Origin of the sequence: Photobacterium sp. BZF1, from assembly GCF_014349205.1 — a bacterium.
Taxonomy (GTDB): domain Bacteria; phylum Pseudomonadota; class Gammaproteobacteria; order Enterobacterales; family Vibrionaceae; genus Photobacterium.
In genome coordinates this window covers 1-54022 of record NZ_JACSOF010000025.1, presented here as the reverse complement: position 1 = coordinate 54022, position 54022 = coordinate 1, and the positions used below count along the sequence as shown (strand labels likewise).

The following is a 54022-nucleotide window of genomic DNA, read 5'->3' as shown; positions in this document are numbered from 1 at the left end:
TGATAGCACTATTGCTCACTATAGTAGTACCAAAGCACAGCTGGCTTAGATTTATTCCCTGTACGTGAAACAACTTTTAAAAATGACAAGTTAATGACTCAAGGAGAGGTCGATGAAAGACTTAATCTCAATATTGAAGGACACAAGGCAGCACCTTATGACGGGTGTATCGCACATGATCCCATTTGTGGTTGCAGGTGGTATTTTGCTGGCGATGTCGGTCATGCTCTACGGTAAGGGGGCGGTGCCGGAAGAGGGGACCTGGTTGAATGACCTGTTCTTCATTGGTGTCGCCGGCTTCCAGTTGATGGTGCCTATCCTAGCGGCTTACATCGGTTACTCGATTGCTGACCGCTCGGCACTTGCACCTTCTGCCATCGCGGCATTCATTGGTGCCAACATGTACAACACCGGGTTTTTCGGCGCCATCTTTGCCGGCTTGCTGGGCGGTATTGTGGTGTTCTACCTCAAGAAAATTAAGGTACCTGCATTTGCCCGTTCTGTGATGCCCATTTTCGTTATTCCAATCATTGGTACATTCATCACAGCCGGTGCCATCGTGTGGGGGATCGGTGAGCCGATCGGTGCTGCTACTGAGGCGTTGACTGAGTTCCTTAAAGGAATGCAGAACGAAAGTATCGTCTTGCTGGCCGTTATCATGGGCTTGATGATCTCCTTCGATATGGGCGGTCCGGTCAACAAGGTTGCCTATGCCTTCGTCATCTTGTGTGTCGGCGAGGGGATCTACAACGTGGCGGGTATCTCTTCTGTTGCTGTTGCGGTGCCATCTATCGGTATGGGCCTGGCGACCTTCATCAACAAAAAACTCTACGACGACAGTGAAAAAGAAGCAGGCCGTGCCTCTATCTTGATGGGCACCATGGGGATTACAGAGGGTGCAATCCCGTTTGCCGCTGCCGACCCACTTCGTGTCCTGCCATCAATCATGATTGGTACCGCCGCAGGTGCCTCGACTGCTGCAGTGTTGGGTGTCGAGAGTTACGCCGCTTGGGGTGGTTTGATTGTCCTACCTGTTGTTGATGGCCGGTTTAGCTTCATCATTGCCCTGCTGGTTGGCTCGCTGGTAACCGCATTCCTCGTCAATTTCCTCAAGGCACGTCGCCCAGTGGTGGAAGAAAACACCCAGGAAGAAGACGACCTCGACCTTGATATTGAAATTGGCTAAGACCCCAAACGCATAAACAGGTGGGTGCCTCGCCCGCCTGTCACCAAACAACTGAATTGATTGTTCACAAATTTAAGGAAACAAGATTATGACTTCTATCGTAGCAGTAACCGCATGTCCATCAGGTGTTGCCCATACATACATGGCAGCAGAAGCCATCGAGTCGGCAGCAAAGGCGAAAGGCTGGGCGTGTACGGTTGAAACCCAAGGCTCGATTGGTATTGAAAACGAGCTGAGCCAGGGCGCGATTGCCGATGCCGATATCGTGATTTTGACCAAGGACATCGATATCAAAAATTCTGAACGCTTCGAAGGCAAAACCATTGTACGTATCGGTGTCAGCGACGCTGTTAAGCGAGCTGCAGCGGTGATGGACAAGATTGAAAAACACCTTGCGGCAACCGTAGCTTAACCCCTGGTCTGGAGGGGAAAATTCCCCTCCGCCCAATTGGATAGCTAAGCCTCCTGCAGGAAGAAAAGGCGGCTTAGCTATACAAAAGACAACACGATAAACAGCAACATTGCTCAACACCTCAACTGGTATTCTCAGGAGCCAATACATGAGTACCCCACGAATAGAACGCTTGAAAACCGCCTTGTTTGCCGCCCAACGTGAAATTTCCCTGGAGCGTGCGCTGCTCTATACCGAAAGCCACAAGCAAACGGAAGGTGAATCCACCCTGATCCGCCGTGCAAAAGCAACCGCCTATGTTTTGGATAACGTGGCGATTTCGATCCGGGAAAATGAGTTGATTGCCGGTAACAGGACCATCGCGCCTCGTGCGGGTATTGCTTCCCCTGAGATGGATCCGTACTGGATCGATAAAGAACTCGATATTTTTGAATCCCGCCCGCAGGACAAGTTTTTTATCTCCGAACAGGACAAGGCGATTTACCGCGAGCAGTTACTGCCGTATTGGTCTGAACGCTCGATGAAGGATTTTATCAACGCGCAGATCCCAAGCGATGTAAAAGCAGCGGTAGGGCAGAAGATTTTCAGCGTTAACCAAACCGACAAAGGCCAGGGCCATATCATTATTGATTTTGACCGTTTGCTGGGCAAGGGCTTGGGTGCTTTGGTGGACGAACTCAATGGGATGAGTCTGGACCAACCTGACAATGACTTCTTTAAGTCTGTGGTGATATTGCTTGAGGCGTCCATCCGCCACATCCACCGTTATGCAGACTTGGCGGAGCAGATGGCACAGGGGGCGGTGGATGCAACTCGCAAGGCGGAACTACAGACCATTGCCCGTATTTCACGCAAGGTGGCGACCGAGAAGCCGACGGGTTTTTACGAGGCCAGCCAGCTATTTTGGTATATGAATATCATCTTGCAGTATGAGTCCAATGCCAGCTCACTGTCGCTTGGTCGCTTTGACCAATACATGCTGCCGTTCTACCAGCAATCTATTGCGCAAGGTGAATCGCCGGCTTTCCTACGCGAACTGCTTGAGAGTCTGTGGATCAAAACCAACGACATCGTTTTGCTGCGCTCTTCCAGCAGCGCCAAGTTCTTTGCCGGCTTCCCGACCGGATACACCATCTTGCTGGGTGGCCTCAATGAAGTGGGCCGCAGTGCGGTGAATGTCTTATCAACGCTGTGCTTGGATGCTTACCAAAGCGTGCAGCTGCCCCAGCCGAACCTAGGTGTACGGGTGAATGAATTTATGGATCGCGGATTTTTGATGAAAACGGCCGAGACCATTCGCCTAGGTACCGGGATCCCGCAAATCTTCAATGACGAAGTCGTTGTCCCAGCCTTCTTGAACCGTGGCGTATCACTCGAGGACGCCCGTGATTATTCCGTGGTTGGCTGTGTTGAGCTATCTATCCCGGGTAAGACCTACGGTCTGCATGACATTGCCATGTTCAACCTGCTCAAAGTGATGGAGCTGGCGATGCAGCGCAATGCGGATAACCCGAATGTGAGCTTCGATACCCTGCTACAAGAGATACGCAGCGATATCCGCCATTACGTCAAGCTGATGGTCGAGGGTTCGAATATCTGTGATGTTGGCCACCGCGACTGGGCACCCGTGCCACTGCTGTCTTCATTCATCAGTGATTGTATTGAAAATGGCAAGGACATTACTTATGGCGGCGGCCGCTATAACTTCTCCGGCGTACAGGGGATTGGTATTGCCAACCTGTCGGATTCACTGCACGCCCTAAAGCGCTATGTTTTTGAAGAACAACGCTGCACCTTCAAAGAATTCATTACCACGCTGGATAGCAACTTTGCGGTCGAAGGTGGCGAGAAAATCCGCGCACGCCTGATGAACAAGTACGAAAAGTACGGCAATGACATCGATGAGGTGGATGCATTAGGGGCAGACTTGCTGCGCCTGTTTTGTAAAGAAGTCGAGCAATATCAAAACCCTCGGGGCGGGCAGTTTACCCCTGGCTCCTATACCGTATCTGCCCACGTGCCGCTTGGTGCTGTGGTCGGGGCTACGGCTGACGGACGCTTGTCGGGGGAGCAGCTGGCAGATGGCGGTTTATCCCCAATGCTCGGGAAAGATCAACTTGGCCCGACAGCGGTACTCAAGTCGGTGAGCAAGTTGGATAACTACCTCTTGTCCAACGGTAGCCTGCTCAACGTGAAATTTACCCCGGCGACCCTCGAAGGGCAGCAGGGATTGAGCAAGCTGTCTGACTTCATCCGTGCCTTTATGAAGCTGAAACTGCAGCACATCCAGTTCAATGTCCTCAATGCTGACACCCTTAAAAAAGCCCAAGAAAAGCCAGAAGATTATTCCGGGCTGGTGGTACGGGTGGCCGGTTACAGCGCCTTCTTTGTCGAGCTATCGAAAGAGATCCAGGACGATATTATCCGAAGAACTGCCCATGAGCTGTGATGTGAAACAACAGGAAGGTCAGAGCCAAAATACTGCCCGGATCTTCAATATCCAGCGCTACTCGCTGCATGACGGTTCGGGGATCCGGACCGTGGTGTTCTTCAAGGGCTGCCCCTTAAGTTGCCCTTGGTGTGCCAACCCGGAATCACGCTCGCACCAAACGACCTATATGCGGCGGATGGCGAAATGCCTGGAATGCGAAGAGTGCGAAATGGATGTGGACGAGTGCCCAAGCGGGGCGTGGGAACAGGTCGGGACAGACATGACACTGGATGAAGTGCTGGCCCAGGTTGCCAAAGATGATGTGTTCTTCGATACCTCGCAAGGCGGGATCACATTGTCGGGAGGAGAGGTCCTTAACCAGCCCCATTTTGCTATTGAGCTTCTGACTCGGCTCAAGCAGCTGGGATACCGGACCGCGGTGGAAACATCCGGCCATGGCAGCACGACCCAGTTGTTACGGATAGGTCAGCTATGCGATGAGGTATTGTTTGATTTCAAAATCATGGACAAGGAGAGGGCCAAACAAGTGGTTGGCCTGAATCTGGACAAGGTGCTTGAGAACTTTACCCGCTTGGTTGAGCAAGGCGTGCATGTTGTCCCAAGGCTGCCGCTCATTCCGGGTTATACCTTGGATCTGCTGAATATCGACAGAGTCATTCAGTTCTTGAAACCGTTCGACGTCGCAGAGATACACCTTTTGCCATTTCACCAATATGGCGCGAACAAATACCAAACACTGGGGATGGAGTACCTGATGAAGGACGTTGCCGTTCCCACTAAATCTGAAGTGGAAGCCATCCGCAGCCATGTAGAGGCGCACGGCTACCGAGTGGTTATTGGAGGCTAATCATGAAAAAGAAATTATTAATTACCGGCGCCAAGGGGTTCTTCGGTACCCGATTTATCCAGCGCTACCAGCACGAGTTCGATATCTTGGGGCTGGATGTCGAGCAGCTTGATATTACCGACAAACCTGCGGTGGATAGCACTTTCGCCCAGTTCAAACCCGATTACGTTATCCATGCCGCAGCCATTGCCGTGACTGACTTCTGCAACAAGCATCCTGATGTCGCCCACAAAGTGAATGTTGGTGGGGCCATCAATGTCGCCAATGCCTGCAAAGCGCAAGGTGCCAAGCTGGTCTTTATTTCTACCGAGCAGATCTTCAACGGTAACCCAGAAGCTGGCCCTTATACCGAGCAAGATACGCCGGTGCCAGATACTGTCTACGGCCAGAACAAGCTAGAAGCCGAGCACGAGCTGAAATCGATTCTGGATGAGATGTGGGTGTTACGCTTTACCTGGCTGTTTGGCCTGCCTGAGCGCCATACCAGTATTAACCCCAACGTGCTTTGGAATGCGATGCAGGCGCTGACCAATGGCGAGGTGATGCAGGAGCGACGCAATGAATTTCGCGGTTTAACCTATGTTCATGAGCTGATTGAGCAGTTCCCCAAAATCTTCACCATCCCTTATGGCACCTACCATACTGGGGCGCACAACCCGGTAAGCCGTTACGACATTGCCGCGCATATCCTTGGCGAACTTGGCCAGGAAGCCCGCTTGGGTGAGCTACTCGAGGTCAATGATGCCCCTAAGACCCGGGATGTCAGGCTCGATACCAGCAAGCTTGCCGCCCAGGGCGTCACGTTTACCGAGAGTAAATTAGCGATTACCAAGTGCCTCAGAGAGTTTCACTTTATCAAATAATGATATGGCACCTGATCCATGGCGAATAGGTCAGGTGCAGATTAGGAGTTTTACCATGATTTATATGCTTGATACTGCAGACATTAACGCAATTAAAAAAGCCGTCGACCTGTACCCGCTGGCAGGGGTAACAACCAACCCTTCAATCATCGCCAAGGAGAACCGTCCGTTAAAAGCGATTTTGCTGGATATCCGCGAGGTGATTGGCAAGGAGCGTATGCTGCATGCCCAGGTGATGGGCAAAGATGCCGAGACCATGCTTAAAGAAGCACAAGCATTGCGGGCGATAGATCCGGACATTATCGTCAAGGTACCGGTGACGCCGCAGGGGATCAAAGCGATGAAGCTGATCCATGCCGAAGGGATCCGAATCACGGCTACTGCTATCTTGACGCCGCAGCAAGCGCTTATGGCGGCGATGGCGGGGGCAGAGTTTTTGGCACCCTACGTCAACCGGTTAGACAATATTTGCGGCGATGGCACCGCAGTGGCAGCTGAAATGGCGCAGCTTATTGAAAACTATAACCTTGATGCAAAAGTGCTGGGAGCCTCCTTCAAAAATGTCCAGCAGGTACACCAGTTGGCCCTAGCGGGTATCCAGTCGGTGACTATTGCCCCAGAGGTATTTGATTTGCTTCTTGTCCATCCGCTGACAGACTCAGGTGTTGCCGGTTTTGTTTCTGATTGGGAAGGCGTTTATGGCGAAGGGACCAACGTATTGGATATTCTGTAATGTGAGCTAGAGCACGCCCGCAACATATTCAGTCAGGATAAAACTGACCGAGATTAATAATGGCTGAGCTTATTGAGATTACACTCATCAGGCTTGGTCATTTTTTTGATGTTGGGAATATGGAAATTGTTGGGGTTACCGCTTGCATCAGCGGGGTAGCGCACACCTATATGGCGGCTGAGGCGCTTGAAAAAATTTGCAAGAAAGCCGGATATAAAGTCACGGTTGAAACCCAGGGTGCCCTGGGCAGTGAAAACCAGCTGGACGAGGCACAGATAGCGTCGGCAGATGTTGCCGTTATCATCTCGGATATCAATATCGAAGGGGCTGAACGGTTCGAGCATTGCCGGGTTGTCCGTTGTTCTATTTCCCAATTTTTGCGCAGTACTGACGAGGTGATGCAGGCGATCACCAAAGTTCGCCAGGCTCCCCGTGGCGCAGAGGTGAAAATCTAGCCATCAACATGCGCACTGAGGTATTGCGTGCGGTATTCAGAAGGTGAGCGTTCGGTCTGGGCCCTGAATACCCGGCAAAAATAATTGCTGTCCTTGAACCCGCAACGGTGCGCCACTTCTTTGACCTTCATATCGTACTTTACCAATAAGAATTTCGCCCGTTCCAGCCGAATATGGTTCAGGTATTCGTTGAACTTGATATGTCCTTCTTTCTGGAATAATTGCGAGAGGTAGTTGGGAGAGACATAAAAATGCTCGGCGACGGACTCCCGGGTAAGTGGTTCGTGATAATGCTGCTCGAGGTAATCCCGGACTGATTCAAATAGCGCATGGCTTTTTGATGGTGTTTCGAGGGGCTGTTCAATTAAATCGACAATATGGCTGAACAATGAGCTTATCAATAGTTTCGTTGTCGCTTGCGATTCAATTTGCTTGGTCAGTTCATCTAAGGCATTGAGGATAAAGGTACCGACCCTCGGCCCGCGACGAAGTACCGTCTCTTTGATGGCTGAATCATATTTTTCCCCGTCCCAGCTCAATAAACTGAGGCCAAAACTTTGCTTACCAACCATCACCGTCAGGGTGACAACCGGTTTGTTCCAGATCGGCTGGTTCCAGCTCTCGGCAGGCAGGTAAATCACATCCCCCTGGCTGAATACATGCTTTTGCTCAACACCGGTCTGGCTACCCAGTTCCATCTCTATCTCGCCGACTAGCACCATTTCGATGCGCGGAAAATGGACTTGGTATGCCAGCGGGGGCGGCTCGGGCAGGGTGCCGGCATAATAGACATTTCCCAGTGACATACTTTCATCTTTGTAGTGATTAAGCGCCTGAAGTAAATAAGGTTTGTCTAGCATAATGGCCACTGGGGTAAGTGCGAATACGGGCTATTTTACGCGATTCAGCCGCACCAAATCTATATATACCCATATCTAATCTTGAGTTTGTGAGTCAGGCATGAAGGGTCTTTGCTGCTTACGGTGTTCACATATTTTTTTACTGCATACACACGTCCAGTTTAAATAACATTTGTGCTATTTCAGCATGAATTATCGGTTGCTATGTTGTTTTCCAGAGACCCGATTTTTATTCCAGAATTAGGAGGCAACATGCTGACAACCACTATTTTCCCTGGGCGCTATGTACAAGGTAAAGATGCCCGTCAACAGTTGGGTGCAGAGCTCGCTCGTTTTGGCCAAAAAGGCTTGGTGATTTGCGATCCATTTGTACATGACACGCTAATGGGGGAGTTTGAACCTTACCTAGATGGTGTTGAGGTTGAGATCGTGAAGTTCACCGGTGAATGCAGTGACGAGGAAATTGCCCGTTTGGTCAGCTTGCTCCAGGGCTTCGGCGGGGAATTTGTGGTAGGGCTGGGCGGAGGGAAAACCATCGATACCGCCAAGGCGACGGCCTTTGAGGCCAAAGTGCCTGTTGCGGTGGTACCAACCCTAGCGGCCAGTGATGCCCCATGTAGTGCCCTTTCTGTTATTTATACTCAGGAAGGTGAGTTCAAACGCTATCTGCTGCTGCCGCAAAACCCAAACTTGGTACTTGTCGATACCCAGATTATTGCAAAAGCGCCGGTTCGCCTATTGGTGGCTGGTATGGGGGATGCGCTGGCGACGTGGTTTGAGGCCGAGTCGTGCCAACAGAGTTTTGCGGCGAACATGACAGGTAACTTAGGTTCGGTGTCGGCTTACGCTCTGGCACGCTTGTGCTACGACACCTTGTTGCAGTACGGCGCGATGGCCAAAGTTGCCAACGAGCAAAACGTTGTGACACCAGCGCTTGAGCGTGTAGTGGAAGCCAATACCCTGCTCAGTGGCTTAGGCTTTGAAAGTGGCGGCCTTGCGGCGTCACATGCTATCCATAATGGCTTGACGGTGCTGGAGCCGACACACGGTTTCTTGCATGGCGAGAAAGTCGCGTTTGGCGTGTTGGCGTCTCTATTCTTGACGGACAAGCCTGCTGAGACGATTGCAACGGTTTATACCTTCTGTGAAAGCGTCGGGTTGCCGACAACGTTAGGCCAGATCGGTTTGGCAGGTGTTACCGATGCGGAGTTGATGGCCGTTGCTGAGGCCGCTTGTGCTGAGGGTGAGACCATCCATAACGAACCGCGCCCGGTCAATGCTGAAAGTGTCTTTGCGGCGATGAAGGCTGCAGATGCGGAAGGTTGCCGCCGCCAAGCTTAACAGCCGTGGCTATGGCTATGGATTTGGCTGTGGATATCGCTGCGTGGTGTAGCAAGCAGCCTCATAGCCCTGCTTGCTATCAATGGATATAAGGAGAAGAGCCTTGGCTAACATTCCTTTCAAAGGCCTGTTGTTCGATTTAGATGGCACCTTGGTGGACTCTATTCCTGCCGTGACCCGGGCATGGTCACAGTGGGCGAAAACCAAAGGGCTAGACCCTGAGCATGTCATGTCAGTGATTCATGGGCGCCCAGCGATGGAGTCGATCGCCGAGCTATTGGGGAATGCTTCGAAGGCTGAAGTTGTGCGGGAGTTTCAATGGCTGGAGGACTACGAGTCAACCGATACAAAAGGCACGAAGGCTCTCCCGGGTTCAGTGGCCCTGCTCAATGCGCTGAATGAAAAGCAGGTTCCCTGGGCGATTGTCACTTCCGGCACCTTACCGGTGGCAAATGCCCGGATCAAAGCGGCAGGACTGCCCTTGCCCAAGGTGTTGATCACGCCGGAGAAACTCACAAACGGCAAGCCCCACCCCGAGCCTTATTTGACGGGAGCAAGGGAGCTCGGTCTGACTGCTGGGCAATGCATCTGCTTTGAAGATACCCAGGCCGGCCTACTGGCTGCAAAATCTGCCAAAGCGGTCGCTATTGGTATTCTGAGCCATGCAAGCAAAGAAGAGTTGCCTGCTGCTGACTATCATATCCGCTCTATGGCAGAGTTGGCGGTGGATATCGGCCCAATCCAAAGGGTGCTTAAAATCTGATCTATAACTTAAAGTTAACGAAATAACCCCACAGGCAATCAAGCCTGTGGGGTTATTATTCTTTAACGCTTATGCCAATGCTGGCGCTTTTTCTTTTAGGTTACGCGATAACAACCTGTTATCGACACCCAAGCGCCCAGCCCCTGAAACCAGCAGCGAGGCAGACATTGCCAGTAATGCGAGGCCAAACTCGTAGCCACCGTTTGAGATGAACAAGCCCTTGTCCAAGTGCACGGTAACAATGGCAACCACCATGGTAACGGCCAGTACCAACGCGGTTGGTCGGGTGAGCAGACCAAGTAAGATGAACAAACCGCCGAAGAACTCCGCACCGCCTGCCATCATTGCCATCAGAAAACCCGGCTCCAGTCCGATGGATGCCATCCATTTGCCAGTACCTTCAAGGCCGTAACCGCCAAACCAGCCAAATAGTTTCTGCGCGCCGTGAGCCATGAAAATGATCCCTGCCGGTACTCGTAGGGCAAGAGGGGCGAAAGTGGCTGATGACGAAAGTGTTTTGTTGATCAATGTGTTCATAGTGCTGTCCTCGAATCTGTCGGCAATTCCTGATGCCGGGTAACTGTCCTGTGTTGTTGGATACAGAATAGGCAGCTTCGCCTGAGATCAACATCAGGTGAACTTGAGCTAATCGTTCAAAATTTTCGAATGAACTAAATGCAAAAGACACTGACGTTGGGTGTTGAGGCAATGGCTGTTAACCGAGGTCTCACTATGGAGTTGAGTAATTTACGCGCAAGTAACTGCAATTAATCACCTTTTTACTTGCAAGTTGGAAAGTAAAGATAAGGGGTAATGTATAATGAATGTTCGAAAAAGAGATGGCTACGCAAGGTATGTGGCTGCTTGGCAGGGAAGCAGTTAGTAGGATTATAAGTTGTATAACATGCCAATCGTAAAGATAGGTGAGAGTGAAACGTCAGTGACAAAATGATGAGTGATAGTATTGAAATGGTTACGAAAGACAGTGTGGTGATGCTCTTTGATCCAAAGGCGGTTGAAATATTGAGAGACAAGGCAAAAGCCGAAGCTTTCTTCGGTATGGATAAAGAAGCTGCACGGTACAAGACAATTGCCGATGCGTGGGAGAGCGGGGAAAATATTGCAATTGCTGAACTTTGGTATCTTTGGGATGGCCTAAAGCGAGTTTATGTTCAACGGATCGGTGATTTCAACAATCCAGAGTATGCATCTATTCGGGATGGGTTTGAACTTGGCTTAGAAAGCCATATGTATTTGCTTGGTGTTTTGGCCGCTAATGCTGTTGGGGAACCTGTCTCTTTGGGAGAAGGCTAAACGCCTTGCTCCTTTATTCTCCGAGGCTGCCGCCGTGGTTAAAACTTGAAATTAACCCCTAACAAGTAATGGTCGCTGCTGAAATGCTGCGGTAGTTCAATGCGTTGGTACTCCACACTAATGCCAAAATGCTGGCCGAGAGCGAGTTCGGCACCGAGGGCAACATATGGAGAGAACCCGCGTTCGGTACGGGTGTGCCAATTGTCTTTGCCCTTGCGGGTTTCAAGGTCGCGTGTATCAAGGTCTACTGCAGCGTAGTTAATCCCGCCACGGGCATAGATATTAGTAAAGCGGGTAACAGGGTATTCTGCTTTTACGCCTAGCAAGCCACCACTATAGCTGGAAACTGATTGGGAAAGGCCAAGTGTGCCGAGGTAACTCAAACCGCCGCTGTTGGCAAAATAGCCGGTGTCGAGTGAGAAATAGCGGTTGAAGTGGTAGTTATAGCCAAGCTCGAAAGTGAAGCCTGCATCACCATCACTGTGGTGATTATTGGACATACCCCCGCCACCCAAACGGATTCCCACTTCATGGGTAATAGGCTGGCTGGCGGCTTGGCTGACGAGAGGGCAAAGCAGGAAAATAGCCGGAATGAATTTTGTCATAAAATACGCTGTTTTATTAATTTGGCGTGGATTTTATCGACTGGTTAAACTGGGCTCAATAACCGGGGACAAAGCCGTACATTGTTGTTAGCTGCGTTTTTTTGATTTCATCTATCTGTTTTTGCAAGGTATCCCGTACCAAAAATAGCAGTAGTGAATGATTTTTCTGGTAGTGACCTCCGACCAGTCTCAAAAATGGCAGATGGGCTAATATTAATGTAGTCGCGCCAGTATTGGTTAAGGAAACTGTGGCTATGATGGATGCAGATACAATGTTTACCTGTATCTACTTGCTAGAATTTGACTCGCTAATTGTGTCTTGATTTGGACACTCGCAAATTTCGCTCAGCCTCGGCTGGGCATTTTTATTTCTGCCCTGCCATTTTCCATCAAATAGCCTCGACTGAGCTTATTCCCTGTTTTATTTACTGCTGATAGCCTTGCGGGTAAAGCCTTGATTTTCGTCAAGTAGTGAAGCCGCTTGGTTGGCATCAACGCCGGCTAGCAGCATGACTATCGCAGTTTTGCAGTGGCCGTTACAGGCCGCAAGCGCATCAATGGCTTGTTCCCGGTTGCAGTCTGTCGCAGCCATCACAATACTTTTCTGCCGCTCGACCAACTTGGCATTGGTGGCTTCGACATCGACCATCAAATTGCCGTAGACCTTACCGGTTCTAATCATTGCGCCTGTCGTTAGCATATTGAGGATCAGTTTCTGTGCCGTACCGGCTTTGAGGCGCGATGATCCGGTCACGATTTCAGGGCCTACGACAGGTGTGATGGCAATATCAGCCGATTGGCTCATCGGGCTATCAGGGTTGCAGCTGATACAGGCCACGGTCGCGCCAACAGACTTGGCATATTCCATCGCGCCCAGTACGTAAGGGGTCCTGCCGCTGGCGGCAATGCCGACCAAAACATCTTTGCTGCTGAAGTCCAGCGCTTGCAGGTCGCCTGCACCCATGTCACGGTTGTCCTCGGCATTTTCGACCGCTTTGAGAATGGCTTTATGGCCGCCTGCAATCAGGCCTACCACTTGCTCTGGCTTGCTGCCAAAGGTAGGCGGGCACTCACTAGCATCAAGGATACCTAAACGGCCAGAGGTACCTGCGCCACTGTATATCAATCTGCCACCTTGCATGAAGGCATCGGCAATGGCATCGACTGCACGGGCTATTTCAGGCAAAACCGCTTCGACAGCAAGGGCGACTTTCTGATCTTCCTGATTGATGACCTTCAACATATCGACAGTCGATAGCGTATCAATCTCGGCACTGGCACTGTTGCGGCTTTCAGTCACCATCTTAGTCAAATCAATTTTCATTCTGGGGTCCGTCTGGGTGGGGTCTCAATATTGTATGTTATGGTCAAACTTTATGTCACGGCAACGCCTTGGACGGGCAATCAGGTCGATACCGATTGGAGTTGCTGGTGGGCATGGAGAAAGCAGGTAGAAATGGTTTCTACCGTATGCGCGTTCTGCCCTTGGGCATAGATAAGATTGAAGGTCAGGCGTTCGTTTAGGGTAAAGGTGTCGTGGAAAGGCTCTGACGGTAACATCTGCTGGGTCTGGCCGAATTTGTGTAGTGACTCTGGCAACAATGAGATGGCCAGGCCGTTATATACGGCTTCGGCAATATTATCGAGAACTGGGCTAGTAAAGACAACTTCGTAACGGATGTCCGCATTTTCGAGTGTTGCGAGAGTGAGATCGCGGATCAGGCAATCGCCGTCAAACAGGGCTATAGGCACAGGTTGCTCCGTGCTCAGCGAGAGCTTGGGCGATTTCACCCAGTTAATCGACTCACTCCACAGCGGCATGCCGTCTTTAACCCCTGGCTCTCCGGCAACAATGGCTATATCGACAGTGCCGGCTTGGCGCTTTTTCCTTAGGTGACGGCTTCTGTCACATACCACTTTCGCTGCCAAGTTGGGCATTTTCGCTCTCAATAGCGGCATAAAGTGGCGGGTGAAATCGGCGGCGTAGTCGGTGGGTATACCGAAAGTCAATTGGCCTGAAATATCTTTGCCGCTAAGGGCGGCAAGGGTACTGCTGTTGAGGGCCAACATTTGCTGGCTGCGACTGAGTAAGACTTTTCCGGCATCGGTTAGGATAACGCCACGGTGACTGCGGATCAGTAACTCGCATCCCGCCAACTCCTGCAAGCGTTTCATTTGCATGCTGACGGCACCGCTGGAGCGATATACCCGCTCGGCGGCAAGTTTGATTTCACCGGTCTCTGCAACGGCAACAAAGGTTCTCAACAACTCTAAATCTAACAGCGTGTCCATTTCGACGTCTTCTTTGGGGAGCTTAAAGGCAGGCCACCTTTCGTTGGGTAACGGCCTAAGAATCATTATAGATTTAGAATTGCTAAATCTATAGGTTAATTTTATTCGTTTGGCTAAATTTACTGTTGCGATTATTGTTGGAATCTACTTTTTCTTTGGATCAAGGCCAAAGGCATTCTGAATGATGTGGGAGAGATTGTAATGACAACTTCATTGCCAAATACGATGAAAGGCGTGGTGCTAACCGGCCACGGTGGCTTGGATAAACTGGTAGTGCGTGACGATATAGCGCTGCCTGAACTGGCCGGGAACGAAGTGTTGATCAAGGTCGGTGCCTGCGCGGTGAATAATACCGATATCAATACCCGGATTGGCTGGTACTCCAAGCAAGTGACTGCTGATACCAATGCTGGTGGTTCAGAGGGTTTTGACACTATCGATGATCAGGATGCCAGTTGGTCGGGGATCCCGCTGACCTTCCCGCGTATTCAGGGTGCAGATGTTGCCGGCCATATTGTGGCAGTTGGTGAGCAGGTTGACCCGTCCCGTATTGGTGAAAGGGTCATGGTCCGTGCCATGCAGCAGCACCCGCGCACTGATGAATCATTCCGTTGCATCACTTTCGGCTCTGAGTGCGATGGCGGTTTTGCCCAATACACCAAGGCATTGGCTGGTGAGGCATTTACTGTCAACAGCACCATGACTGACGTCGAACTGGCTTCATTTCCTTGTGCTTTCTCAACGGCGGAAAACATGGTTGACCGTGCCAACGTTAAAGCCGGTGATGTGGTATTGGTGACCGGTGCCTCCGGTGGTGTCGGAGCGGCGGCAGTCCAACTTTCCAAGCGCCGTGGTGCCAGCGTTATTGCGGTATGCGGTGCTGACAAGCATCAGCAAGTACTAGAGATGGGCGCTGACCGAACGATTGCCCGTGGCGATAGCTTGATCGAGTCGCTTGGGACCATGGCTGTTGATGTGGTGATTGATCTGGTCGCTGGCGAGCAATGGCCGGAATTACCAGAAGTATTACGCCGTGGCGGTCGCTACGCGGTAGCCGGTGCAATCGGTGGCCCGCTGACTGAGCTGGATGTACGTACCTTGTACCTCAAAGATCTCAGCTTCTTTGGTTGTACTTACCAGCAGCGCCACGTGTTTGAAAACCTAGTAAGTTATATCGAAGCAGGTGAAATCAAACCAGTTGTCTCTAAAACTTATCCGCTGGAGCAAATCCACCAAGCGCAGGAAGACTTCCTCGCCAAGAAGTTTGTCGGCAAATTGGTGCTCGTGCCTTAATTAGTCAAATGAATATGCGTACAGGGTAATATCATTATTACCCTGTTATTTTCATATCTTGTAATCATTCCAAATCCTTCCTGAATAAGCACACCAGATAACAAACGTATTATCAATATATTCTATTGTTTTGTGATCACTCCCTACTTTGCTGCTATGGACTGTCTGAGTGATTGGGTTAATATGGCGACAATATCCAATCAGAAATAGAGACAATGAGTAAGTCAACAATTTATGATGTGGCAAAGTTAGCGAATGTTTCCACGGCAACTGTTTCCCGATTTCTAAATAAAAATAGCCATATTGAAAAAGAAAAAGTGAGGGCGATAGAGGATGCAATATTTCAGTTGAATTATCGACCAAGAAAGCGAAGGAAAGGTCATCGCAGTATGTCTATTGGTGTGTTGATGCCATCATTAAACGATGCCTTCTCGCTCGAAATATTAGATGGTATCCGATCAATGGCTTCGCAATATAATTATCAGATGGTAATTGAGCCTTATAACTGGGATAAAAACACTGAAATCAGCCTGTTGATTGATTTCAAAAAGAGAAAGCTCGACAGTGTTATTATCGTTGTAGGTTGCAGTTCATTTGTTGAAGTAAAAAGTATCCTCGAAGATACCCCAACCCTCTTCGTCTGCCGCAAGGAAAATGATATCTACCCAGTATTGTGGGGGGATAATGTTATCGGGGGCAGCATTGCCACCAACCACCTCCTACAGCTTGGCCACAGGGAAATCGCCCACCTTTCTGGGTCTGATAACAGTTTTGATAGTATCGATAGAAAAACCGGCTTTTTGAAAAGTTTTGAGCGGGCGGGCTTGCCTGTTAACCCTAACCTTATTGTCAATGGTGGCTTGTCGTTAGAAGGCGGTTTTGAAGCGACAAATGAATTACTTAACAAAGGGTTACGATTCTCGGCCATATTTGCTGCTAACGATTTGAGTGCATTCGGCGCGATTCAGGCTCTACACCAGCACAAGATCCGCGTACCTGAAGATGTATCAGTGATAGGTTTTGATGATCATAAAATCTGTGATTATTTTATTCCACGCCTGACCACCATCAAACAGCCGCTATTTAATATTGGACAGCTAGCATATCAATCTATTCTCGACATTATGTGTGGAGAGCCGAGTGATGTCTCCATCCCGCCCTTTGAGGTCATAATTCGAGAAAGCACGCTGAAACTAACGTGAAACTAAGCTATCAAAAATCATGTTTTTGATAGCTTTTTATTAGTTACATGACTTAGTTGCTTGTATTTTAAGTGTTTTGTTTGTTTTGTGTTTTCTTTGTTTCATGAAACAGATTGTAATTGAGTTGACTGTCACCATTTAAGACATCGCTTGTTTCATGAATGATTGGGTGTGATTTTTATCACAATATTCTAGCCAAAAGTCATTATTATCGGCTTCATAAATAAAACAGACAGGCAGACTCATGAAAAAGAAAATAATCTTAGCTTCAGCGGCTTTGCTGCTGGGCTCAATGCAAATTCAAGCGAAAGAAAACGTTGAAACCCCAAATCTTAAAGTATTGGCAGAAAGTACCACGGGTTGGGTAGAAAACTTTAACCCATGGATCGGGGGGCGCACTAATTTTGTTTATGAGCCGCTGGTTATTTTCGATACATTTAATAGCGGTGTAGAGCATATGTGGCTGGCTGAAAGTTATCAGCAGTCAGAAGATATGTTGAGCCTTACGGTAAAACTACGGCCAGGTGTTAAATGGTCTGACGGTGAAGACTTTACCGCTGATGATGTTATTTTTACCTATGAGTACCCAAAGCAATTTCCTGAAATTGATGTAGCCGGTAATGCCAACCGAATTAAATCTGTAGAGAAGATTGATGACTTAACGGTTAAGATTAATTTGAATAAACCTAATGCATTTGCGAAATATGATGTGTTGGGAGAGGGGGTATTAATTATCCCTGAACATATTTGGTCAAAAATAGATAAGCCAGCCCAAGAAACGATGAAAAACCCAGTAGGGACTGGCCCATTTACTGAAATTACCCGTTTTACCCCTCAAGTATATGTTCAATGCCGTAATCCTAATTATTGGAATGAAAAGCTAGCGGTTAATTGTTTGGAATTCCCGCAATATTCCAGCAATGATGCAGCACTAGAAATGTTGGCAAAAGGCGAAGCCGATTGGGCAGGTATTTTTATCCCGGATATTGAGCGTACCTACTCGAAAGCTCATCCCAATAATAAATACTGGTTCCCTTCTAATGACGGTATGCGCCTGACCTTCAATTTTGAAACCCAGAATGAAAATGCCAGAAAAGCATTTGAGAATATTAATTTCCGCAAGGCGGTAAACCTGGCTATGGACAGGGATGCCATGATGATGATCGGGGCTTACGGATATGTCGATGGCGACAACCCGGCATCCAACTTGCCCAAGGGGCTTTGGAACTGGCGGGATGCCAATGCTGATGCCACATGGGCGAATTACTATCGCTATGATTTGGAACAAGCCAAACAGTATCTGGCACAAGGCGGCTTTAAAGATACAGACGGAGATGGGTATGTAAATAACCCTGACGGCACTCCATTTAGGTTCCGAATTCAGGTGCCGAGTGGTTGGAGTGACTGGGTAAACAATGCCTCAATCGTTATTGAAGGGCTGCGTGCCGTCGGCATCAATGCCACGGTGGTTACCCCCGAAGTGAATGCCTATGTCCAGAACTGGGGCAACAATAATTTCGAAGCCAACCTAGTTGCAGGTGGTTTGCAGGCCTCTATTTGGGCGTTCTATGACTACACGATGCATTCGAAAAATGCCCAGACGGCTATCTGGTGGTCAACGGCTATGCATAACTACAAAAGTGAACAGCTCGATAGCTTGATCGACACCTTATCGGTGACTGTCGATGAGCAGCAGCAAAAAGCACTGGTTTCAAAAATCGAAAACTATCAGGCCGAGAACGTTCTGCAAGTGCCGCTTTACTACAACGCGGTGTGGTACCAGTACAACGACAGCCGCTTCACAGGTTTTGCCAATGCTGAGAATCCATTTACTAACCCTGCTCCGTTTGCTGGTGCGGCAAGGTTAGTCCATGTGCTGAATCTTAAGCCAAATTCGTAAATCGCATTTCTTTTCAAGCCCTCCGTGGGAGGGCTTCAATTTGTCCATTTTATTAGGTGCAATCTAATGACTACGTTTAACACGCCATATTTTCCTGAGTGGCCACGTATTAATTCGGCCATAAAAACAGATCCGGCTATTGAAAATGCTGTTGCAGATATTGTTTCGCAAATGACGCTGGAAGAAAAAGTTGGCCAGATGATCCAGCCGGACCTCCGTGGGGTGACTCCTGCCGAGGCGCGTGATTTCAAACTGGGCTCTATCCTCAATGGTGGTGGGGCATGGCCGCAGGATAACAAACATGCCTCGGCACAGGACTGGGCGAACAAAGCCGATGAATTCTGGTTTGCAGTGGAAGAGGCTTATGCCGATCGTCCGTTCCGGGTGCCTTTCTTCTGGGCAACCGATGCGGTACATGGCCATAACAACGTATTTGGCTCAACGGTTTTCCCGCACAACATCGGCCTTGGTTGTGCCCGTGACCCGCAATTGATCCGCCGTATTGGTGAAGTGACAGCCATCGAAGTGGCATCAACAGGCCTCGATTGGACGTTTGCGCCGACTGTCGCCACCCCTCGCGAGCTTAACTGGGGCCGTGTTTATGAGGGATATTCCGAAGATCCTGAAATTACTTTCGCTTACGCCTCCCAAATGGTGGCTGGTCTACAAGGCAGCACTGAAGAGTTAATGGGTGAAGACAAGGTGATTTCCAACGTCAAACACTGGGTGGGCGACGGCGGAACGCTTAACGGAGTGGATCGTGGCATCAATACCTACAGCGAGGACAACCTGCGCAATATCCACGCGATGGGTTACTTCAGTGGTCTTGAAGCCGGTGCCCAGGTGGTGATGTCTTCCTTCAACAGTTGGGTCAATGAGGCCAATTACGACCAGACAGCCTCTGACGGAGTGGCGTATAACCACAAGATCCACGGTAGCCGTTACCTGCTTACTGATGTGCTCAAAGGCAAGATGGGTTTTGATGGTCTGGTGGTTACGGACTGGCATGGTCATGCAGAGGTGAGTAAGTGTACCGATACCAATGCGTCATATGCGATCAATGCCGGTAACGACATTCTTATGGTGCCTGAGCATGCCCATTGGATCCCTGTTTATCAGCAGACGGTGCAGGACGTCAAAGATGGGGTGATCCCGATGTCACGTATTGACGATGCGGTAACGCGTATCCTGCGGGTGAAAATGCGTGCGGGCCTTTGGGACAAACCCCAGCCGACGAAACGTAAGCATGCGGGCTTGCAAAACCAGTTGGGTGCCAGCCAGCACCGGGAAGTTGCCCGGGAAGCGGTGCGAAAATCACTGGTGTTGCTGAAGAACAACAACAATATTTTGCCTCTTCAGTCATCCCAGAAAATTTTGCTGGCGGGCAGCGCGGCGAATGATTTGCAAAAGCAGTCTGGCGGTTGGAACCTGACCTGGCAGGGTGACGAAAACACCTTGGAAGACTTCCCAGGAGCAACGACTACCAAGATGGCGTTCGAAGCGGCGCTGGGTGAAGAGAATGTTGTTTTCGACCCGGAGCTAGCCACTGATCTTTCCGGTGTCGACATAGCTATTGTGGCCTTTGGCGAAGATCCTTATGCCGAGATGATGGGAGATATCAAAGACGGCAAAACCCTTGAGTTCGCAAAAATTAAGCGCAGCTACCAGCGTGATACCGACACAATCCGTCGTTTGCATGATGCAGGCGTAAAAGTTGTGAGTGTGTTTTTCTCGGGCCGTCCATTGTACGTAAACGAGGAAATTTCGAAATCTGAAGCCTTTGTAGCGGCATGGTTGCCGGGCAGTGAAGGGCTGGGTATCACCGATGTGTTGGTTGGCGATGAAGCCGCAAAGGCGAATTACGATTTTATCGGCAAGCTTTCTTTCAGCTGGCCGAACAAGAAAACCTCGACCTCTGTTCACCGTATTCCGCCGCATATCCCGAATTATGTTTTGCCTGCCAACGAGCAGGACCCGAGTGGAGAACATGCGCCGCTGTTCCCTTATGGTTATGGACTTAGCTATACCGATTCCGAGGCCAGCCAAGCCCGGGATTTGAATGCGCTTGAGCTTGATAACGACGGTTCGGATGCAACGGATAGTGCGATTGAAATGTTTGGTGTGAAAGCCTCTGGCGATTATCAGATGAAGCTTATCAATGGTGCTGATTGGCAAGTGGTTGATGCATCGCGTAACAACAAGGTGAACCTTGCTGCACTTTCAACCCGTCCGTTCAACTACCAGCAGCAGCAGGACGCAATGGAGGTGACTTTCCACAGCAAGTTTGGCGCTGTATGCATTAACCCAAGTGATGGTTTGGCAGAAAACTTATCGGACTTTGCCTGTGACAGTACCGAATTGGTGTTTGATGTATTGGTGTTCGAACAGCCGACCGATGATGTTGAAGTGGCCGTTGGTCTGTGGGGACGCGGCGATAAGGGAAGCTTTAGTGATATCTCCTCAGTAGAAATTACCCCACAGCTCAAGGGCGAGCGTGACGTATGGCAGGAAATCCGCATTCCGTTGTCATCGTTTGAAAACCGCAAACCTGACTTTTCGGCCATCAATACGCCTTTCATGCTCTACACCGAAGGTGAGCTGAAGGTTGTGATTGCCAATGTTCGCTGGGTGAAGTAGCCCCCATGGAGAGGCGGGGAGATCTGCCTCTCTTTTCTAATGTTTAAACTATTAATGGATTAATCATGAATTATGCGGTTAAAAGATTAGGCTTTTATCTGGTTGCATTCATCGTCGCCATTGCGATTAACTTCTTCCTGCCGCGAATGATGCCGGGGGACCCTATCCAATCATTCATTGCCCGTTTGGTTCAAAACGGCGGCCAGGTCAGTGCCGAGACCATTGCAGCCATCGAAGCACTATACGGGTACTCGTCGAATACCCCGCTATACCAGCAGTTCTTCAGCTACATGCAAAATATCTTCAAGGGAGACTGGGGTATCTCCACTCGCTTTTTCCAGCCTGTTACAGAAGTCTTAGGCCGTGGTGCACTCTGGACTTTGTTGTTAGTCGGGATGAACGTTGTCATTTCATACTCTATCACCACATTGGCTGGTATCTATGTGGCTTGGAAACGGGGCTCTGTAGCGGATAGCGTGATTACTATTGGGTCGGTGGTTATTTCATCTATTCCGGGCGTGGTCATGGCTTTAGTGTTGTACTTTGTGTTTGCCTCGAATCTGGGTTGGTTCCCAACCGGTTATGCTTATGATCCTGCGATTGAACCCGGCTTGACTTGGGAGTGGATCTCCAGTGTTGCTTACCACCTTACTTTACCATTGATAGCCATGGTGTTACTTGGCCTTGGCGGGGTCATGGGAATGCGCTCAAACATGATCAACCAACTCGGTGAAGACTACATCGTAATGGGATGGGCCAAAGGGGTGTCGGATAAAAAAGTGATGCTGGCTTATGGTGCCCGTAATGCCATGCTACCGATGATCACTTCTTTCGCCATGTCTATCGGGATGATCTTCGGCGGCTCATTGATCATCGAAATCATTTTCAATTACCCAGGATTGGGGCAAGTGATTTTCCAAGCCATGATGTCTCGTGACTATCCATTGATTCAAGGTTACTTGCTTATCATGACCATCATGGTGCTGACGGCGAATTTCGTTGCCGACATGCTGCTGTTCTTGCTTGATCCGCGTTTACGCACCCAACTGAACTGATAGGGATATGACAATGAAGAATTTACTGAGCAAGTTAAAGGAATTGTTCCTCAACAATACCAAGGCAGGAGTTGGCGTATGTATGGTAGCGCTGGTCTGTATCCTGAGTTTTGGTGCGCCTTTGTTCGCCGAGCATGACCCCAATGCACGTGTAGCCAGGCCGCACCAAGAACCATCTGTTGAGAATGTGATGGGTACAACCCGTATGGGACGAGATGTCTGGGCTCAGACGCTATACGGTGGAAGAACATCGATTGCTGTCGGCTTTATTGCCGGTGCTTTTGTGATGGTGATGGCTGTTGTTATGGGGGTAACGTCAGGCTATTTCGGTGGCAAAGTTGATAACTTGCTGTCATTTATCACCAACATTGTCATGGTGATCCCTTCATTACCGTTGATGCTGGTATTAGCATCGTTCCTCGACCAAGTGTCTCCGATAGTGATAGCTATCATTATTGGTGCGACCTCATGGCCTTGGGGGGCAAGGGTTATACGTGCTCAAACCCTTGCTATTCGCAGCCGAGATTTCGTTCATGCCGCAGAGGTGATGGGTGAAAAAAAACACCGCTTGGTTTTCTGTGAAGTCATGCCGAATATGCTGTCAATCTTGGCAAGTGCCTTCATTGGTACAGTCATTTTCGCCATCATGACTGAAGCGACGCTAGGGTTTATTGGTCTTGGTGACCCTCTCTCAACGACTTGGGGCGTTATGCTTTACAACGCTCAACAAACGTCAGCGATACGTATTGGTGCATGGTGGGAAATCTTGGCCCCGAGCACGGCACTAGCAACCCTTGCTATTGGGCTCGCACTCATTAACTTCTCAATTGATGAGATCTCCAACCCGAAACTTCGAGCTCAGCGCATTATGGCAAAATTCCGCCGCGAAGAAGCAAAACAAAAGAAGCTTGAGCAAGTATCACTGAAGGAGCAGTCTGCATGAGCACGCTAATTCAAGTTAATAACCTTTGCGTTGATTACATTACCTTCAATGGCAGGGTACGTGCCGTCGATGATGTCAGCTTCTCGATTGCCAAAAACAGTATCTTCGGATTGGCAGGAGAGTCAGGTTGCGGTAAATCGACCATTGCTTATGCCCTGATGCGACTTCATCGTCCACCTGCGTTGATCTCCAAAGGCCAGGTATTGTTCGAGGACAAGGATGTACTCAAGTTTGATGATGAGCAGCTTCGCCAGTTTCGCTGGAAAGACACTTCTATGGTGTTCCAAAGTGCCATGAACTGCCTCAATCCGGTGAAAACCATCGAATACCAGTTCCACGATATCTTCATGGCTCACGGTGAAGTGAACAGCCGGGAAGAATCTATCGAAAAATCGAAGGAGTTACTGCGCATTGTTGATATTCCCGAAGGACGCTTGTTCGATTACCCGCACCAATTCTCGGGCGGCATGCGCCAGCGGGTTGTTATTGCCATGGCACTCGCACTTAAGCCAAAACTGTTGATCATGGATGAGCCGACGACGGCCCTTGATGTAGTCGTACAGCGGGAGATTTTGCAAAAAGTGTACGACCTCAAGGCTGAGTTTGGCTTCTCGGTATTGTTCATTACCCATGACTTGAGTCTGATGGTCGAGTTTTGCGATCAAATCGGCATTATGTATTCGGGCAAGTTGGTGGAAGTTGCGAATGCAAAAACCATTCTGCGAACGCCGCAACACCCATATACCCATGGGCTTGGAAACTCGTTCCCGACCCTGAAAGGGGAAATGAAAGAAATGATAGGGATCCCGGGAACACCGCTGGATCTTTCCAACCTCCCTCCAGGCTGTCGCTTTGCAGATCGCTGTTTTAAATGCGAGCAAAGTTGCAAGAGTGAGGAGCCAACGCTGACTTATAACGCTGAACGCAATGGTTGGGTAGCTTGTTACAAGCCACTGCCGCTGGAAGACCGAGTAGAGGTAGAAGCATAATGCAAGAAAGACATGTCACCATGGAAGCGCGAAATCTCACGATTGATTTTGCCAAGAAGAAATCTTCCTTGTTTGGACCCAAAGAATATTTACGTGCGCTCAATGGCGTCGATTTTAAAATGTATAACAACCATTGTTTAGCTGTGGTTGGAGAGTCAGGATGTGGTAAAAGTACTACCGCTAGGGCTATTACTAAAATAAACAATGTCAGTGACGGCGAAATATTATATCGCGGAAGAAATATCTCAGAAATAAAAGCAGGCGATGAGTTAACCAAGTATCGAAATGATGTTCAAATGGTATTTCAGGATCCGTTTGGCTCATTAAATCCGCTCCATACTATTCGCTACCATTTAACACGGCCGCTTAAAATATATTACGGACTATCCGGTGGAGAATTAGAAGATAAGTTGGAGCAGCTATTACTTCAGGTAGGTTTGAATCCACCGAAAGAAGTATTGAAAAAATTCCCCCACCAATTATCAGGGGGGCAGCGACAACGTGTCTTCCTGGCCAAGACATTGGCCATAGGGGCTGATGTGATCCTGGCCGATGAGCCAACGTCTATGCTGGACGTGTCCATTCGAATTGGGGTGTTGAACCTGATGAACCAGATGAAACATGAAATGAATAAATCTTTCATGTACATCACCCATGATATTGCAACCGCGCGCTACTTTGCAGAAGAGACAATGGTGCTATATTGCGGTCATATGGTGGAGTGGGGGGATACCGAAGCCATTACCCAGAACCCACAACACCCCTATACAAAACTGTTGCTTGCAGCCGTGCCGGATCCATCGCGGAGTATCCATGAGAAGCTTCCTACACACCGTTCGATGGAAACGCCGATGTGGTCCCCACAAATGAAAGGGTGCCCTTATGCTGCCCGTTGTCCTCATGCGAAACCAAGCTGTACTGAATATTTACCTGAAGTAAAAGAAATCGCCCCAAACCATTATACGAGGTGTCATTTATTTAATTAATTCATTCGCTTTACTTAATTAACCCCCCTCAAAACTCTCATCTCCTAAATATTTAGGGGATGAGGGTAATAAATAATTAAAAACATATCGCTTGATCAAAGTGAGGGATAGTTATGTCACTAATTCTAGTCAAAAATAACAGGGAAACACAATGCGAAATACAATAATATCGACGGCTGTACTTGCTGCTCTTATTTCCAGTCCAACATTTGCAGAAGAATCATTTTCACCTGATTTAAATTTCTTTGGATATGCCCGTGCTGGTATGCACTCGTCACCGGACAGTGAAAGTGGCAATGGGCACCCGGATTATATTAAAGCCGATGGGGCTAATGGTAAATATCGCTTGGGTAATGAAGATGACTGGGCTGAGTTTGGCTTGAGTTCAACGGTATATAAGTCCGGTGCCCAGCGTGCCGAAGTGGGTATTATGATCGGTACATGGCACGATGCCCAGGGTAATTTTGGCGACAGCTTCGATATTATGCAGGCTTGGGGGCAGCTCTACGGTGTATTCGGCAGTGATATTACCAGTATCTGGGCAGGTAAGCGCTACCCCCGTGGCCTCGCCGATGACATGCTGGATTTCAAATATTGGGAGAATGTTGGCCGCGGTTTTGGTATCCGTGATATTGAAACCAGCAGAGACTGGTTGGTGGATGTGACCTGGAATTATGACAATGGTGACTTCGATAAACTGGTTGATGATGGTGAAGGGGGCTTTACGACGGAAACCGGCAAGACCGGAGTCCATTTGCCTGAGGTACGTCTCCACAATATTGATTTCTTGAACGGTAAATTGATCCTCGGGGCAAATTTTGCCTTTGTGATGGATGATACAGAGCTAAAAGAAAATGTCTCCGACCCTGATACAACCGGTTATATGTTTACCGTTTCCCATAGTGGCCAGTTTGGTGGTATGCACAATACCTTGTCACTGCAGTATTCGGGCGGAATAGGTGTCTCCGGCTGGACAAGTGAAGATATGCTCAATATCGAAACTCCGGGACAGAGTTTTAGGGTGATGAACCACGGTACTTACTTCTTTAACGACACGATCTCCATGCCTTACTCTCTGGGCTACGAGACGATTAGTATGGATAACGTCGGCGACGACGGTAAAGATTATTTCAACATTGGTATCCGCCCGACTTATAGTTGGAGTTCGTTTACCCAGACATTGGTTGAGATTGGTTACCAGCAAGCGACCAGCGATGCGTTTAGCGGAACAAATACGACCCACAAAGCGACCCTTGCCCAGCAGTTTGCTTTCGGGGCAGTGCCTCGGGTCCGTTTGTATGCCACTTATGCCGAAAAAGATACCAAGTGGCGTGAAGACAGCTTTGGTTCGCACTCATCTTTCAATGAGCAGCTAGACTCTTGGACCTTTGGTGCCATGTTCGAAGCATGGTGGTAAGGCCAAGATGTTAAGTATTGGGCGCAGTAAATAGCGCCCAATACATTACTCAATGACCAGCCCGGTTGCGGTTGGTCGTGGTGCTGAAGTCGTTATCACTGATAAATACTTCTTTTGAAACTGACTCTCCCTCTGTGTTCGTTGCCGTGAAAGTGATGAGCCTAGTATCAGTGAGGTGGACCGGAACGAAGACGAAACCTTGGTCATCGGTGATGCCAGAATGGCCTTGTTTGTCGCTGGCTGTAATTTCGACGTTGGATAATGCTGCGCCATTTTCCGTGACCGTGACGTAGGCGCCAGAATAGCCAGCATTGATATCCATGTTCATACTTGCCGTTGCCTGGAAACTGAAGATACAAGCCGCTAGTGGGAAAAGTATTTTTTTCACGATGATCTCCTTGTTGTCTATCACCTTTTGACAGCTTAGCCTGATAATTTAACTTTTATAAGTCATTGTAATAAATAAATTTGTTTCGATTTTTTATGTTTGCTTTTGTTTCATGGTGAAAGAAAGGGGCACAATATACGGTGGATATATACGGTTGGCTATGGAAGTGATGGCAGCTATGGTTCGGTACCCCAAGTATCGCCTCGAGTTAGAACAATATGAATTTGTTAGGGTTCCTCAACAAGGTATTCGCATTGTTGGCAGTTTCCTCATCACGGTGAAAGGACATGCTGTTTGATGAAACATAACAATACTTAGGTTAGGTTTTCGTTTGGATCGTCGGTGTACGGCCCCCTTAAAAATTTTTAGTTACACCCGATGCTTTCTTGTCGCTCGGATATGTGAACCTTGAATTTAAAATGATATGCAAAATGTATCTTTATGATTCGCATTGGTATAACATGTATTTAAAAGTATTGTTTATGGCGGCAATGTCGTCTGCATCATAAGGAAGTAAATACAATGAGCGAAAAAATGACGTTTGCGATTATCTTTTCTGCAGCCATCTCTCTGTCGATGATCGCACCACTGCTTATCCTCGCCTAATACAGCCTCATTGCCGCTGCTGGCATTTGTGAGCAGCGGCTGTTCCATAAGCCTTCAGGCTAAAAACCGTCAATGCTATTGATCCATTGTCAAATCTTTCATCGATATCAAAAGCCTACCGCCTTGTGCCATACTTACCCTTTGCGCAATTTCAGTTATATTTTTGAAAATTTCTAGCTTGGATATTCATAGATGAACAACCACAAACGGATGCGTGCCTTAATGGGCATTTCATTGGTGCTGGCTTTGAGTGCCTGCAGTGCCAATAACTATGTTGAGACATACGCGGCAGCCAATGACTGGCAGTCATTGGGAGAGCAAGATGCATTGAAAGGCCACCGGGTCAGGGATCTCTCTTCGCTGGTAAGTGGGGATTTGTTTGCTGCTGAGCAAAAATATTCTGTTGGCTATGAAGTGGGTCGTGCCGAATACTGTGATATCGATAAGGCATGGCAGCTGGGTAATTCTGGTCAAAGCTATTTCGGTATTTGTGATGGTATGCCTGATGGCAATGAATTCAGAAGGCAATACCAGTTTGGCCGTGATGAATTCGTATTGGAAATGGAACGAGAAAGCTCAGCAGACGGATTTGGTTTTGGTTACTAAGCGCATGGTATGCAGTATCTGTTAATCAGCGGATAGAAATTGAAAGAAGCCAGCTTTGATTAGCTGGCTTCAGATTTAATTTATCCGCAATACACAGAAACGTCTAACGGTATTGTTTTAGTTGCGCTAATGGTGTTTGCTTCTGGTTTTGTGTTGAAGACACGCAGGGAGAAGGATTTTTCCCCACCATTGATAAACACTTCAACAAAGCTGTTATCAACAAAGATGTCAATTTCTACAGCTTGATGAGGTTTGATAGCCGTTTGTCGACGGTATCCATATTCTTCATCGACTTTGATATCCAAGCCTTCACGATCAACAGCGACCTTACCACTTTGGGTATCTACAATTAGCTGCCAGCAATCATTGCTGTCGCCAAAGCTGATTATTGTCTCTTCACATCCATTTGGTACACGAGTATTCAGTCGAAAAGCAGAGCTATTTACGGCTATTGCTGTGTTTTCAGTAGATACACTATTTTTGAATTGAGCCAATAGCTCAGGCGCAACAAAACTCTTTAGCTTGTTGCCTGTGACACTGAGAGCTCTTGGCATCGTAAGGCCATGCTTCCACATATCTTTGTCACTGTGCAAAGGTTGTTCGCCGCAACCAAACCACCCGAACATCAATGGTTGCCCCTCTTTACCCCGGAAAGTTTGTGGGGCGTAGAAGTCAAACCCTGCATCAATTTCATTTTGATGTTCGATGATAAATTTACCACTGTCGAGATCTAGTTCACCCACAAGGTATAGAGAAGCAAAACGGTTGTGGTATTTGTCGCCCTGGGGACTCAGTCCCATAGGGGAGACAATCAACACATCTTTTCCATTGACCTCCATGTAGGCCGGGCACTCGAGCATGTAACCGCAGTCCATATCCAAATCTAGCGTGCCGCTGTATTGCCAGGACTCAAGGTCACCATCACTTCTATAAACAAGGATACGACCGGTATCATCTTCGGCCCACGCACCGAGTAGCATGACATATTGCTCACCCTTTTTAAAAACATAAGGGTCACGGATTTCACCCTTGTACCCCTCAGGTGCACCATCGATGATTGGGTTTTTTGGTGATTTGGTAACCTTACCTTCTTTGTCCATAACCGCGAGGGCTTGTTTTGGTATTTTGCCATTTGGTGTTTTGTAATTAGCGGTATAGAACAAATACAGCAGGCCATCTTTTTCAATCGCATTGCCTGAATAGGCACCATGCTGTTCATATTCTTGATCTGGGGTGATAGCTACACCGCAATCATGCCAGTTCACCAGATCCTTAGATTTTGTATGACCCCAGTGCTTCATGCCATGGTTCGGCTCAAATGGGAACCACTGATAGAAAACATGGTACTCACCGTTGTAGTAGCTCAGTCCATTTGGATCATTCATCAAACCTGTTGGCGGGTAGATATGGAACTTTGGCAAGTATTGGCTTTGGGATACATAGTCTTCTAGTGACTTTAAATATTCCCGGTGTGCCGCTGTTACCCATGTGTATTTTTCGAATGGAAGTAATTTCATCATATTGCCTCGGTTAACCGCTGATCTTGACGCCTTTGGTTTTGTTCCAAGTAAGAAGGAGCAAAATAGGCAATGTGAAGGCCATCAGGTTACCGATGATGTAGTAGGCAAAGACACTTGGCTCGACAATTGTCATTCCCGGTAGCACCGTGAGTGCCATGCCGTTAGCTTTTACATCCATCATCTGCATGAATGCGCCAGATACCCATGCTGCAGCAACGGCGCAGAAGAAAGGCACGACAGAATGTTTTAGGTTAACCGCAAAGATTGCCGGTTCGGAAATACCAAATAGGGTCGGCACAAATGATGATACCGCAACTTCTTTATCCCTATTGCGCTTGTACAACAAGTACATACCAATCGCAGCACCACCTTGTGACAAGATAGCGACAGACCAAAGTGGCTGGATATAGTTATAGCCTGTTGTGGCAAGGATTGTCATTTCAACTGCCTGGATAGCGTGCTGGGTACCCGTCACACAAAGAGGCATCAAAATGGCGGCAAACAGACCTGCACCGACAGCACCTAGGCCGTTGTAGAGAAAATCAGCCAGGCTACCCAGCCATTGACCTAAGATATTGCCAATAGGTCCGAAGAACAGAAACAGTGCCAGACCAGATGTAAGTAGTGTCAGCGCAGGTACAAAAATAAATGAGACAACCTGAGGAACAATTTTCTGGAACTTCTTCTCAGCCAGCGACATGAATAGCGCTGTCAGGATTGCAGGGAAAACTCCCCCCTGGAAACCGACAATCGGCGTCTGGATACCAAGCAGGTTCCAATGCTCTGATGTTTCCGGGTTTAGCGCATGAACAAAAGCATTTCCAAGTTGCGGGCTCAGCATCGCACCACCCAAAACAATACCCAATACTGGGTTACCACCAAAGCGCTTGACGGCTGAGTACATGATTAGTAGCGGCAGGAATTCAAAAGTGGCCGCGATGACCCGCAAGAAAGCGCAGAAATCATTGACCAGTTCAGAACGCTCTGCCAACGATTGCTCCATACCAAAGAAAGCTGTTGTCAGCAGGGAGTTTAGGCCGAGGATAATCGCAGCACCGACAAATGCTGGGATGATAGGGATGAAAATATCGGAGAAAACCTTAAACCCGCGTTGAAGGGCACTGAGGTTTTCTGTTCCGTCTTTCTTAACATCAGAAACCGACGCCGACTCAATTCCGGCGACATTCAAAAATGCCTGGTAAACCTCATCGACAGTACCGGTACCGAAGATAACCTGCAGTTGGCCGCTGTTGGTAAAGACCCCTTTTACCCCGTCAATTTCTTCCAGTGCTGATTTATCAAAATTGTTTTGATCTTTCAGCACTAGGCGTAGCCGTGTAACACAGTGCGCTGCGTTCTGAATATTTTCCTTGCCACCAATATGGCTGATGACCTGTCCCGCGATGTCTTGGTAGTTCATTGATGCCTCTCAAACTCAAACTTGGAACGTTCCAAGTTTTGCTTGGCAGGAAGATTAACGGAGCTATTTGAGAATGTAAACGGGTGAAATGTGCGCTAGATAACAGAATTCCGAAAAATAAAAATAGCTACCATCAATAGTAAAATGATAGCTAATTGTGCAGGTTTGGTTAGCGAGTGGTTAGAGCTGGAGTAAATTCAACAGGAAAAACTTGTTCCATATCAATGGCTTCATCGTTTATTAAACCAAGTAGTGATGACACAGCGGCTTTGGCTAACTGGTCAACGGGCTGGCGGATGGTTGAAATACGCAATGTTTCGTTGCGATAGCTTCTGGCACCATCGAAGCCGATGATTTGGATATCTTCAGGGCAGGCGATGTTTTGCTTAGCCAATCCATCAATACAGTACTGGGCATAGCGGTCCGTTACCGCGAAGATACCGTCAAATTGGGTTGTCTTTGACCTTTTGTCGGCAAAGAACTCATGGACGGCGGTTTCAAAGTTTTCTATTTGTTCACGACGGTAAAATAATTCGTACTGAATACCGTGTTCTTCGCAATAGGCGACAAATCCGCGTTGTCTTTTATCTACGGATATGTTCTTTTTGCTGGACTTGCCGACCAATAACAAAGACTGGCATCCCCTTGATACCAATTCTTTGGCTGCAAGGTACCCACCATGAAAGTTATCACTACTGATCCGAGGTATGGAATCACTGTAGAAACGTTCGATACTCACCATGGGGATGTTGGACTCGAGATAAGGGTCAATGTCACTGTATGAGATAGAGATAATCCCTTCGACTTTATTTTGCTTTGCCATTGAAAGGTACTCGAGTTCTACCCGGTAATCGTCTTGGGAATTGCAGAGTAGTAACTTGAGATCATGCTGCTTTAGCTCAAGTTGGATGTAGTGCGTAAGCTCTGAGAAAAACGGATTCCAGATAGTGGGTAGGATGAGGACAACGGTCGAGTTACGCTGGCTCTTAAGTCCTCTGGCAAATTCATTCGGTACATACCCAAGCTCTTTGATCGCTTGTTCGACCTTGATCCGGGAGTTCTCCCTGACTTTTACGTTATTAATGACATTGGAAACTGTTCCTCTGGATACACCAGCATACTTAGCGACGTCGTTGATGGTGACCACTGATCATCCTCTTACTTTTGTTGTCGCGGCTATCTTAACATGTAAGTGTTGTCTATGAGAGGTAGTGGTGTGGATACAAGTTTGATCAAAGTGAGGTTATCGAAAAAGAGGCTACCCAATGACCCTGCTTACTTCCTTGTAGTCTGCTGATGCTAAAGTGTTATCTGAGTTAATCATGATATAGCATCCTCGCGGAATGGCGATTTTTAATGTGTCGTTATTAAGTTTCTGATTTTTAAAGCTTAAAAAAATATGCGCAAAATGCATTTAAAAAATGAAAACCATTCATTTTACTCATATATTGGTTTGTCATAATATTTCATCAACCCGAAGAAACTAAGAACACTATTATAAAAGATAACTTTAGGATTATATATCTTCTCGTTTTTTGTTCTTAAATCAGTCGCATCCATTATCAAAGATATTTTTAAATAATCAGTTATTTATTGTTACTGATATTTCTTTTGAAATGGAACGAGTCTGCGCTATTTATTTCTTCTCTTCAGCAAATCGAGCACTATTATTGTTAGGTATTAATGATGACTATTCCAACTACTGAAATGCTTCAAGCATGGAAAGGTTTTACCGCTGGCGATTGGCAAACCGAGGTTAACACCCGCGATTTCATCCAAACCAACTATACACCGTATGAAGGCGATGAGTCATTTCTTGCCGACGCGACGGAATCGACCACCGCGCTTTGGAATAGTGTCTTAGAGGGCATCAAAGAAGAGAGCCGCACCCATGCGCCGGTTGACTTTGATACCGACCTGCCTTCAACCATCATTTCCCACGATGCGGGTTATATCAATAAAGATCTGGAAACCATTGTCGGCCTGCAAACCGACAAACCGCTCAAGCGAGCTATTATTGCCAATGGCGGTATCCGCATGGTGAAAACCTCCTGTGAGGTATATGGCCGCCAGCTTGACCCTATGGTAGAAAAAACCTTTACCGAATACCGCAAGACCCACAATAAAGCGTGTTTTGATCTCTACACCAAGGATATTCTGGCTTGCCGTAAATCAGGCATCATCACCGGTCTTCCCGATGCTTATGGCCGTGGCCGAATCATTGGTGATTATCGCCGCATTGCCCTTTATGGCATTGATTTCCTCAAGGCTGACAAGCAAGAGCAAGTAAAATCGACCCAGGCATTCCTTGAGCAAGGCCAAGATCTCGAGAAGACCCTACGCCTGCGTGAAGAGCTAGCCGATCAAATTCAGGCGCTGGAAGATATCCGCACTATGGGCCTGAAGTACGGCATTGATATGTCGACGCCGGCCAAGTCGGCACAAGAAGCGATCCAGTTTACCTATTTCGGCTACTTGGCCGCGGTGAAATCACAAAACGGCGCGGCGATGTCGCTGGGCCGTACCTCGACTTTCCTTGATGTCTATATTGAAAGGGATTTGGCCAATGGGGTGATCAATGAGTCACAGGCCCAGGAGCTGGTGGACCATTTCATTATGAAACTGCGCATGGTGCGGTTCCTGCGTACTCCAGATTATGATTCGCTATTCTCTGGCGACCCTATCTGGGCAACTGAGGCAATGGCCGGTATGGGTGTTGACGGTCGTACCCTGGTCAGCAAAACCACCTTCCGTTACCTGCATACGTTATACAACATGGGCCCGGCACCTGAGCCAAACATGACGGTATTGTGGTCAGAGCAACTGCCTGAGGCTTTCAAGAAATATGCGGCGAAAGTGTCTATCGATACCTCATCGCTGCAGTATGAAAATGATGATTTGATGCGACCGGACTTCAGCAACGATGATTATGCCATTGCCTGTTGCGTCAGCCCGCAGATTGTCGGTAAAGACATGCAGTTCTTCGGCGCCCGTGCCAATTTGGCGAAAGCATTGTTGTACACCATCAACGGTGGGATTGATGAAAAATCGAAAGTGCAGGTGGGTCCTAAGCAGGCACTGATTGCCGATGAAACCTTGGATTTCGATAGCTTGATGCCTCGTTTTGATGAGATGCTCGATTGGCTGGCAACCCAATATGTGACGGCACTGAACATCATCCACTACTCGCACGACCGTTACAGCTACGAAGCTTCTCTGATGGCACTGATGGACCGTGATGTAAGGCGCACTATGGCCTGCGGGATAGCCGGTTTGTCGGTAGTTGCCGACTCGCTGGCTGCGATTAAGTTTGCCAAGGTGAAGCCTATCCGTGATGAAGACGGTCTGGCGGTAGATTTCGAGATCGAAGGCGATTACCCGAAATTCGGCAACAATGACGCCCGGGTCGATGATATTGCCTGTGATCTGGTAGAGCGCTTCATGAAGAAAATCCAGAAAATGAACATGTACCGCGAGGCAACGCCGACCCAGTCGATCCTGACCATCACCTCTAACGTGGTGTACGGTAAGAAGACCGGTAATACGCCAGATGGCCGCCGCGCAGGTATGCCATTTGGTCCAGGTGCCAACCCGATGCATGGCCGTGATCAAAAAGGGGCGGTCGCTTCACTGACGTCTGTTTCGAAACTGCCGTTTGCTTTTGCCAAAGACGGTATCTCGTATACCTTCTCGATTGTGCCAAATGCATTGGGCAAAAACAGCGAAACCCAGAAGAAAAACTTGGCAGCGCTGATGGACGGCTATTTCCATCACGAAGCGGGCGAGCATGGGGTGGGCGTTGAAGGTGGCCAACACCTGAACGTCAACGTGATGAACCGTGACATGTTGCTTGATGCTGTCGAGCACCCAGAGAAATACCCGCAGCTAACCATCCGTGTATCGGGTTATGCGGTCCGTTTCAACTCGCTGACCAAAGAGCAGCAGCAGGATGTGATAACCCGGACCTTTACCGAAAAAATGTAAGGGCTCAAAAAACATTGTCGAAAAATAACAAGCTGTGACTACCTAGCTATTAATTAGCAAAGTTTGGCCTGCCTCCGTGCAGGCCTTTTTTATTTTACTGTGGACGCTCGCTAAGCTTCATAATCAGAATCACCATTGATAACAGCAAGGTGATTGCATTGGCCAGCATCACTGGAGTGTCATTGACCTTCATGCCATAGATAAACCAGCAAAATACCCCGAACACCATCAACGCATACATGTGCAATGAGATACTCTGGGTATCTTTGGAGCGGATAATCTTGATGACCTGAGGCAGGTAGGCAAGGGTCGTACAGCATGCCGCCAAACTCCCCAGTGCTGCCAAGCTATAATCCGCCACCCATAGAGAAAGTGTTGCCAATACCGAGCCGCAAATAATGCTGACTGTGAGCGTTTTCGTATCCATGTCGCGTTACCATGCCTTTGGTTTGAAGGTGACCTGACGCAAAATATGCGCGGCCATAGGTTGTAGGACAAAGTGTTGGCCTTGATATCCGAGGTCGGTACGGAGCGGGGTGTACTGCCCCCAAGGGAGGGCTGCTGTTGCCTCGAAACTGGCCAGTTCTGTATGCGGGTTGTGGTTGAATTCAACCGGCAGCCAACCATTTTCAGTCTGGTAGCAGCGCTCCTTGAAAGGCATGAGAGGCAGTTGTTTGTCGATGGTTTCGATAGCTTTGATCGGCAAGCTATAAACCAACGGGCCATAGCGGAAGTAATGGTCGCCCAAGTTGTCAGTACACAGTTGCGGTTGGGTGTTGAACTGGATTTCAACTCTTTGCCCCTGCCATTGTCCGCTTATCTCGAACCAACCTTCACCCAGTTCGACATTGGCCCCTTTGACACAGACCCCTTTGGCCCAACCTGGCAGGCGGCAACGCAGTGTTGCTTGAACAGGAGTGTCGGCAGAGAACTGCAGCACCACACTGTGCTCGGCTGGGTAATTGGTGTGTTCGGAAATCGTCAGGCGCTGGCCGTTGATTTCGGTTGTAAACTCACTCGGTCCGTATAGCGGCTTGATGATGGTGTCTTGTTGCTGCATCCACATGGCTTTGAGGTAGTACGGGTAAATACGTCCGGCATTGGGGACGCAGCAGACTGCAGCTTCCTGGTGGGTTGGGGAATATTTATAGCGGGTTTGGACCTCATGGGCAGTACAGCCATCACTATGAACACCGGCCTCGCCAAGCATCGAATAGGAATTGTCGGTTTTCAGGTAGGCAATCCCCATCCCATCAGGGTGGCGGGCACCTTGTGCGGCATTGAACAGCATATTTTCAATATGATCGGCCCAGCTGAACTCGCCGGTTTTTTGCAGCATGTGGGTAAACCCATCGAGTAACTCATGGATAGAGCAATACTCATAGCCGACTTGGGTGGCATTGGCCTGTTTGCCCAAGATAAATTCGTCACCAATTGGGGCACCCGACGGGGTGAGGTAATTCGGTAATCGGCCGACAAAGGCTTCAAGGCCTGTCTTGAGATCTTTGCTACCGGTGGCGAAGTAGGCTGTTAGCAGCGGTCGTAGATGCTCCCAAGTGTGGACGGCATGCCCTTGGTAGCGGTAATCCGGGTCAAGCAGAGCATCGAGCTGGATGTCGATGTCGCACAGTGGATAGCGGCAATAATCGCGGTAGAGGAAATGGGCGTAATCAAGATATTGCTGTTTGCCGGTAAGCTGGTAGAGCCTGTCCAAGACATCGGTAAATACCAAACCATGGCCAACACCCGCGTAGGATTCGGTGACATCGAAAGGTTTGCTTTCATTGATTGGCCATGCCGTCATGGTTCGCTCGACAGCTTTGATCACCCTATCGAGTACATCTTGGTTCTGGGTCATTTCGTAGTAGGCGATGAGCACCCTGAACAGAGCGGCTTGCGCCCACAATTCACCGTTCTCGCCTTTCGCCTGATAGCGCAAGTCAGGGGCATAAATTCCGATATAGCCATCGTCATCCTGGGTTGAAAGGATATGGTCGATATAGCGGTGGACTTTGTTTTGCTGCTCTTCGGTGCCGACTAACATGGCATGGCGGACAAACCCATCCCACCAGTTGGACTGGGTCTCGGCGTTCCACCACAGGTATTGCACCTCCCAGTCGGCATCTTGGGCAATAGATCCGACGTCCTTGGCTTTGTCTGCGAGGGTTCTGCGGTGCTCGCCATAAATATCATCTTCGGTGATAAGCTCTGGCACCAGTTGGTCAAGGTGACCGACAAAACCTTGGTTGAGGTCAAATTGCATTTGCTCGGCTAGCCAACCGCTTGGGCGAATGTGTTTGCAGGTCAGCCATTGAAAAGCCTGGGGTAGGGGACGGGCGTTTGCCATGTTGGATCCTTTTCTCATTGGGGGTGAATGATAAAGCCGCTTAAAATTACTAATGCGTAGCCCATGCCAATAAGTGAACCTTCGCGGCTATATGCAAGCTGCGAATAAATGTTTGGGAATTAGGCTAATTGATTAAATATTTAATTTTATTGCTTTGAGGCAAAAGAAAGAGAGTGTCTAATTCCCTTTCTTTTAAATTATTTTTTATTTATAGCGATATATTCTCATCTGTTTCGCCATCAAATACATGACAGAAACTGGTATCTAAATTGAAATAAAAACTCTTACCGATATCTGAGGTGGAAATATCAACACATGACACACGGGCAATAATGACATTCGCACCAACTCGGAAATGTAGGTATTTTTCATTACCCATATTTTCGACCACCGCCAACTTACCCTCAATCACATTGAGGTCCGTTTTGTTTTTGGCAATGCTGATATGTTCGGGGCGGATCCCGAAGCATACTTTGCTATCGGTATGTTGCTTGAGAGCGTGGGTTTTGTTCGATGGAATCACCACTTGCTGTCCCGGGGCCATTTCAATGTAATAGTTGCCGTCCTGTTCGCGCAACGCAGTATCCACCAAGTTCATGGCTGGCGAACCGATAAAGCCGGCAACGAACTTATTGGCCGGGAAGTTATAGAGGTTTGCCGGTGTGTCGACCTGCATGATTTGGCCTTGGTTCAATACGCAAATACGGTCTCCCAGCGTCAGCGCCTCGGTTTGGTCATGGGTAACGTAAATCATGGTTGCCGGGTTGCCTTCTTCTTTGAGGGATTGGTGAAGCTGGGCAATTTTGACTCGCATCGAAACCCTTAGCTTGGCATCGAGGTTGGAAAGCGGTTCATCGAACAGGAACACATCTGGTTTGCGGACAATGGCACGCCCTACCGCAACGCGCTGGCGCTGGCCACCAGACATCTCTTTCGGTTTGCGGTCTAGCAAATCAGTGATTTCGAGCTTTTCGGCGGCCTCTGTAACCCGTTGCTTGATTTCTTCTTTCGACTTGCCTTGCATCTTCAAGCCAAAAGCCATGTTGTCAAAGACCGTCTTGTGAGGATAAAGGGCGTAGTTCTGGAATACCATGGCAATCCCACGGTCTTTCGGGGCAAGGTCATTGACAACTTTCTGCCCGATGCGAATTTCCCCGCCGGTGATATCCTCAAGCCCGGCGACCATGCGCAGGGTGGTTGATTTTGCGCAACCTGAAGGACCGACAAAAACCATGAATTCACCGTCTTGGATATCAAGGTCAATACCATGCACTGCCTTGAAGCCGTTTTCGTATTCTTTTTCTACTTTACGTAGGCTTACCGTCGCCATGAATTACTCCGAAAATCTTATTTAAAATTAAAAATCTTGCTGAACCAGCCTGTTTGCGGGGCAGGTTCGCTGGAATGTAGGGCTCGCTGCTCGGGTTGTTCGCTTTTCTTTATCAAGGAGTTCAGTGCGGCGAGGGTCTTTAGGTATTGTTTGGTGTCACGCGCAGGGTAACCCGACAGATGACTGTTGTCCGGGCAAGAACGGGTCACTCCAGCTTGTGCTTTGATCCGAGTATTGTGGCCAATTTTAATCCCGCCGGTAATGCCGACCTGGCCATGGATAATGACGTTATCACCAACCTCTGTCCAACCGGCAATACCGACTTGTGATATCAGTAGGCAGTGTCGGCCAATTTTGACATCGTGGCCTATTTGGATCAGGTTATCGAGTTTGCTGCCGGCACCGATCACGGTGTTGCCGATAGTGCCGCGGTCAATGGTGTTGTTGCAGCCAATGTCGACATTGTCCTCGATGACCACGCGGCCGATACTCTCGAGCCGGATGTATTCGCCCCGTTCGTCGGTCAGGTACTCGAAACTATAGTTGCCGATAGAGCAATTGGAATCGATAGTGACGTTATCGCCAATGATGGTGCCTTCTTTGATCACCGTATTGGCGTGAATAGCGACATTGTTGCCAATCTTTACGCCATTCATGATTTTGACCCCAGGTTTAAAGTGGCAGCCTTCACCGATAGATGTGTATTTACCGATGTAGACACCTTCGATGTCCGAGGTGTTGCCCTGATCGTCGAGGCGGTATTGCGACACTTTGAACCAAGTCAGAAAGTGATTGATAAGCTTGGCGTCAAGTTGGTTGATAGCGATGACCGTGGCCTGGGTATTCTGGCGGATTGACTCCGGTCCGATGATGACATCGGCTAAACAGGAAGCGACTTTTTTGAGGTCACCGGGCTGGCGGATAATAGCCAATCCTCCTTGGGTAGGAGAGTCGAGTTCGACAATGCTGTCGACATTGATATCCGTATTGCCTATTACAGTGCCTTGTAGGATCTCGGCAATGTCGGTGACCTTTATCATAATGTTGTTTCCTGTAGGGTTAGAAGCGGTACTGAGCCATCAGCTTGAGCTTGTTGTATTCTTCATGGCCGTTGCCGATTTTCTCGTTGCCGGTCCATTCCGCTTTTGCATCTTTGTCTTCATTGAAGATTTCCACTTCGCCACTGACAGACCAGTTTTTGAAGTTATGCTGATAACCGACCGTGGTTTTGTTCACTGTACCAAAGTAACTGTCGCCATTGGTTTGGGTCGTTGTTTTCTCACTGTAGCGCTGTTTCACGAATAGGCGACCACCAAAATCGAAGCTATAGGCTAACTCTGGCTCAATGTACCACTCTTCAAAGTTTTCTAGGAAGGAACCGTCACGGCCATCGGTATCTTTGTCTTCGTAATAGAATTCAACACCAGCGAAGAACTTACCGAAGCTTTTGTAGGGCTTGAATAGGACTTTGTAGTAGGTGGTGTCTTTGTCACCCCATACCCCGGCGTCCAGCGAGTTGGTCTCGTTGGTCATACCGTAGCTCAATTCAGAGTAGAACCCCCCTTTCCAGTCGTTGTTCCAATATCCGAGGAAGGTGTAGAACTCATGCTGGTCCTGTGTCAGGTCACCTTTGGTGTTGCCCTGGTTGCGGTCACTGCGCTCAAATTCCGTCGCCCAGCCCAAGCCGGTACTGAAACCACGGCCAAGGCCTCGGTTATAGCGCAGGTTGGTTGATACCTGAAAGCCGTCATCGATTTGAGAGAAGGAGCCGTCTGCGGTGCGCCATTTATTCTGGATTTGCTTCAGCGAGTAGTTCAGCGATACCGGAAGTTCTTTGTTGTAGAGGAAACCGGTAATAATGCTGTTCTCGGTGTATTCATTTTTCCCGATCAGGCTACCGTCTTCGTTGTAGGCTTTTTTGTCTTCTTTCTCGAAGAAAGCCCCAATGCTACCCCCTGTACCGTCAACGATGGTTGCAAAAAAGTCTTGCTCTGCAGAGTCTGGACTGGTTGAAAAAGTATCAGCCACTGCATTTGAAGCAAACATCGCATTTGCAACGAGTACGGACAAGATTGTCTTGTTCATTCTGTTTAGTTCCTTGCTAGACAAATGTAATTTTTAGGTGGTGGTACAGGGTGTACTACTATGTTTATTGATGTTGGTTTTTTAGTCACTGCAATGTTGTGAATTCTGTGATCTATATCTTTTCTGTTGGCTACGAAGTTTGAGCGAGATCTCAATAATTATTCGCGTTGGTATTTTTAAGAGTTATCGAATAAGTGGAATTTAAATTGCCGGGGCGTACTGAAAATATCGATGTAAATAGGCAGCCCTTCTTTTATCCGCCTATATAAAATAACACCCAATTAATGACTGCAGTCACAAAAAGAGAAAATCACTATCAGAGAGTGGTTGACCTTTATTTCACCTATACGCTCTAATTGGAAGTACAGGGTGTACTACTAATCGTGAAATGCAGAAAGGAACTAAAAATGAATAAAGCCATCTTACCCGCATTAATTGCCTCAGTATGTATAAGCGGATCGGTACTGGCCCAGGAGATTGTCCCTGAAGCTGATGCAAAACTGATGATTTGGGCAGACCATGGTGCCAGCTCTCAGTTCATGCAGTACGCCGCTGAACAGTTCAACCAGCAAAATGATTATGATGTGGAGTTCACCTTCCGCTCGCTATCACCTGTTGATACGACTACCCGCCTCATTCAAGATGGTGGTACGACAGCCGTTGGCGATGTGGTTGAAGTCGAGCACGATACACTGGGACGCCTGGTTGTTGCCGGTGGCGTAATGGAAAACCTAGTTAGCGCGGAGCGTATCGAAAGCGACTTTATCTCCAGTGCCGCTGCAGCCGCCAAGATCAATGGTGAGAGTTATGGCTTCCCTGTCTCCTTTGCAACAGTCACTATGTTTTATAACAAGGACTTGTTAGCAGAAACCCCAACATCTTTCGAGCAACTTATTGAGTTTGCGAAAGAATTTAATAAGCCAGGTCGACAGCAATATAGCTTGCTGTGGGATGTTCAGAACTATTACGAGTCACGAATGTTTTTTGCCATGAAGGGCGGCTATGAGTTCGGTGACAATGGTGCCAATGCCAAAGACTTGGGAATTGCCAACGAAGGGGCAGTTGCCGGTTTAACCTCAATGCTCAAGCTAAAAGCGGCCAATGGCGCAAACCCTGCCGATATCCGTGACCCGCAGGTGCGTCGTGGTTTGTTCCAGGAAGGTAAAGTGGCGGCCATTATCGATGGTCCGTGGGCCGCGCCTGGTTATGAAAAGTCCGGTATCAACCTGGGTGTTGCTCCAATCCCGACCCTTGATGGCCACCACCCACGCACCTTCTCTACTGTCCGCCTAGCGGTTGTCTCTGCTTTCACCGAGTACCCTCGAGCAGCACAGTTATTTGCTGACTTCGTCTCTTCCGAGGAGATGGCCAAGAAACGTTTTGAGATGACTGGGGCTATTCCGCCGGTTGAAACTGTGATGAATGATGTTGCAGACGAAGCCGATGAGCTTACCCAGGCGATGATCCAGCAGGGTTTCTATTCAGATGCCATGCCATCTATTCCTGAAATGGGCTACATCTGGCAGCCAATGGCTGCGGCAGTCACTGATATTTGGAATAACGGCGGCAATGTTGAAGGTGCTTTGAACCGTGCTGAAAGAATTATCGAACAGCAGATTTCAATGCAGCAATAACTAACCTTAGGTAGCCGGTATGCAATTAACTGCGAGAGTTGAGGCGCTCAATGCGCCTATCTCCCTCCTTGTGATGGGGGGGAGCCAAATAAAAAATGGTGCCTATTTACGGGGGTTCACATTCCTGCTTATCCAATTGGCCTTTCTGTATTTTGCCGTGGATTTATTGGCGGCAGCAAAAGGGCTGATCACTCTGGGCGAAGTGGCCCAGCAGCGTAAAGGGTTCGATATTATCCAAGGTGACAATTCCATCTTTATGTTGGTAGAAGGGGTTGTGTCACTGCTCTTAATTGGGCTGTTTGCCTTGGTGTACGTTGCCAACGTCAAAGATGCTCGCCATTTGGTGCCAGAGACATTGAGCCTCAAGCAGCAACTGGTAAAGGCCTATGAAAAGCACTTTGCTTTTATGATGCTGTCACCGGCTGCCGCGGCAACTTTGCTGTTCATCATCCTGCCAATTGCCATTACGGTAATGGTGGCGTTTACCAACTACTCTGCGCCGAACCATATCCCACCACGGAACCTGGTGGACTGGGTTGGCTTCAGGAACTTTGTTGCCCTATTCGAACTTGATATTTGGTCCGGCACTTTCTTTGGGGTGGCAACATGGACCGTCACCTGGGCTGTATGTGCAACAGTGGCGACGTTTGGTTTTGGCTTCCTGCTTGCGCTTGCCGTTGAAAACAAGGACATCAAGTTTAAGAAAGCCTGGCGCCTTATTTTTATCTTGCCTTACGCTATACCGGCATTCGTATCGCTATTGGTATTTAGGTTATTGCTTAACGGGGTGGGGCCGGTCAACAACTTGCTTAACGGCATGGGGTTTGATTCTATCGCTTTCCTATCCGACCCGTTCATTGCCAAAATTACGGTGATCTTGGTCAGTGTCTGGGCGAGTGCACCCTACTTCATGCTGATGATATCTAGCGCTATGACCAATATCCCAGCAGATCTTTATGAGGCGGCTGAGGTTGACGGTGCCAGTAAATTACAGCAGTTCTGGGAAATAACCTTGCCTATGGTTCTGAACCAATTGGCGCCATCACTGGTAATGACATTCGCCCATAACTTTAATAATTTCGGTGCTATTTACCTGCTTACCGAGGGCGGGCCGATTAATCCAGATTACAGGTTTGCGGGTCATACCGATATCTTGATTACTTGGATATATAAGCTGACTCTTGACTTCCAGCAGTATCATATTGCAGCGGTCGTTTCGATTGTGATTTTCCTCTTCTTGTCAACGATAGCTATCTGGCAGTTCAGAAGAATGAAATCATTCAAAGAAGATGTAGGTATGTAATTATGGCAAGTAATAAACCATTAAAAACAAGTACGGTATTTGTCTATATATTCTTGACGTTAAATGCCCTGGCAGTGCTTGCCCCTGTTATCTGGACCGTAATGGCATCATTCAAACCAGGTACGAATTTATTTTCGACAAGCTTTTCCGGTTTCGATTTTACTTTGGAACATTACCGGACTCTGCTAAATGATACGCCTTATATCCAGTGGTATAAAAATACCTTCTGGTTGGCCATTGCAAATATGCTTATTTGCTTGGTCCTGGTGACCATCACGGCATTTACGTTTTCGCGCTATCGTTTCAAGGGCAAGCGTAACGTCATGCTAAGCATCCTTGTGTTGCAGATGTTCCCTGCGTTCCTTTCGATGACAGCAATCTATGTATTGTTGTCCAAGCTAAATCTGATTGATAGTTACTGGGGGCTTTTGCTGGTCTATGTAACGGGGAGCCTACCTTTTCTGTCATGGTTGGTAAAAGGGTATTTCGATGCGATACCGACATCGCTTGACGAAGCGGCAAAAATAGATGGTGCCGGTCACTTTACGATATTTTTCGAGATTATATTACCGCTGGCCAAACCTATTTTAGTCTTCGTCGCATTAATGTCGTTCACAGCGCCTTGGATGGACTTTATTTTGCCGACATTGATCTTACGTAGCGAAGAAAAAATGACATTGGCAATTGGTATTTTTAGCTGGATAAGAACGGGTACGGCGGAAAACTTTACCTTATTTACCGCAGGTGCCTTATTGGTTGCCGTCCCTATTACTCTATTGTTTGTTGCTACCCAAAAACATATTGCCAAAGGCCTTGTGAGTGGCGCTGTAAAAGAATAATTCAAAGGCATACCTATTAATCAGGTATGCCAGTAAAAAATTAGGAAAAAATGATGATAACGAAAAGCTCTATTGTGCATACGCCAAAGAGTGCGGATGCTTACGCCTTTAATAAAGAGACATTACACCTGAGATTGCGCACGGCAATAAATGAAGTCGAAAAAGTAACTCTGTGGATCGGTGACCCATACCACTGGGCCGAAGGCGGCTTGGACGGCGGTAACCTCGGTGGCAGTGAAGCCCATGGCTGGGTCGGTGGCAATGAAGTGAAGATGTCGCTGGAAGGGCAGACAGAGCACCATGATCATTGGTTTGCTGAGTTTATGCCACCCAAACGCCGCTCGCGCTACGGTTTTATTTTGCATGGCAAGACGGGTGAGAAGCTTGTATATGGTGAAAAGCGTATCGTCGATATCTCTGATCCGGCGGTTGAAGAAGTCGAGATGAGTAATATCAGTAACTTCTTCTGTTTTCCTTATATCAATCCTCGTGATGTGCTGGAAACACCGCAATGGGTTGAAAATACCATCTGGTACCAGATTTTCCCGGAGCGCTTTGCAAACGGTCGCCCTGAGATTTCACCTGCCGGTGTCCAACCGTGGGGGACCGAGCCGACCGAGCACAACTTCATGGGCGGCGATCTATGGGGTGTTATCGACAAGTTGGATTACCTGCAGGAGCTTGGTGTCAACGGCTTGTATTTCTGCCCAATCTTTACGGCTAATTGCAACCACAAGTACGATACCGTCGATTATTACAACGTTGATCCGCACTTCGGCGGCAATGAAGCGTTTAAGGCATTGGTGAAGGAAGCCCACCGCCGTGGTATGAAGATCATGCTGGATGCCGTCTTCAATCATATCGGTGACAAGTCACCACTTTGGCTGGACGTGGTAGAAAAAGGTCAGGATTCCAAATATGCAGATTGGTTCTGGATCAATGAATTCCCGGTATATCCAGATACGCCAAAAGATCAGTGGGATTTCTGGAACTTCAATTATGAAACCTTTGCCAATGTACTGGAGATGCCAAAGCTAAATACCGAAAACGAAGAGTGCCGCGCGTATCTGTTGGATGTTGCCCGCCACTGGGTTGAAGAGTTTGATATTGATGGCTGGCGTTTGGATGTTGCCAATGAGGTGGATCACGAGTTCTGGCGTGACTTCCGCAAGGTCGTCAAAGGGGTCAAGCCTGATTGTTACATCCTGGGTGAAATCTGGCATGAAGGCATGGCATGGCTGCGGGGCGAGCAATATGATTCATTGATGAATTACCCGATGACCCAAGCTATCACCGACTTCTTTGCCCACAACCTGTCGGACAAGCAAGGCTTTATCAATGATGTCAGTCGCTCTTACATGTCTTACCCGCGCAATGTGAACAAGGCTATGTTCAATCTGCTTGATAGCCATGATACTTCGCGGATCATTTCCCTTTGCGGCGGTGACAAGGCCAAAGCCAAATTGGCTTACCTGTTCATGTTTACCCAAGTCGGATCGCCTTGTATTTACTACGGTGGCGAAGTGGGCATGGAAGGTGACCGCGGTATGAGTTATGACAAAAACCGCCGCTGTATGGTTTGGGATGAAAACAAGCAGGATCTGGAGTTCCGTCAGTTTATCCAGCAGATGATCCAGTTACGTCTGAGCCATCCTGAATTGAATGACCCTTCTATTTCTTGGGTCGATGTGGCTGATGAGCAGTGTATTGCATACCAGCGTGGCCGTTTGACGTTTGTCCTGAATAACTCAGACAGCGCAAAGGCAGTCCAAATCGGCCTACAGCAGGTAGAACTTGAACCTTACGGCTATCAAATTCTAGGGCTTTAATCGTGTTGGGGGGAATTATCCCCCCGACTCGATATCAATCGGCATTTTCGCTGGGTGCCTATTGCTATCGAGTTAAATCACTGAATGTGATTGGGCACGAACAATTAGTGGTACGGCTTGGACGCCTCTGTGACTTAGTGATATTCTAAAGGGCTGATTGTGAATAGCTTTAAAGGACAAATTGTGCCAGATCTCGTGACTAAACTGATGGACTTCGGGTTTACTAAAACGGATGCACTCGTGTACATCAACTTGCTGAAAAATGGCCGGGCAAGTGGTTATAAAATTGCTAAAGAAATTTCACTTTCCCGTTCATCGGTATATTCATCTATCGATAACCTTTACAACAATGGTTACATCTTCATGTCGGAAGGTGATACCAAGGAGTATGAGGCGAAGTCTCCTGAACTTATCTTCAGCCAAATCGAGAAAAAGACGGTTGAAAATATCAGCATCCTGAAAAAAGAACTTTCCAAGATGATGCTGCAGGAAGAGAAGGAGTTTATCTACAACCTGACGGGCTATGACAACCTGGTGCAGAGAGCGAGGGAGATGATCAGTCAGGCAAAAGTGGAGATCTACCTCAACTCAGATTTCAGGCTGGGTATTTTTGGCGATGAAATTTGCCAGGCTATCGAGCGTGGTGTTCGGATCATTTGCTTCTCGTTTAACCGCATTGAAACGCCGCACGAAAAAGTGGAGCTTTATTCCCGCTTTGACAAAGACGAAGATTTATATCCATCTCACCGCTTCATGATGGTTGTCGATATGTCACAAGCACTTATTTTTTCTCATCGTGAGGAAAGTGAAGGGCTTTATACCAATAACCGCTTGATGGTGAAAATGACAGCAGAGCATTTTCACAATGATATCTATTTGACTGAATTTGAAAAGTCATCGGATATTCAACCTGTTCGTATTAGAACCATTCATGAGCAAACCAATGAAATGGTTCAAGACCAATTAAATTTACCTAAGGATTAAGGTTAATTATGCTTAGCACTGACCGTTATCACATTATAAATAATTTCACCATGCCTCAATTAGGGCGTGAGAGAACCGTCCGGGTGTTGCTACCAAAAGATTATCACCAGTCAGGACGTGATTACCCGGTTATTTATATGCATGACGGTCAAAACCTTTTCGATCCTGCAATTAGCTATGGTGGTGAGACCTGGCAAATACCGCAAAATGTCGATCAGTTCTTTGCCGGTGAAGAAGGCGTCATTGTAGTCGGGATTGATAATGGCGCTGAGTATGGTGGCCTTTGTCGCATGTATGAATATTCGCCATGGAAGATGGACCAAAGTTTTGATCTTCCAGATTGGGATACCAGCGTTTACCAGAGCGGGGGCCAGGGAAGTGATTACATAGCATTTATCGCTGACACCCTCAAACCTTACATTGATACTCACTACCGCACGCTTCCCGGCCGCCTCGATACATCGATTGCAGGCAGCTCGATGGGGGGCTTCATTAGTTTGTATGGTGTGATGGAGCGGCCTGATGTTTTTGCCAAAGCCGGCGTGTTCTCTCCTGCTTTTTGGTTTAACCAACCTGAAATGCTTAACTACCTCAACCATCGCCAACTTGACCAAGATGTACTTGTCTATATGGATATAGGAACCGAAGAGAGCAGCAGTCGGGGGGTTAACTTTGAGCAAATTTATTTGGAGGGTGCCAATACTATGAGTGGTGTGCTGAAAACTAAACCGCACCTCAGATTGCATTATGCGGTGGATGAAGGTGCGAGGCATACTGAATCTGCATGGGCCAAGCGCTTTCCTGATATGCTTAATTTATTTTTTAAATAATTAACGCTATTTAAATCTATATTGACTGGTCGTCTTATTCGATGGCCATTAATTTAATATATCAAAATAACCATTATGACTTATTAATGATTCATCATTTAAGTCATATTGATTCTTGCTGATTAAAATATTTTTCTCCACCTATAAATAATTTCATTGATAGGCTTTTCTTATGAACCCAAAGAAAATAGAAAATGCTTCGAACCTGCTCGAAAGAATTGGTAGGAAGGTATATATCCCATTGTCAGAAATGAAAATAGAAGGCTGGTTATCAAAGGAGCCGCTCTCTTTTGCTGATAAGCGAAAGGGAGAGCATTGCCAGCTTAGAATTGGAGATTCGTGGGGAGGGTTATTTGATTGTGCTTGGATGAAATTATCTGGCCAAATACCTGCTATCGACGAAGGATTGGATTTGGTGTTGATGGTCGATATTGGTGGGGAAGGCTTGGTGCACGATGCAGCAGGCAACCCTATCCGCGGCATTACCAACAAAATGTCCTCTTACGGGATCCCACCGGATAAACCAGGCAAGTGGCTGGTGGAATTGAGTGAAGGGGCACCCGGAGAGTCCGTCGAGTTTTGGGTGGATGCCGGGTGTAACGACTTATTTGGTTATGTCCAAAATGGCGGGGTAATCACTGATGCACATTTGGGTACTTGTCATTCAGAGCTAAAAGCTCTGTATTACGATGTTGAGGTGCTGGTCGACTGGCTCAAGGGGGATAGCGGGCAAGTTTCCCACCAACCGAAAGGAGTGTCGACCAAAGATAAGCCTGAGTTGATTTCTAACGAGGCCCGCTTTGCTCGCTTTCATCAAGTTTTAGATCGCGTTGATCAGGCGCTGGTGCACTTTACTGATCAGGAAATTGCCCTATGCCGGCAGTTGCTTGCCGATATTTACGACCAGCCATCAACTGGGGGAAGCGTTGATATCACCGCTACCGGTCATGCCCATTTGGATTTGGCTTGGATGTGGCCCCTGCGGGAGGGTAAGCGCAAGGCGATGAGGACATTTACTACAGCAGTTGCCAACTTGGATAAGTACCCAGATTACTTGTTTGGGGCGAGCCAGTACCAGTTGTTTGATTGGGTCAAAGATGACTACCCGCTATTATTCGAACGTATCAAGCACCATGTCGTCGAAGGGCGGTTTGAATTGCAAGGCTGCTTCTGGGTAGAGTCAGATCTTAATCTGGTAAGCGGGGAGTCTTTGATCCGCCAAATTATGTTTGGCCGCCAGTTTACCCTTGAACACTTCGGTCAGGAAGTCAATTACCTGTGGGAGCCGGATGTGTTTGGTTTCACGGCTGCATTACCGCAGATTCTGGTGAAGTCGGGCGTCAACTACATTGCATCGCAAAAGCTGTCACAGAACAAAATCAATCCATTCCCGCACCACCTGTTCCGCTGGCAGGGACTAGATGGCTCGGAGGTGATTATGCACAACTTCCCCGAAGATACCTATGATAGCCGTGCACGTGCCACATCCTCTTTGCGGCTGGAGGCTAATTACAAGGAGAAGGCCATTTTCAATGAAGCATTGATGGTATATGGGGTAGGTGATGGCGGCGGTGGCCCCGCTGAAGAGCATATCGAACGATTCCAGCGGATCAAGGATCTCGAGGGCTTGCCCAAAGCCCGCAATGGCCGGGTGGATGATTTTTTCTCTAGAGCCGAAAGTAAGCGGGAGCAGTTACCTTCGCTCAAGGGGGAATTGTATTTCGAAGCACACCAGGGGTGTTTTACTACCGAGTCCCGAACCAAGCGGGGCAACCGTGACATGGAACATATCCTCCATGATCTCGAGATGATGATGTCTGTCACTCCGTGTAGTCGCGAGGAGCGTGAAGCTGTCAGCCAACTGTGGCGAGAAACGCTTACCTTGCAGTTCCACGATATTCTGCCGGGCTCGTCGATTGTCAGGGTCTACCGGGAAGCAGAAAGCGACTACCGGCGTATGCTCGAGCAAGCCAGAGAGCTGTTGGCCGTTTTAGAAGCAAGGATAGAGACAAATCTCACCCTGGGTGGCTTCAACAAGCCATTTATTGCCTACAACACAGCGCCATTCGCTCGCAATGAGTGGATCAATATTGATGGGCAATGGCAAGAATTGGCAGTTGGCCCGCTGGGTTATGCGGTGAATGAACAGGTTGAACAACAGTCTCAAGTGTTGATGCAGGCCACGCCGTATTATCTGGAAAGTGATTGCATGAGGGTGGAATTTGCCCCTGATGGTGGGATCCGCTCTATGTTCGACAAGCAATTGGCCAAGGAGTTTATTGCACCGGACAGCAGCACTGGCACTATCGGAAATGAACTGAGGGCTTACCATGAGCGCGCCAGCCAGTATGCGGCGTGGGACTTTGCCGATGGATATCGCGAGGGACAATCATCAGTGCTGTGTTTTGAGCGTGCCGAGGCTGTTGTCGATGGGCCGCGAGCGGTGGTGAAACAATACTATCGCTACAACCAATCTGTTGTGGTGCAGGAAATTGTACTGCTCGCAGGTAGCCACCGCGTTGATTTCCAGACTTATATTGATTGGCATGAGCAGGATGTATCCCTGAAGGCTCGTTTCCCTGTATCGGTGGTGGCCCATGAGGCGCAGTGTAATATCCAGTTTGGGGTTATCAACCGCCCGACCCATAGCGATGACACGCATGCCGCAGCGAAAGATGAGATCCCTGCCCATAAATGGGTTGATATATCAGATGGTGAATGTGGCGTAGCCATTATGTCGGATTCGAAATACGGTTATCGGGTTAAAGATCAGTCGCTTGAGGTTACGTTGCTGCGTTCGCAGAAAAAGCCCGGATCGGAGTTTGGCCATGAGGGAGAGGCAGGGTATACCGCAGATAACTTTGGGGATATAGGCGAACATTTCTTTACCTACTCCATTTATACCCACGAGGGTGACTACCAGTCTGGGGGAGTGGTCCAGCAAGGTTATGCACTGAACAACCCATTGCGGGTCAAGTCCCTTGAGCCATTGCTTCAGGTTAAGGCACAAGATAAGGAATCGTCTGCAGCAATGTCCTATCCCGATTCGATGGCGCTGGTTAGCTCAAGCGAACCCGGTGTCGTTGTAGAGACGGTAAAACCGGCAGAAGACGGCAGTGGCATTATCGTGCGTTTGTTTGAAACCTTTGGCTGCCGAACAGGGACATCCTTGCGGTGGGATAGCCGATTGGGCAGTCGGGTGCAGGAAGTCGATTTGATGGAGAGGCCGCTTTCTTATCAGAGTGCGCCGACCGAAAATAAAGTCATAACCCTTTCACCCTTCGAGATAGTGACCCTAAAACTCAGTCATTAGAACGGATCGGTCTCTGGATGAAACGGCATATTGTCTATTTGGCAATATGCCGTTTTTTTTATTTCTTTTCTGAGTACTTTCCTGCTGGGAATTAGAGTTGTACGAAATGTGATTCCGTTCAAACTCTGCGCCCACCGATTGTGAATTCCATCACAATTCATCGGTGAGGGTATTTAGTCCAAAGTATGAACTGATTAACTTGGTAGTACGTCATGTACGACTACAATTTAACGGTTGGGCCTAAGTGGGTATTTATCGGATAGATATCTGTTTGAAAAGGCTTTATCGAAGTAAGACATGCTACATAGCCCATTTGCTGCTACTTAACCCCTATAGCCAAGGTGGTCGGCAGCGGAACGAGAGGGCAAACCAACCAGGATGAGGTTGGCGATGTTGTGGGTAGCGTTAATGGTCACGGAAAGTGCTTTGATACTGGTAGGAACTTTGCTGAAGGGGCAAATTCCCAGCTTGAATCTTCTTGCTACATGACAGCTTCAAAAGTTCAAGGCAATAGCTTTGCAGAACAACAATTCATTACTTTTATGGCGTTAATTATGTCTATGACAAAACAACAGTTTGATAAAAACACCTTCAAACAACGTGTAGCAATGTTTCTTTCATCTCACTATGCAGCCACTCCTGAGACAGCTTCTGCTCGCCAGTGGTATTTAGCTATGGGCAAGGCGCTAGCCGAGATCAGTACCGGTAATTTGTTAGCTACCGAAAAGAATCTTGCCGAGCAGAAAGCCCGCAGTGTTAACTACCTTTCACTGGAATTTTTGATTGGCCGCCTAACCGGCAACAACCTGATCAGCATGGGCCTTTACCAAAATGTTGCTGACGCAATGGAAGAAATGGGCCAGAACCTGACTGACCTTCTGGAAGAAGAGCGTGACCCAGCATTGGGTAACGGTGGTCTAGGTCGCCTAGCAGCGTGTTTCATGGACTCACTAGCAGCACAGGAATACCCTGCAGTGGGTTACGGTCTGCACTATGAGTACGGTCTGTTCCGTCAGTCTTTTGTTGATGGCCGTCAGGTTGAAGCGCCGGATGCATGGCGTGGCCTTGAAGGTTACCCATGGGAAGTTCTTCGCCCAGAACTGAACCAAGAAGTTAGCCTGTATGGCCATGTTGAAGCTTACACCGATGAGAACGGTGTAGAGTGCCGCCGCTGGGTACCAGCAATGACCGTTGAAGGTGTTGCTTGGGATCTACCGATTGTCGGTTATGACAACAACAGCGTCTATCCGCTACGCCTTTGGGAGTGCCGTTCGAACGCTCCGTTCAACCTTGCCCGTTTCAACGACGGTGACTATGTTGGTGCCCAGTACTCTGCACTGGAAGCGGGCAACGTGACCAAGGTGCTTTACCCGAACGATAACCACGACCAAGGTAAAGCCCTGCGCCTAATGCAGCAGTACTTTCACTGTGCATGTTCGGTTGCTGACATTTTGCGTCGTCACGAAGCAGCGGGTAACTCTATCGAGTCACTATCTGAGCTTGAGACAATTCAGCTTAACGATACTCACCCAACCATTGCTATCCCAGAGCTGATGCGCATCCTTATAGATGAGTACAAACTAGGCTGGGACAAAGCGTGGGAAATCTCTTCGAAGACCTTTGCATACACCAACCACACACTACTTCCAGAAGCACTGGAAACATGGAGCGAAGCTTTGATTCAGCAGATGCTACCGCGTCACATGGAGATCATCTTCGAAATCAACCACCGTTTCATGAAGCTGGTTGAGCAAACTTGGCCGGGTAACAACGAAGTGAAGCGCAAGCTTTCTATTATTCAGGAAGGTCCACAGCGTATGGTTCGCATGGCTAACCTGTGTGTTGTCAGCACATACGCCGTAAACGGTGTTGCAGCGCTACACTCTGAGCTGGTTAAGCGCGACCTATTCCCTGAGTTCAACGAGCTATTCCCAGGCCGCTTGACCAACGTAACAAACGGTGTCACTCCACGTCGTTGGATCAAATACTGTAACCCAGGCCTTTCTGCACTAATCAGTGAGAAAGTGGGCGATGACTGGCCGGCTAACCTTGAGAAGATTGCAGGCCTAGAGAAGTTTGCTGACGATGCAGCCTTCCAGAAGCGCTACATGGCAGTGAAGAAAGAAAACAAGCAGCGTTTGGCTGATTGGGTAGAAGAAAACATGGGTATCGAGCTTGATACTGATGCTATTTTCGATATCCAAATCAAGCGACTGCACGAATACAAGCGTCAGCACCTAAACCTGCTGAACATCCTAGCGCTATACCACCGTCTATTGAACGACCCAACGTTCGATATGCACCCACGCGTATTCTTCTTTGGTGCGAAAGCGGCACCGGGTTACGCACTAGCAAAAGACATCATCTTTGCCATCAACAAAGTGGCAGAGAAAGTGAACAACGACCCACGTCTTGGCGGCAAGCTGAAAGTGGTATTCATTCCTGACTACCGCGTAAGC

At 48.2% G+C, this 54022-nt stretch carries 43 protein-coding genes; 29 read left to right on the top strand and 14 right to left on the bottom strand.

The window, feature by feature from the left end; translation table 11 throughout:
* Window positions 1-112: 112 nt before the first annotated feature.
* From BIZ37_RS07645 to BIZ37_RS07615, 7 genes are all read left to right on the top strand, one after another.
* Complete coding sequence (locus tag BIZ37_RS07645; protein ID WP_187461019.1) at window positions 113-1186, top strand: PTS fructose transporter subunit EIIC; 1074 nt, start codon at window positions 113-115, stop codon at window positions 1184-1186.
* A gap of 88 nt (window positions 1187-1274) precedes the next feature.
* The gene (locus BIZ37_RS07640) at window positions 1275-1598 is read left to right on the top strand and encodes a PTS fructose-like transporter subunit IIB (RefSeq protein ID WP_187461018.1); all 324 of its coding nucleotides are present in this window, start codon (window positions 1275-1277) and stop codon (window positions 1596-1598) included.
* A 148-nt stretch (window positions 1599-1746) separates the two neighbouring features.
* On the top strand, window positions 1747-4047 hold the full coding sequence (locus tag BIZ37_RS07635) for a formate C-acetyltransferase (RefSeq protein ID WP_187461017.1): 2301 nt from the start codon (window positions 1747-1749) through the stop codon (window positions 4045-4047).
* Window positions 4037-4897 carry a [formate-C-acetyltransferase]-activating enzyme gene (locus tag BIZ37_RS07630; protein WP_187461016.1) on the top strand — a complete coding sequence of 287 codons (861 nt, stop codon included), beginning with the start codon at window positions 4037-4039 and terminating at the stop codon, window positions 4895-4897. Before BIZ37_RS07635 ends, BIZ37_RS07630 begins: the two co-directional genes overlap by 11 nt.
* A 2-nt stretch (window positions 4898-4899) precedes the next feature.
* A complete protein-coding gene (locus BIZ37_RS07625) occupies window positions 4900-5760 on the top strand; it encodes a sugar nucleotide-binding protein (RefSeq protein WP_187461015.1) in 861 nt (286 codons plus the stop codon).
* A 55-nt stretch (window positions 5761-5815) separates the two neighbouring features.
* Window positions 5816-6493, top strand: coding sequence for a fructose-6-phosphate aldolase (locus BIZ37_RS07620; protein WP_187461014.1), 678 nt, complete (start codon window positions 5816-5818; stop codon window positions 6491-6493).
* Between the two features lie 59 nt (window positions 6494-6552).
* A complete protein-coding gene (locus BIZ37_RS07615) occupies window positions 6553-6948 on the top strand; it encodes a PTS fructose transporter subunit IIB (RefSeq protein ID WP_370577319.1) in 396 nt (131 codons plus the stop codon).
* On the opposite strand, the gene BIZ37_RS07610 is transcribed toward BIZ37_RS07615, so the two are convergent.
* Entirely contained in the window at window positions 6945-7808 is an 864-nt protein-coding gene (locus BIZ37_RS07610) for a helix-turn-helix transcriptional regulator (RefSeq protein WP_187461013.1), read from the bottom strand. The two genes, BIZ37_RS07615 and BIZ37_RS07610, sit on opposite strands and share 4 nt — an antisense overlap.
* A 252-nt stretch (window positions 7809-8060) precedes the next feature.
* Between BIZ37_RS07610 and BIZ37_RS07605 the strand changes: the two genes are divergently transcribed.
* Window positions 8061-9149 carry a glycerol dehydrogenase gene (locus tag BIZ37_RS07605; protein ID WP_187461012.1) on the top strand — a complete coding sequence of 363 codons (1089 nt, stop codon included), beginning with the start codon at window positions 8061-8063 and terminating at the stop codon, window positions 9147-9149.
* Window positions 9150-9252: 103 nt separating this feature from the next.
* Window positions 9253-9912, top strand: a complete 660-nt coding sequence (locus BIZ37_RS07600) for an HAD-IA family hydrolase (RefSeq protein WP_187461011.1) — start codon at window positions 9253-9255, stop codon at window positions 9910-9912.
* A gap of 69 nt (window positions 9913-9981) precedes the next feature.
* Here the strand turns inward: BIZ37_RS07600 and BIZ37_RS07595 are convergent, their stop codons facing one another.
* On the bottom strand, window positions 9982-10449 hold the full coding sequence (locus BIZ37_RS07595; RefSeq protein WP_187461010.1) for a DoxX family protein: 468 nt from the start codon (window positions 10447-10449) through the stop codon (window positions 9982-9984).
* 411 nt (window positions 10450-10860) lie between these two features.
* Here BIZ37_RS07595 and BIZ37_RS07590 point away from each other — a divergent pair, with 411 nt between their 5' ends.
* Window positions 10861-11226 (top strand): hypothetical protein, encoded by a 366-nt coding sequence (locus BIZ37_RS07590; RefSeq protein WP_187461009.1) that lies wholly within the window; start codon window positions 10861-10863, stop codon window positions 11224-11226.
* A gap of 38 nt (window positions 11227-11264) precedes the next feature.
* Here BIZ37_RS07590 and BIZ37_RS07585 read toward each other — a convergent pair whose 3' ends face one another.
* The 3 genes from BIZ37_RS07585 to BIZ37_RS07575 all read right to left on the bottom strand — a co-directional run bounded on the left by BIZ37_RS07585 (window position 11265) and on the right by BIZ37_RS07575 (window position 14123).
* Entirely contained in the window at window positions 11265-11831 is a 567-nt protein-coding gene (locus BIZ37_RS07585) for a porin family protein (RefSeq protein WP_187461008.1), read from the bottom strand.
* A gap of 421 nt (window positions 11832-12252) precedes the next feature.
* Entirely contained in the window at window positions 12253-13155 is a 903-nt protein-coding gene (murQ, locus tag BIZ37_RS07580; RefSeq protein WP_187461007.1) for an N-acetylmuramic acid 6-phosphate etherase, read from the bottom strand.
* Window positions 13156-13235: 80 nt separating this feature from the next.
* Window positions 13236-14123: a LysR family transcriptional regulator gene (locus BIZ37_RS07575; protein ID WP_187461006.1), complete on the bottom strand. Its 888-nt coding sequence runs from the start codon at window positions 14121-14123 to the stop codon at window positions 13236-13238.
* Window positions 14124-14324: 201 nt separating this feature from the next.
* Here BIZ37_RS07575 and BIZ37_RS07570 point away from each other — a divergent pair, with 201 nt between their 5' ends.
* From BIZ37_RS07570 to BIZ37_RS07530, 9 genes are all read left to right on the top strand, one after another.
* Window positions 14325-15416: an alcohol dehydrogenase family protein gene (locus BIZ37_RS07570; RefSeq protein WP_222939617.1), complete on the top strand. Its 1092-nt coding sequence runs from the start codon at window positions 14325-14327 to the stop codon at window positions 15414-15416.
* Window positions 15417-15631: 215 nt separating this feature from the next.
* The gene (locus BIZ37_RS07565) at window positions 15632-16618 is read left to right on the top strand and encodes a LacI family DNA-binding transcriptional regulator (protein ID WP_187461005.1); all 987 of its coding nucleotides are present in this window, start codon (window positions 15632-15634) and stop codon (window positions 16616-16618) included.
* 244 nt (window positions 16619-16862) lie between these two features.
* Window positions 16863-18518 (top strand): ABC transporter substrate-binding protein, encoded by a 1656-nt coding sequence (locus BIZ37_RS07560; protein ID WP_187461004.1) that lies wholly within the window; start codon window positions 16863-16865, stop codon window positions 18516-18518.
* Window positions 18519-18584: 66 nt separating this feature from the next.
* The gene (locus BIZ37_RS07555) at window positions 18585-21155 is read left to right on the top strand and encodes a glycoside hydrolase family 3 protein (RefSeq protein ID WP_187461003.1); all 2571 of its coding nucleotides are present in this window, start codon (window positions 18585-18587) and stop codon (window positions 21153-21155) included.
* A gap of 65 nt (window positions 21156-21220) precedes the next feature.
* Window positions 21221-22210: an ABC transporter permease gene (locus BIZ37_RS07550; protein ID WP_187461002.1), complete on the top strand. Its 990-nt coding sequence runs from the start codon at window positions 21221-21223 to the stop codon at window positions 22208-22210.
* A gap of 13 nt (window positions 22211-22223) precedes the next feature.
* Entirely contained in the window at window positions 22224-23153 is a 930-nt protein-coding gene (locus BIZ37_RS07545) for an ABC transporter permease (RefSeq protein ID WP_187461001.1), read from the top strand.
* A complete protein-coding gene (locus BIZ37_RS07540) occupies window positions 23150-24142 on the top strand; it encodes an ABC transporter ATP-binding protein (RefSeq protein WP_187461000.1) in 993 nt (330 codons plus the stop codon). The genes BIZ37_RS07545 and BIZ37_RS07540 overlap by 4 nt, the downstream gene beginning before the upstream one ends.
* On the top strand, window positions 24142-25128 hold the full coding sequence (locus BIZ37_RS07535) for an ABC transporter ATP-binding protein (RefSeq protein ID WP_187460999.1): 987 nt from the start codon (window positions 24142-24144) through the stop codon (window positions 25126-25128). Before BIZ37_RS07540 ends, BIZ37_RS07535 begins: the two co-directional genes overlap by 1 nt.
* A 151-nt stretch (window positions 25129-25279) precedes the next feature.
* Window positions 25280-26545: a carbohydrate porin gene (locus BIZ37_RS07530; RefSeq protein ID WP_187460998.1), complete on the top strand. Its 1266-nt coding sequence runs from the start codon at window positions 25280-25282 to the stop codon at window positions 26543-26545.
* Window positions 26546-26594: 49 nt separating this feature from the next.
* Here BIZ37_RS07530 and BIZ37_RS07525 read toward each other — a convergent pair whose 3' ends face one another.
* Window positions 26595-26933 (bottom strand): hypothetical protein, encoded by a 339-nt coding sequence (locus BIZ37_RS07525; protein WP_187460997.1) that lies wholly within the window; start codon window positions 26931-26933, stop codon window positions 26595-26597.
* A gap of 798 nt (window positions 26934-27731) precedes the next feature.
* Here BIZ37_RS07525 and BIZ37_RS07520 point away from each other — a divergent pair.
* Complete coding sequence (locus tag BIZ37_RS07520) at window positions 27732-28145, top strand: DUF2799 domain-containing protein (RefSeq protein ID WP_187460996.1); 414 nt, start codon at window positions 27732-27734, stop codon at window positions 28143-28145.
* An 80-nt stretch (window positions 28146-28225) separates the two neighbouring features.
* On the opposite strand, the gene BIZ37_RS07515 is transcribed toward BIZ37_RS07520, so the two are convergent.
* From BIZ37_RS07515 to BIZ37_RS07505, 3 genes are all read right to left on the bottom strand, one after another.
* On the bottom strand, window positions 28226-29665 hold the full coding sequence (locus BIZ37_RS07515) for a glycoside hydrolase family 32 protein (protein ID WP_187460995.1): 1440 nt from the start codon (window positions 29663-29665) through the stop codon (window positions 28226-28228).
* A gap of 10 nt (window positions 29666-29675) precedes the next feature.
* Window positions 29676-31085 carry a PTS transporter subunit EIIC gene (locus BIZ37_RS07510; RefSeq protein WP_187460994.1) on the bottom strand — a complete coding sequence of 470 codons (1410 nt, stop codon included), beginning with the start codon at window positions 31083-31085 and terminating at the stop codon, window positions 29676-29678.
* A 169-nt stretch (window positions 31086-31254) separates the two neighbouring features.
* Complete coding sequence (locus tag BIZ37_RS07505; protein WP_187460993.1) at window positions 31255-32232, bottom strand: LacI family DNA-binding transcriptional regulator; 978 nt, start codon at window positions 32230-32232, stop codon at window positions 31255-31257.
* Between the two features lie 539 nt (window positions 32233-32771).
* Between BIZ37_RS07505 and pflB the strand changes: the two genes are divergently transcribed.
* Complete coding sequence (gene pflB, locus BIZ37_RS07500) at window positions 32772-35069, top strand: formate C-acetyltransferase (RefSeq protein ID WP_187461021.1); 2298 nt, start codon at window positions 32772-32774, stop codon at window positions 35067-35069.
* Between the two features lie 94 nt (window positions 35070-35163).
* Here pflB and BIZ37_RS07495 read toward each other — a convergent pair whose 3' ends face one another.
* The 5 genes from BIZ37_RS07495 to BIZ37_RS07475 all read right to left on the bottom strand — a co-directional run bounded on the left by BIZ37_RS07495 (window position 35164) and on the right by BIZ37_RS07475 (window position 40831).
* Window positions 35164-35496, bottom strand: a complete 333-nt coding sequence (locus BIZ37_RS07495) for a SemiSWEET transporter (protein WP_187460992.1) — start codon at window positions 35494-35496, stop codon at window positions 35164-35166.
* A 6-nt stretch (window positions 35497-35502) separates the two neighbouring features.
* Window positions 35503-37416, bottom strand: a complete 1914-nt coding sequence (locus BIZ37_RS07490) for a beta-L-arabinofuranosidase domain-containing protein (RefSeq protein ID WP_187460991.1) — start codon at window positions 37414-37416, stop codon at window positions 35503-35505.
* A 208-nt stretch (window positions 37417-37624) separates the two neighbouring features.
* The gene (locus BIZ37_RS07485) at window positions 37625-38746 is read right to left on the bottom strand and encodes an ABC transporter ATP-binding protein (RefSeq protein ID WP_187460990.1); all 1122 of its coding nucleotides are present in this window, start codon (window positions 38744-38746) and stop codon (window positions 37625-37627) included.
* A 17-nt stretch (window positions 38747-38763) separates the two neighbouring features.
* Entirely contained in the window at window positions 38764-39786 is a 1023-nt protein-coding gene (lpxD, locus tag BIZ37_RS07480; RefSeq protein WP_187460989.1) for a UDP-3-O-(3-hydroxymyristoyl)glucosamine N-acyltransferase, read from the bottom strand.
* 19 nt (window positions 39787-39805) lie between these two features.
* Window positions 39806-40831 carry a hypothetical protein gene (locus tag BIZ37_RS07475; RefSeq protein ID WP_187460988.1) on the bottom strand — a complete coding sequence of 342 codons (1026 nt, stop codon included), beginning with the start codon at window positions 40829-40831 and terminating at the stop codon, window positions 39806-39808.
* Window positions 40832-41238: 407 nt separating this feature from the next.
* On the opposite strand from BIZ37_RS07475, the gene BIZ37_RS07470 reads away from it, so the two are divergent.
* The 8 genes from BIZ37_RS07470 to glgP all read left to right on the top strand — a co-directional run.
* Complete coding sequence (locus BIZ37_RS07470; protein WP_187460987.1) at window positions 41239-42465, top strand: maltose ABC transporter substrate-binding protein; 1227 nt, start codon at window positions 41239-41241, stop codon at window positions 42463-42465.
* A gap of 19 nt (window positions 42466-42484) precedes the next feature.
* Window positions 42485-43768, top strand: a complete 1284-nt coding sequence (locus BIZ37_RS07465; RefSeq protein WP_187460986.1) for a carbohydrate ABC transporter permease — start codon at window positions 42485-42487, stop codon at window positions 43766-43768.
* Window positions 43769-43770: 2 nt separating this feature from the next.
* Window positions 43771-44607: a sugar ABC transporter permease gene (locus BIZ37_RS07460; protein WP_107298757.1), complete on the top strand. Its 837-nt coding sequence runs from the start codon at window positions 43771-43773 to the stop codon at window positions 44605-44607.
* Window positions 44608-44660: 53 nt separating this feature from the next.
* Entirely contained in the window at window positions 44661-46436 is a 1776-nt protein-coding gene (locus BIZ37_RS07455) for a glycoside hydrolase family 13 protein (protein WP_187461020.1), read from the top strand.
* 183 nt (window positions 46437-46619) lie between these two features.
* Window positions 46620-47420 carry a helix-turn-helix domain-containing protein gene (locus tag BIZ37_RS07450; protein ID WP_187460985.1) on the top strand — a complete coding sequence of 267 codons (801 nt, stop codon included), beginning with the start codon at window positions 46620-46622 and terminating at the stop codon, window positions 47418-47420.
* Between the two features lie 8 nt (window positions 47421-47428).
* On the top strand, window positions 47429-48250 hold the full coding sequence (locus tag BIZ37_RS07445; RefSeq protein WP_187460984.1) for an alpha/beta hydrolase: 822 nt from the start codon (window positions 47429-47431) through the stop codon (window positions 48248-48250).
* Between the two features lie 172 nt (window positions 48251-48422).
* Window positions 48423-51563 carry a glycoside hydrolase family 38 C-terminal domain-containing protein gene (locus BIZ37_RS07440; protein WP_222939616.1) on the top strand — a complete coding sequence of 1047 codons (3141 nt, stop codon included), beginning with the start codon at window positions 48423-48425 and terminating at the stop codon, window positions 51561-51563.
* A 554-nt stretch (window positions 51564-52117) separates the two neighbouring features.
* Window positions 52118-54022, top strand: a 1905-nt coding sequence (gene glgP / locus BIZ37_RS07435) for a glycogen/starch/alpha-glucan family phosphorylase (RefSeq protein WP_187460982.1), incomplete at its 3' end; no start/stop codon positions are given.

Bases quoted from the DNA above. Each gene is read 5' to 3' on its own strand.
- BIZ37_RS07645 (WP_187461019.1), top strand. From the start codon at position 113: ATGAAAGACTTAATCTCAATATTGAAGGACACAAGGCAGCACCTTATG.
- BIZ37_RS07640 (WP_187461018.1), top strand. From the start codon at position 1,275: ATGACTTCTATCGTAGCAGTAACCGCATGTCCATCAGGTGTTGCCCAT.
- BIZ37_RS07635 (WP_187461017.1), top strand. From the start codon at position 1,747: ATGAGTACCCCACGAATAGAACGCTTGAAAACCGCCTTGTTTGCCGCC.
- BIZ37_RS07630 (WP_187461016.1), top strand. From the start codon at position 4,037: ATGAGCTGTGATGTGAAACAACAGGAAGGTCAGAGCCAAAATACTGCC.
- BIZ37_RS07625 (WP_187461015.1), top strand. From the start codon at position 4,900: ATGAAAAAGAAATTATTAATTACCGGCGCCAAGGGGTTCTTCGGTACC.
- BIZ37_RS07620 (WP_187461014.1), top strand. From the start codon at position 5,816: ATGATTTATATGCTTGATACTGCAGACATTAACGCAATTAAAAAAGCC.
- BIZ37_RS07615 (WP_370577319.1), top strand. From the start codon at position 6,553: ATGGCTGAGCTTATTGAGATTACACTCATCAGGCTTGGTCATTTTTTT.
- BIZ37_RS07610 (WP_187461013.1), bottom strand. From the start codon at position 7,808: ATGCTAGACAAACCTTATTTACTTCAGGCGCTTAATCACTACAAAGAT.
- BIZ37_RS07605 (WP_187461012.1), top strand. From the start codon at position 8,061: ATGCTGACAACCACTATTTTCCCTGGGCGCTATGTACAAGGTAAAGAT.
- BIZ37_RS07595 (WP_187461010.1), bottom strand. From the start codon at position 10,449: ATGAACACATTGATCAACAAAACACTTTCGTCATCAGCCACTTTCGCC.
- BIZ37_RS07590 (WP_187461009.1), top strand. From the start codon at position 10,861: ATGATGAGTGATAGTATTGAAATGGTTACGAAAGACAGTGTGGTGATG.
- BIZ37_RS07585 (WP_187461008.1), bottom strand. From the start codon at position 11,831: ATGACAAAATTCATTCCGGCTATTTTCCTGCTTTGCCCTCTCGTCAGC.
- murQ (WP_187461007.1), bottom strand. From the start codon at position 13,155: ATGAAAATTGATTTGACTAAGATGGTGACTGAAAGCCGCAACAGTGCC.
- BIZ37_RS07575 (WP_187461006.1), bottom strand. From the start codon at position 14,123: ATGGACACGCTGTTAGATTTAGAGTTGTTGAGAACCTTTGTTGCCGTT.
- BIZ37_RS07570 (WP_222939617.1), top strand. From the start codon at position 14,325: ATGACAACTTCATTGCCAAATACGATGAAAGGCGTGGTGCTAACCGGC.
- BIZ37_RS07565 (WP_187461005.1), top strand. From the start codon at position 15,632: ATGAGTAAGTCAACAATTTATGATGTGGCAAAGTTAGCGAATGTTTCC.
- BIZ37_RS07560 (WP_187461004.1), top strand. From the start codon at position 16,863: ATGAAAAAGAAAATAATCTTAGCTTCAGCGGCTTTGCTGCTGGGCTCA.
- BIZ37_RS07555 (WP_187461003.1), top strand. From the start codon at position 18,585: ATGACTACGTTTAACACGCCATATTTTCCTGAGTGGCCACGTATTAAT.
- BIZ37_RS07550 (WP_187461002.1), top strand. From the start codon at position 21,221: ATGAATTATGCGGTTAAAAGATTAGGCTTTTATCTGGTTGCATTCATC.
- BIZ37_RS07545 (WP_187461001.1), top strand. From the start codon at position 22,224: ATGAAGAATTTACTGAGCAAGTTAAAGGAATTGTTCCTCAACAATACC.
- BIZ37_RS07540 (WP_187461000.1), top strand. From the start codon at position 23,150: ATGAGCACGCTAATTCAAGTTAATAACCTTTGCGTTGATTACATTACC.
- BIZ37_RS07535 (WP_187460999.1), top strand. From the start codon at position 24,142: ATGCAAGAAAGACATGTCACCATGGAAGCGCGAAATCTCACGATTGAT.
- BIZ37_RS07530 (WP_187460998.1), top strand. From the start codon at position 25,280: ATGCGAAATACAATAATATCGACGGCTGTACTTGCTGCTCTTATTTCC.
- BIZ37_RS07520 (WP_187460996.1), top strand. From the start codon at position 27,732: ATGAACAACCACAAACGGATGCGTGCCTTAATGGGCATTTCATTGGTG.
- BIZ37_RS07515 (WP_187460995.1), bottom strand. From the start codon at position 29,665: ATGATGAAATTACTTCCATTCGAAAAATACACATGGGTAACAGCGGCA.
- BIZ37_RS07510 (WP_187460994.1), bottom strand. From the start codon at position 31,085: ATGAACTACCAAGACATCGCGGGACAGGTCATCAGCCATATTGGTGGC.
- pflB (WP_187461021.1), top strand. From the start codon at position 32,772: ATGACTATTCCAACTACTGAAATGCTTCAAGCATGGAAAGGTTTTACC.
- BIZ37_RS07495 (WP_187460992.1), bottom strand. From the start codon at position 35,496: ATGGATACGAAAACGCTCACAGTCAGCATTATTTGCGGCTCGGTATTG.
- BIZ37_RS07490 (WP_187460991.1), bottom strand. From the start codon at position 37,416: ATGGCAAACGCCCGTCCCCTACCCCAGGCTTTTCAATGGCTGACCTGC.
- BIZ37_RS07485 (WP_187460990.1), bottom strand. From the start codon at position 38,746: ATGGCGACGGTAAGCCTACGTAAAGTAGAAAAAGAATACGAAAACGGC.
- lpxD (WP_187460989.1), bottom strand. From the start codon at position 39,786: ATGATAAAGGTCACCGACATTGCCGAGATCCTACAAGGCACTGTAATA.
- BIZ37_RS07475 (WP_187460988.1), bottom strand. From the start codon at position 40,831: ATGAACAAGACAATCTTGTCCGTACTCGTTGCAAATGCGATGTTTGCT.
- BIZ37_RS07470 (WP_187460987.1), top strand. From the start codon at position 41,239: ATGAATAAAGCCATCTTACCCGCATTAATTGCCTCAGTATGTATAAGC.
- BIZ37_RS07465 (WP_187460986.1), top strand. From the start codon at position 42,485: ATGCAATTAACTGCGAGAGTTGAGGCGCTCAATGCGCCTATCTCCCTC.
- BIZ37_RS07460 (WP_107298757.1), top strand. From the start codon at position 43,771: ATGGCAAGTAATAAACCATTAAAAACAAGTACGGTATTTGTCTATATA.
- BIZ37_RS07455 (WP_187461020.1), top strand. From the start codon at position 44,661: ATGATAACGAAAAGCTCTATTGTGCATACGCCAAAGAGTGCGGATGCT.
- BIZ37_RS07445 (WP_187460984.1), top strand. From the start codon at position 47,429: ATGCTTAGCACTGACCGTTATCACATTATAAATAATTTCACCATGCCT.
- BIZ37_RS07440 (WP_222939616.1), top strand. From the start codon at position 48,423: ATGAACCCAAAGAAAATAGAAAATGCTTCGAACCTGCTCGAAAGAATT.